The sequence below is a fragment of the Sphingomonas sp. CARO-RG-8B-R24-01 genome (genome assembly GCF_022662295.1).
GTDB lineage: Bacteria > Pseudomonadota > Alphaproteobacteria > Sphingomonadales > Sphingomonadaceae > Sphingomonas.
The window spans coordinates 57672-113148 of sequence record NZ_JAKNQI010000009.1 but is presented as its reverse complement, the minus strand read 5'-3'; the positions used below and the strand labels follow the sequence as shown (position 1 = coordinate 113148).

The 55477-nt window shown below is 66.1% G+C and carries 56 protein-coding genes, 1 tRNA gene and 1 other annotated feature (2 of these 58 only partly in view); of the genes, 27 read left to right on the top strand and 30 right to left on the bottom strand.

What is annotated here, in order from left to right; genetic code table 11:
* Window positions 1-287, bottom strand: partial view of a glycosyltransferase gene (locus tag L8G49_RS17100; protein ID WP_242186929.1) — the 5' end (the start) only. The gene continues 973 nt to the left of window position 1, outside the view; the window shows 287 of its 1260 coding nt (coding positions 1-287); it begins with the start codon at window positions 285-287; its stop codon lies beyond the left edge, outside the window.
* 276 nt (window positions 288-563) lie between these two features.
* Here L8G49_RS17100 and L8G49_RS17095 point away from each other — a divergent pair, with 276 nt between their 5' ends.
* Window positions 564-2201 (top strand): inorganic phosphate transporter, encoded by a 1638-nt coding sequence (locus L8G49_RS17095; RefSeq protein WP_242186928.1) that lies wholly within the window; start codon window positions 564-566, stop codon window positions 2199-2201.
* 277 nt (window positions 2202-2478) lie between these two features.
* Here the strand turns inward: L8G49_RS17095 and rsmD are convergent, their stop codons facing one another.
* Together rsmD and L8G49_RS17085 are read right to left on the bottom strand one after the other, a co-directional pair.
* Complete coding sequence (rsmD, locus tag L8G49_RS17090) at window positions 2479-3015, bottom strand: 16S rRNA (guanine(966)-N(2))-methyltransferase RsmD (protein WP_242140076.1); 537 nt, start codon at window positions 3013-3015, stop codon at window positions 2479-2481.
* Window positions 3015-4289 carry a pseudouridine synthase gene (locus tag L8G49_RS17085; protein ID WP_242186927.1) on the bottom strand — a complete coding sequence of 425 codons (1275 nt, stop codon included), beginning with the start codon at window positions 4287-4289 and terminating at the stop codon, window positions 3015-3017. Before L8G49_RS17085 ends, rsmD begins: the two co-directional genes overlap by 1 nt.
* A gap of 146 nt (window positions 4290-4435) precedes the next feature.
* On the opposite strand from L8G49_RS17085, the gene L8G49_RS17080 reads away from it, so the two are divergent.
* Both L8G49_RS17080 and L8G49_RS17075 read left to right on the top strand, forming a co-directional pair.
* Window positions 4436-4867 carry a response regulator gene (locus L8G49_RS17080; RefSeq protein WP_242140078.1) on the top strand — a complete coding sequence of 144 codons (432 nt, stop codon included), beginning with the start codon at window positions 4436-4438 and terminating at the stop codon, window positions 4865-4867.
* 83 nt (window positions 4868-4950) lie between these two features.
* The gene (locus L8G49_RS17075; RefSeq protein ID WP_242186926.1) at window positions 4951-6654 is read left to right on the top strand and encodes an MFS transporter; all 1704 of its coding nucleotides are present in this window, start codon (window positions 4951-4953) and stop codon (window positions 6652-6654) included.
* Here the strand turns inward: L8G49_RS17075 and L8G49_RS17070 are convergent.
* The 7 genes from L8G49_RS17070 to L8G49_RS17040 form a co-directional block, all read right to left on the bottom strand.
* The gene (locus L8G49_RS17070) at window positions 6647-7090 is read right to left on the bottom strand and encodes a DUF6628 family protein (RefSeq protein ID WP_242140080.1); all 444 of its coding nucleotides are present in this window, start codon (window positions 7088-7090) and stop codon (window positions 6647-6649) included. The two genes, L8G49_RS17075 and L8G49_RS17070, sit on opposite strands and share 8 nt — an antisense overlap.
* A gap of 70 nt (window positions 7091-7160) precedes the next feature.
* Complete coding sequence (locus L8G49_RS17065; RefSeq protein WP_242186925.1) at window positions 7161-8495, bottom strand: folylpolyglutamate synthase/dihydrofolate synthase family protein; 1335 nt, start codon at window positions 8493-8495, stop codon at window positions 7161-7163.
* 139 nt (window positions 8496-8634) lie between these two features.
* Window positions 8635-9495 carry an acetyl-CoA carboxylase, carboxyltransferase subunit beta gene (gene accD / locus L8G49_RS17060; protein ID WP_242140082.1) on the bottom strand — a complete coding sequence of 287 codons (861 nt, stop codon included), beginning with the start codon at window positions 9493-9495 and terminating at the stop codon, window positions 8635-8637.
* The gene (gene trpA / locus L8G49_RS17055; RefSeq protein WP_242140083.1) at window positions 9492-10295 is read right to left on the bottom strand and encodes a tryptophan synthase subunit alpha; all 804 of its coding nucleotides are present in this window, start codon (window positions 10293-10295) and stop codon (window positions 9492-9494) included. The genes accD and trpA overlap by 4 nt, the downstream gene beginning before the upstream one ends.
* Window positions 10292-10501, bottom strand: coding sequence for a hypothetical protein (locus L8G49_RS17050; protein WP_242140084.1), 210 nt, complete (start codon window positions 10499-10501; stop codon window positions 10292-10294). Before L8G49_RS17050 ends, trpA begins: the two co-directional genes overlap by 4 nt.
* Window positions 10498-11754, bottom strand: a complete 1257-nt coding sequence (gene trpB, locus L8G49_RS17045) for a tryptophan synthase subunit beta (protein ID WP_242140085.1) — start codon at window positions 11752-11754, stop codon at window positions 10498-10500. The genes L8G49_RS17050 and trpB overlap by 4 nt, the downstream gene beginning before the upstream one ends.
* A 276-nt stretch (window positions 11755-12030) precedes the next feature.
* The gene (locus L8G49_RS17040; RefSeq protein WP_242140086.1) at window positions 12031-12543 is read right to left on the bottom strand and encodes a hypothetical protein; all 513 of its coding nucleotides are present in this window, start codon (window positions 12541-12543) and stop codon (window positions 12031-12033) included.
* 121 nt (window positions 12544-12664) lie between these two features.
* On the opposite strand from L8G49_RS17040, the gene L8G49_RS17035 reads away from it, so the two are divergent.
* Window positions 12665-12741 (top strand) — tRNA-Arg (locus L8G49_RS17035).
* Between the two features lie 120 nt (window positions 12742-12861).
* Here the strand turns inward: L8G49_RS17035 and L8G49_RS17030 are convergent.
* From L8G49_RS17030 to cysD, 3 genes are read right to left on the bottom strand one after another with little or no spacing between them, the layout of a single operon-like run.
* Entirely contained in the window at window positions 12862-13623 is a 762-nt protein-coding gene (locus L8G49_RS17030; protein ID WP_242140087.1) for a 3'(2'),5'-bisphosphate nucleotidase CysQ, read from the bottom strand.
* Window positions 13620-15572, bottom strand: coding sequence for a sulfate adenylyltransferase subunit CysN (cysN, locus tag L8G49_RS17025; RefSeq protein WP_242186924.1), 1953 nt, complete (start codon window positions 15570-15572; stop codon window positions 13620-13622). Before cysN ends, L8G49_RS17030 begins: the two co-directional genes overlap by 4 nt.
* Entirely contained in the window at window positions 15572-16474 is a 903-nt protein-coding gene (gene cysD, locus L8G49_RS17020) for a sulfate adenylyltransferase subunit CysD (protein ID WP_242186923.1), read from the bottom strand. Before cysD ends, cysN begins: the two co-directional genes overlap by 1 nt.
* A 180-nt stretch (window positions 16475-16654) precedes the next feature.
* Here cysD and L8G49_RS17015 point away from each other — a divergent pair, with 180 nt between their 5' ends.
* Window positions 16655-17635, top strand: a complete 981-nt coding sequence (locus L8G49_RS17015) for a beta-1,6-N-acetylglucosaminyltransferase (RefSeq protein ID WP_242186922.1) — start codon at window positions 16655-16657, stop codon at window positions 17633-17635.
* On the opposite strand, the gene L8G49_RS17010 is transcribed toward L8G49_RS17015, so the two are convergent.
* The 6 genes from L8G49_RS17010 to L8G49_RS16985 all read right to left on the bottom strand — a co-directional run bounded on the left by L8G49_RS17010 (window position 17632) and on the right by L8G49_RS16985 (window position 22988).
* The gene (locus L8G49_RS17010) at window positions 17632-17847 is read right to left on the bottom strand and encodes a hypothetical protein (protein ID WP_242140192.1); all 216 of its coding nucleotides are present in this window, start codon (window positions 17845-17847) and stop codon (window positions 17632-17634) included. The genes L8G49_RS17015 and L8G49_RS17010 overlap by 4 nt on opposite strands.
* Window positions 17848-17956: 109 nt before the next feature.
* A complete protein-coding gene (locus L8G49_RS17005; protein ID WP_242186921.1) occupies window positions 17957-19225 on the bottom strand; it encodes an N-succinylarginine dihydrolase in 1269 nt (422 codons plus the stop codon).
* Complete coding sequence (locus L8G49_RS17000) at window positions 19225-20241, bottom strand: arginine N-succinyltransferase (RefSeq protein ID WP_242140092.1); 1017 nt, start codon at window positions 20239-20241, stop codon at window positions 19225-19227. Before L8G49_RS17000 ends, L8G49_RS17005 begins: the two co-directional genes overlap by 1 nt.
* A complete protein-coding gene (locus L8G49_RS16995; protein WP_242186920.1) occupies window positions 20238-21446 on the bottom strand; it encodes a hydrolase in 1209 nt (402 codons plus the stop codon). The genes L8G49_RS17000 and L8G49_RS16995 overlap by 4 nt, the downstream gene beginning before the upstream one ends.
* Before the next feature lie 64 nt (window positions 21447-21510).
* Entirely contained in the window at window positions 21511-21990 is a 480-nt protein-coding gene (locus L8G49_RS16990; RefSeq protein ID WP_242186919.1) for an RNA pyrophosphohydrolase, read from the bottom strand.
* Window positions 21987-22988, bottom strand: a complete 1002-nt coding sequence (locus L8G49_RS16985) for an alpha/beta hydrolase (RefSeq protein WP_242186918.1) — start codon at window positions 22986-22988, stop codon at window positions 21987-21989. Before L8G49_RS16985 ends, L8G49_RS16990 begins: the two co-directional genes overlap by 4 nt.
* Window positions 22989-23036: 48 nt before the next feature.
* Here L8G49_RS16985 and L8G49_RS16980 point away from each other — a divergent pair, with 48 nt between their 5' ends.
* The 6 genes from L8G49_RS16980 (at window position 23037) to L8G49_RS16955 (ending at window position 30122) form a co-directional block, all read left to right on the top strand.
* Complete coding sequence (locus tag L8G49_RS16980; RefSeq protein ID WP_242186917.1) at window positions 23037-23939, top strand: histone deacetylase; 903 nt, start codon at window positions 23037-23039, stop codon at window positions 23937-23939.
* 102 nt (window positions 23940-24041) lie between these two features.
* Window positions 24042-25973, top strand: coding sequence for a 2-oxoacid:acceptor oxidoreductase subunit alpha (locus L8G49_RS16975; RefSeq protein ID WP_242186916.1), 1932 nt, complete (start codon window positions 24042-24044; stop codon window positions 25971-25973).
* Entirely contained in the window at window positions 25970-27004 is a 1035-nt protein-coding gene (locus tag L8G49_RS16970; protein WP_242186915.1) for a 2-oxoacid:ferredoxin oxidoreductase subunit beta, read from the top strand. The genes L8G49_RS16975 and L8G49_RS16970 overlap by 4 nt, the downstream gene beginning before the upstream one ends.
* A gap of 44 nt (window positions 27005-27048) precedes the next feature.
* Window positions 27049-27447: a GxxExxY protein gene (locus tag L8G49_RS16965; RefSeq protein WP_242186914.1), complete on the top strand. Its 399-nt coding sequence runs from the start codon at window positions 27049-27051 to the stop codon at window positions 27445-27447.
* A gap of 64 nt (window positions 27448-27511) precedes the next feature.
* Entirely contained in the window at window positions 27512-28888 is a 1377-nt protein-coding gene (locus tag L8G49_RS16960; protein ID WP_242186913.1) for a deoxyribodipyrimidine photo-lyase, read from the top strand.
* Between the two features lie 40 nt (window positions 28889-28928).
* Window positions 28929-30122, top strand: coding sequence for a cyclopropane-fatty-acyl-phospholipid synthase family protein (locus L8G49_RS16955; RefSeq protein WP_242186912.1), 1194 nt, complete (start codon window positions 28929-28931; stop codon window positions 30120-30122).
* 104 nt (window positions 30123-30226) lie between these two features.
* Here the strand turns inward: L8G49_RS16955 and L8G49_RS16950 are convergent, their stop codons facing one another.
* The 3 genes from L8G49_RS16950 to purF all read right to left on the bottom strand — a co-directional run bounded on the left by L8G49_RS16950 (window position 30227) and on the right by purF (window position 34173).
* Entirely contained in the window at window positions 30227-31708 is a 1482-nt protein-coding gene (locus L8G49_RS16950; RefSeq protein WP_242186911.1) for a SulP family inorganic anion transporter, read from the bottom strand.
* A 69-nt stretch (window positions 31709-31777) separates the two neighbouring features.
* Window positions 31778-31833: a sequence feature (sul1 is cis-regulatory element that is thought to sense ions involved in sulfur or methionine metabolism; They are found in Alphaproteobacteria), on the bottom strand.
* 105 nt (window positions 31834-31938) lie between these two features.
* Entirely contained in the window at window positions 31939-32676 is a 738-nt protein-coding gene (locus L8G49_RS16945) for an SDR family NAD(P)-dependent oxidoreductase (protein ID WP_242186910.1), read from the bottom strand.
* A gap of 12 nt (window positions 32677-32688) precedes the next feature.
* Window positions 32689-34173 carry an amidophosphoribosyltransferase gene (purF, locus tag L8G49_RS16940; RefSeq protein ID WP_242186909.1) on the bottom strand — a complete coding sequence of 495 codons (1485 nt, stop codon included), beginning with the start codon at window positions 34171-34173 and terminating at the stop codon, window positions 32689-32691.
* Window positions 34174-34328: 155 nt separating this feature from the next.
* Between purF and L8G49_RS16935 the strand changes: the two genes are divergently transcribed.
* The 5 genes from L8G49_RS16935 to L8G49_RS16915 all read left to right on the top strand — a co-directional run bounded on the left by L8G49_RS16935 (window position 34329) and on the right by L8G49_RS16915 (window position 37853).
* On the top strand, window positions 34329-34580 hold the full coding sequence (locus tag L8G49_RS16935) for a Rho termination factor N-terminal domain-containing protein (RefSeq protein ID WP_242186908.1): 252 nt from the start codon (window positions 34329-34331) through the stop codon (window positions 34578-34580).
* A gap of 124 nt (window positions 34581-34704) precedes the next feature.
* Window positions 34705-35067 carry a phosphoribosyl-AMP cyclohydrolase gene (gene hisI, locus L8G49_RS16930; protein WP_242186907.1) on the top strand — a complete coding sequence of 121 codons (363 nt, stop codon included), beginning with the start codon at window positions 34705-34707 and terminating at the stop codon, window positions 35065-35067.
* Window positions 35064-35588 carry a hypothetical protein gene (locus L8G49_RS16925; RefSeq protein WP_242186906.1) on the top strand — a complete coding sequence of 175 codons (525 nt, stop codon included), beginning with the start codon at window positions 35064-35066 and terminating at the stop codon, window positions 35586-35588. Before hisI ends, L8G49_RS16925 begins: the two co-directional genes overlap by 4 nt.
* A 32-nt stretch (window positions 35589-35620) precedes the next feature.
* Complete coding sequence (locus tag L8G49_RS16920; RefSeq protein ID WP_242140108.1) at window positions 35621-36040, top strand: MerR family DNA-binding transcriptional regulator; 420 nt, start codon at window positions 35621-35623, stop codon at window positions 36038-36040.
* Window positions 36041-36050: 10 nt separating this feature from the next.
* A complete protein-coding gene (locus L8G49_RS16915) occupies window positions 36051-37853 on the top strand; it encodes an acyl-CoA dehydrogenase C-terminal domain-containing protein (protein ID WP_242140109.1) in 1803 nt (600 codons plus the stop codon).
* 307 nt (window positions 37854-38160) lie between these two features.
* On the opposite strand, the gene L8G49_RS16910 is transcribed toward L8G49_RS16915, so the two are convergent.
* Window positions 38161-38652: a hypothetical protein gene (locus L8G49_RS16910; RefSeq protein WP_242186905.1), complete on the bottom strand. Its 492-nt coding sequence runs from the start codon at window positions 38650-38652 to the stop codon at window positions 38161-38163.
* Window positions 38653-38761: 109 nt separating this feature from the next.
* Between L8G49_RS16910 and L8G49_RS16905 the strand changes: the two genes are divergently transcribed.
* The 6 genes from L8G49_RS16905 (at window position 38762) to der (ending at window position 43925) form a co-directional block, all read left to right on the top strand.
* Window positions 38762-39112, top strand: coding sequence for an ArsC family reductase (locus L8G49_RS16905; RefSeq protein ID WP_242140111.1), 351 nt, complete (start codon window positions 38762-38764; stop codon window positions 39110-39112).
* A 17-nt stretch (window positions 39113-39129) separates the two neighbouring features.
* Window positions 39130-39411 carry a DUF427 domain-containing protein gene (locus L8G49_RS16900; RefSeq protein ID WP_010163901.1) on the top strand — a complete coding sequence of 94 codons (282 nt, stop codon included), beginning with the start codon at window positions 39130-39132 and terminating at the stop codon, window positions 39409-39411.
* A 45-nt stretch (window positions 39412-39456) separates the two neighbouring features.
* Entirely contained in the window at window positions 39457-40320 is an 864-nt protein-coding gene (panB, locus tag L8G49_RS16895) for a 3-methyl-2-oxobutanoate hydroxymethyltransferase (RefSeq protein WP_242140112.1), read from the top strand.
* 109 nt (window positions 40321-40429) lie between these two features.
* The gene (locus L8G49_RS16890; protein WP_242140113.1) at window positions 40430-41128 is read left to right on the top strand and encodes a tetratricopeptide repeat protein; all 699 of its coding nucleotides are present in this window, start codon (window positions 40430-40432) and stop codon (window positions 41126-41128) included.
* Entirely contained in the window at window positions 41125-42477 is a 1353-nt protein-coding gene (locus tag L8G49_RS16885) for a PQQ-binding-like beta-propeller repeat protein (protein ID WP_242140114.1), read from the top strand. Before L8G49_RS16890 ends, L8G49_RS16885 begins: the two co-directional genes overlap by 4 nt.
* A gap of 50 nt (window positions 42478-42527) precedes the next feature.
* Window positions 42528-43925, top strand: coding sequence for a ribosome biogenesis GTPase Der (gene der / locus L8G49_RS16880; RefSeq protein ID WP_242186904.1), 1398 nt, complete (start codon window positions 42528-42530; stop codon window positions 43923-43925).
* Window positions 43926-44084: 159 nt separating this feature from the next.
* Here der and L8G49_RS16875 read toward each other — a convergent pair whose 3' ends face one another.
* From L8G49_RS16875 to paoA, 4 genes are read right to left on the bottom strand one after another with little or no spacing between them, the layout of a single operon-like run.
* The gene (locus tag L8G49_RS16875; RefSeq protein ID WP_242186903.1) at window positions 44085-45320 is read right to left on the bottom strand and encodes an FAD-dependent oxidoreductase; all 1236 of its coding nucleotides are present in this window, start codon (window positions 45318-45320) and stop codon (window positions 44085-44087) included.
* 24 nt (window positions 45321-45344) lie between these two features.
* Window positions 45345-47570, bottom strand: a complete 2226-nt coding sequence (paoC, locus tag L8G49_RS16870) for an aldehyde oxidoreductase molybdenum-binding subunit PaoC (RefSeq protein WP_242186902.1) — start codon at window positions 47568-47570, stop codon at window positions 45345-45347.
* On the bottom strand, window positions 47567-48517 hold the full coding sequence (locus L8G49_RS16865) for a xanthine dehydrogenase family protein subunit M (protein ID WP_242186899.1): 951 nt from the start codon (window positions 48515-48517) through the stop codon (window positions 47567-47569). The genes paoC and L8G49_RS16865 overlap by 4 nt, the downstream gene beginning before the upstream one ends.
* Window positions 48514-49155 carry an aldehyde dehydrogenase iron-sulfur subunit PaoA gene (paoA, locus tag L8G49_RS16860; RefSeq protein WP_242186897.1) on the bottom strand — a complete coding sequence of 214 codons (642 nt, stop codon included), beginning with the start codon at window positions 49153-49155 and terminating at the stop codon, window positions 48514-48516. Before paoA ends, L8G49_RS16865 begins: the two co-directional genes overlap by 4 nt.
* Before the next feature lie 302 nt (window positions 49156-49457).
* Here paoA and L8G49_RS16855 point away from each other — a divergent pair, with 302 nt between their 5' ends.
* The 5 genes from L8G49_RS16855 to L8G49_RS16835 all read left to right on the top strand — a co-directional run bounded on the left by L8G49_RS16855 (window position 49458) and on the right by L8G49_RS16835 (window position 53431).
* Complete coding sequence (locus L8G49_RS16855) at window positions 49458-50423, top strand: NADP-dependent oxidoreductase (RefSeq protein ID WP_242186896.1); 966 nt, start codon at window positions 49458-49460, stop codon at window positions 50421-50423.
* 47 nt (window positions 50424-50470) lie between these two features.
* The gene (locus L8G49_RS16850) at window positions 50471-50842 is read left to right on the top strand and encodes a DUF393 domain-containing protein (protein WP_242186895.1); all 372 of its coding nucleotides are present in this window, start codon (window positions 50471-50473) and stop codon (window positions 50840-50842) included.
* Between the two features lie 31 nt (window positions 50843-50873).
* A complete protein-coding gene (locus L8G49_RS16845) occupies window positions 50874-52196 on the top strand; it encodes an AarF/ABC1/UbiB kinase family protein (protein WP_242186894.1) in 1323 nt (440 codons plus the stop codon).
* 72 nt (window positions 52197-52268) lie between these two features.
* Window positions 52269-52760 (top strand): nucleoside deaminase, encoded by a 492-nt coding sequence (locus L8G49_RS16840; RefSeq protein ID WP_242186893.1) that lies wholly within the window; start codon window positions 52269-52271, stop codon window positions 52758-52760.
* An 80-nt stretch (window positions 52761-52840) separates the two neighbouring features.
* On the top strand, window positions 52841-53431 hold the full coding sequence (locus L8G49_RS16835) for a DUF4337 family protein (protein ID WP_242186892.1): 591 nt from the start codon (window positions 52841-52843) through the stop codon (window positions 53429-53431).
* A 16-nt stretch (window positions 53432-53447) separates the two neighbouring features.
* Here the strand turns inward: L8G49_RS16835 and L8G49_RS16830 are convergent, their stop codons facing one another.
* The 3 genes from L8G49_RS16830 to L8G49_RS16820 all read right to left on the bottom strand — a co-directional run.
* Complete coding sequence (locus tag L8G49_RS16830; protein WP_242186891.1) at window positions 53448-54290, bottom strand: type 1 glutamine amidotransferase; 843 nt, start codon at window positions 54288-54290, stop codon at window positions 53448-53450.
* Between the two features lie 2 nt (window positions 54291-54292).
* Window positions 54293-55318, bottom strand: a complete 1026-nt coding sequence (locus L8G49_RS16825) for an SDR family oxidoreductase (protein ID WP_242186890.1) — start codon at window positions 55316-55318, stop codon at window positions 54293-54295.
* A gap of 122 nt (window positions 55319-55440) precedes the next feature.
* Window positions 55441-55477: the end of an alpha/beta hydrolase gene (locus L8G49_RS16820; protein ID WP_242186889.1), read on the bottom strand. The gene runs 881 nt beyond the window's last position; the window shows 37 of its 918 coding nt (coding positions 882-918); its start codon lies beyond the right edge, outside the window; the stop codon is at window positions 55441-55443.

Genomic DNA, 55477 nt, shown 5'->3' with positions numbered 1-55477 from the left:
GCGACGAAGCTCGCGATTCCCCGGGAGCGCGACGTCGGACCGGCGCATATCACGTCCGTCAGCGGAAGCGGCGGTGCCACCCGATGGTCGGCCACGATGATTCTCGACTGCACCGAACTGCGGATCCAGGCCGCATGCAGCCGGGCTGCAATCCGCTCGACGCCGCCGGGAGCGAAACCGTACAGGACCGTCAGCACGCGCAGCGGTCTGGCATCGATGGTGTCCGCCGCGGGCGCGGATATCCAGGCCTCCGCGGTGTTGATCGCAGGATCGTTCGGCTTGAACATGGCATCCCCCGGCAACCCCATCGATCGCCGCGCGGAGCATAGGCCATGCCCAACGGCCGCGTAAATGGGAGAGCCCGTCGCGAACATTCCCGCAACAGGCCAGGCGGGCCTTGAGAAAGGAATGCAGATGCGGCACGTTCCGACCCGAAACCGGAGTAAGTCCACCGCAGCGATAGTGCTTCGGGGCTGGTCTTTATCTTGCGACACCGCTATCGGCGCGAGACACCTGTATAACTGAAGCACCCGTAACCAACCGAGTGAAGGCCTTTCCAAGCCATGGCTACTACCTTGTCGGCGTCTCTCGAATCAGAGGCAGCGAGCGGCCCCCGGTTGGATCATCCATTGCATCCGGCCGGTCGCTGGGTGTTTGTCGCGGTGATGCTGGCCGGGCTGGCGTTCGCGGGTTTCAGTATCTTTACCGACACGCGGCAGGTCGGCGAGGGCCTTGCCCTCGGGACTTTCGCGTTCCTGGCGCTCGCACTTCTGATCGCGCTGGGGTTCGAGTTCGTCAACGGTTTCCATGACACGGCCAACGCCGTCGCTACCGTAATCTACACCCATTCGATGCCGGCCCCGCTCGCGGTCGTCTGGTCCGGGTTCTTCAACTTCCTCGGCGTGATGTTCTCGACCGGCGCGGTCGCCTATTCGATCATCACGCTGTTGCCGGTCGACCTGATTCTCCACGTCGGGAGCAGTGCCGGTTTCGCGATGATCTTCGCATTGTTGCTCGCGGCCGTGCTGTGGAATCTTGCGACCTGGTTCGTCGGCCTGCCCAATTCGTCGAGCCATGCGCTGATCGGGTCGATCCTCGGCGTCGGATTTGCCAATCAGCTGATGTCGTCGGGCGTGGGTGGTACCTCGGGCGTCGACTGGAGCCAGGCGACCAAGGTGCTCACCGGGTTGTGGATGGCGCCGCTCATCGGGTTCGGCGCGGCGTTCCTGCTGCTGATCGTGATGAAGTTCGTGCTCAAGAATCCGAAGCTCTACAAGGAGCCGGAGGGCAATGCCCCGCCGCCCAAGGGCATTCGGGCGCTGCTCATCTTCACCTGCACGGCGGTCAGCTTCGCGCACGGCGGGAACGACGGGCAGAAGGGCATGGGGCTGATCATGCTGATCCTGATCGGTTGTGCACCGACCGCTTATGCGCTCAACCGCACGATGCCGGAGAGCCAGACACCGGCGTTCGTTGCGAGCGCGAACGCTGCCGCCAACGCCTTCTCGGTTCATGCCAAGGGCGCGACCGTAGCGACGATGGACGAGTCGCGCGGGGTGCTCACCAAGGCGCTGCAGACCCGCAAGGCATCCAGCCCGCAGGTCTACGCCGCCGCGTCCGCGCTGTCGCGTGACCTGGGCCAGCGGATCGGCGCATTCGGATCGCTCAACAAGGTTTCGGCGGCAGCGACCCCCAATCTGCGCAACGACATGTATCTCGTGCTCGATACCACCCGGCTTGCGACCAAGGACAAGAAGGCGGCGGCCGCGACGTTCAGCGAGCCTGAGCTGAAGGCGATCACCGGCTATCAGACCAACCTGGAAAAGGGCACGCGCTACATCCCGACCTGGGTCAAGATCACGGTCGCGCTGGCGCTGGGTCTCGGCACGATGGTCGGCTGGCGGCGGATCGTGATTACGGTCGGCGAGAAGATCGGCAAGTCGCACCTGACGTACGGCATGGGCGCATCGGCCGAGCTGGTCGCGGCGGGCACGATCATGGCGGCGGAGGTTTACGGCCTGCCGGTGTCGACCACGCATATCCTGTCGTCGGGTGTGGCGGGCGCTTCGGTCGCCAATGGCGCCGGCCTGCAATCGCGCACCGTCATCAACATGGCGTTGGCATGGGTCCTGACGCTGCCGGTCGCGATGGCGCTGTCCGGCGCGCTGTATGTGCTGTTCCTGACGATCACCAAGATGTGATCGAGCGGGGCGGGGCACTGGGCACCTGCCTCGCGCGTTCGGCGTTTTACGCGAAGTACTTCGGACGACGCGCCCCTGCGGAATGCACCGCACAACGATTATAGCCGTCACCCCGGCGCAGGCCGGGGCCGCCAGGTTAGTGGGCGCGACCCGCGATACACGCACTGCTCCGCCCATCGCGCCCGGGTACCGCACGGTCCCGGCCTCTGGGGGGTGACGGACGAGGGGTAGAGCGCGCTTCGAACACGTCCCGCTCAGCGGGCGATCTGTCCCAGCATCAGCCGCGCCGGAGCAACGTCAGCCGCGCCTTGCCGTGGATGCGGGTGACGTCCTCGACGAACCCGGCGACCTCGACCCGGTCGGGCTTGGCGGTCTCGATGCTGACCCACGTCGCCTCGCCGACCCAGCCGAGCCGGGCGAGCTTGTCGAGCGCCACGGCGCCGGCGTTGCTGTCATAGGGCGGGTCCATCAGGATCAGGTCGAGCGGTGCGACCGCATGGCCGAGCGCCATCACGGATTGCGCGCGCACGTCGGCCTTCGCCGACAGCTTCGCGATGTTCGTCCGCAACGCGTCGAGCGCGGGCTTGTCCTGTTCGACGAAGATGCACGAGGCGGCACCGCGCGACAGGGCTTCCAGCCCGAGCGCGCCCGAGCCCGCGAACAGATCGGCGACCGTGAGGTCCTCGAAACTGCCGAGGCGGCTGGCAAGCATCGAGAACAACGCCTCACGCACGCGGTCTGCGGTGGGACGCGTCGCGTCTCCCTTGGGGGCGACGAGCGGGCGGCCGCGCCATTCTCCGGCAATGATGCGCATTATTTACGGGTCCGTGGTGGGCGTGGTTTGGCAGGGCGGGGGGCGGGGCGGTCGCCGGTCGGGCGAGCCGTACCCGGACCATTTGTCGAGGTCCGCGTTGAGGTCGGGCGGGCCGACGACTCACTGGCGGGTGCGGCGGCGCGCGGCGTCTTGGCGCGGACGTTGCGTCCGAGCTCGGGGTTGAACACGCGCGCCGGGCGACCGTCAGGCGTGCGCGCCGGGGTCGCCGCGGCGGGTACGGTGGCCTTGGGCTTGGCGTCGTAGAAACGCTTCACCTTGGGCGCCTTGGCGACGACGATCCCCTGTCGGCGTGGCTCGGCAAAGGCGGCCTTGTCCGAATCGTTGGCAACGGCACGGGTGATCCGCACCGGTTGCGGTCGCGGGGCAGCGCGCGGCGTCCGTTGCGGGCGCGCAGCGGGCGGGACTGCGGGTTCCGCCACGGTCCGCGCTGCGGGACGCGCGCCCTTGATCCGTTCGGGCTGGAGGATCCGCTTGGGATCCTTGCGGAACGCGGCGACGTCATGCGCGCGGACCTCGCCGATGTCGCCCGGGGGAAGATCGTCGAGCAGGAACGGGCCGTAACGCGTGCGGATCAGGCGCGAGACCTTGAGGCCGAGGAATTCGAGCACGCGGCGGACTTCGCGGTTCTTGCCTTCGGTCAGGATCATCTCGATCCATACGTTCGCGCCGGTGCGGCGTTCGAGATTGGCGTTGATCGAGCCGTAGCGCACGCCCTCGATCTCGATCCCGTGGATCAGTTCCTCGAGCTGTTCCTGCGTGACCGGACCGTACGCCCGTGCGCGGTACGCCCGCTCCACGCCGGTCGAGGGCAGTTCGAGCTGGCGCTTGAGCTCGCCGTCGGTGGTGAGCAGCAGCAGCCCCTCGGTATTGAGATCGAGCCGTCCGACCGGAACGAGGCGGGGCAGGCCCGCGGGCAACCGGTCGTAGATCGTGGGGCGACCCGCAGGGTCGCGCTCGGTCACGAGCAGGCCGGATGGCTTGTGATAGAGAAACAGGCGCGCATCGGCGGGGGCCGCAACCGGATTGCCGTCGACCGTTACGCCGTCGAGCGACGCGAGGATCGTCGCGGGCGTATCGATCACCACGCCATGCCGCGCGACGCGGCCCTCGGCGATCATGCGTTCGACTTCGCGGCGCGAGGCGATCCCGGCACGCGCGAGCAGCTTGGCGATCCGCTGTTCGTCGTCGGCGCGCTCGCGCGGGGTTGAGGAGGCGCCGGGTACGGCAGTTTTGGGGGGACGGTATTTTGACACGTCGCACTGATAGCCAAATTCACGCGCGGGTGTTGAACAAAAAGATTTGCGTCCGATCTCGTAGCCGAGCGTTAAGCTACGGGTGCGTAACGAGGGCGGTACGCACATGCCAGTTTCGGCGCGTGACAGAAGGTGGGGCACCGAACATGCTGTTCGGACGGAAAAAGCGGCGAATTTGCAAGCTGCTGCTCGTCGAGGACGAGCCGTTGGTGGCGTTCGATACCGAACATTTTCTGCGCGACGCGGAATATGAGATCGTCGCGACGGTCGACCGGGTGGCCGACGCCATCGCGGTCATTGCGACCGGCGTTGAGATCGAACTGGTGCTGGTCGATATCAGCCTGGCCGATGGCAATGGCGTCGACGTCGCCCGCGCGGCCAAGGAAAAGGATATCGCGGTGTTGTTCGTGACTGGGCAATGTCCCGAGGGCGGGCGCGCGGTCGCCAACGGCTGTCTCGCGAAGCCCTACGCGCAGCGCGACCTGCTCGCCGCGATCGCCGCGATCGAGGCGGTGCTCGACGGCAAGACTCCGAAACGGATTCCCGGGGGATTCAGCCTGTTCGCCGCGGCGGGGTGAGCGCGCGGATCGATCTACCCGCTTCCGCTCCGCGCGTTTGGCGCTAGGGTCGGCCCCGACGCGCGATCTTGCGGGAAGGGGACATGTTGGCCGATAGCGAAGCGCAGGCGGCGGTAGCGCCGCCGATCAAGCCCAAGGGCTGGAAACTGCTCAAGGTCGCGTTGCAGACGCGCAAGTCTTCGACGATGCTCGCCTTCGGCTTCTCGTCGGGGCTGCCGTATGCACTGCTGATCGGCACGCTCAACGCGTGGCTTGGCGAGGAAAAGATCAACCTCGCGACGATCGGCGTGCTGTCATGGATCGGGCTTGCCTATTCGTTCAAATTCCTGTGGTCGCCGCTGGTCGACCGGCTACAGCTGCCGCTGCTCGACCGGCTGGGACGCCGCAAGAGCTGGATCGTGCTGTGCCAGGGGGCGATGATCGCGGCGTTCCTGGGTCTCGCCGCGACCAATCCCGTCACCAACATCGGCACGTTCGCGATCTTCGCGCTGATCGCCGCGCTCGCCTCCGCGACACAGGACGTCGCGGTCGACGCGTGGCGGATCGACGTCGCCGACGCCGAGACGCCCGTCGAATTGCTCTCGGCAATCTACCAGTTCGGCTATCGCATCGCGAGCATCGTCGGTGGTGCGCTCGCACTGGTCCTGGCCGCGCGCATGTCGTGGCCGCTGGTGTTCGTGCTGATGGCGGCGCTGATCGGGCTGATGATCTTCGCGGCGCTGCGGGCGCCCGATACGGCACGCGGCGAGCAGGGGCGCCTCTATGCCGCGCTGGCCGAGCCCGGCGCGATCTCGCCGCGCGTGCGGGGGATCGCGCTCGCGATCGTCGCGCTCAGCTGGGCGTGGGCGATCGGATCGATCGGCCGGTTCATGGTGCGGATGCTCGCGCCGCTCGCGCCCGGCGCCGTCCGGCCATCGACCGCGGACTTCACCCGCGCGACCGGGCCGTGGATCGTCGCAGCGACGGTGCTGGTGCCGCTGATCGTCTCGGCGACGATGAACTGGCTGCAGCGCAGCGACCGGCACGTCCTCCATGCGCCCGATCCGGTCCATAGCCCGCTGCGCACGGCCGCCAATCACCTGTATGTCGCGCTGGTCGCACCGCTCGCGGAATTGTGTGGCCGGTTGGGCTGGGGCGTGCTGGTCGTGATCGGGCTGATCCTCAGCTATGCGCTCTGTTACAACGTCTGGGCGTCGTTCGCCTTCCCCTTCTACCTCGACTTTCTGCATTATTCGAAGGACGAGGTGGCGTTCGCATCGAAGATCTTCGGCATCGTGATGACGATCGTCGGGATCAGTCTGGGCGGCTATCTGTTCGTGCGGATCGGCCGCATGCCGACGGTGCTGATCGGGGCGGTGCTGCCGATCTTCGGCAATTTCCTGTATGCCGATCTCGCCGAGGGTGGCGCGTCGATTGATGCCGTAGCGCACTTGCTCGCCTTCGATCGCTTCGCTGCGCTGCTCGGCTCCGACGCGCGGATGGTGCGGTTGCTGATGACGATTTCGGTCGAGAATATCTCGACCGGTATCGCCGGGGCGGCGTTCGTTGCCTATCTCTCGGGGATCGTGAGCAAGCGCTACACTGCCGTGCAATATGCGCTGCTGTCGTCGCTCACCTTTCTGATCGGCTCGCTCGGGCGCGGCATTGCGGGCGAGGCGATCGACAGGATCGGTTATGCCGCGGTGTTCCGCTACACGGCGGTCGTTGGGTTGGTCGCGGTGCTGTTCGTTGCAATCGAATGGGTCCGAACGGCGCGGATGGGGCGCGCGGAGCGGGCGCTCAACTGACGACGATCGGTCGCCCGGCGTCCGCGAACGCTTGCGCCGCAAGGGTCACGCTCGCAAGCACGCCATCCGGGTTGCGCACCCCGATCAAGTCGCCCAGCAGCAGCCGCGCGCTGCCCGGCGCGGTTTCGGCGCGCGCGACGATCGTGAGCAGAGCGTGCTCGGCATGAGTGGTGCGCCGGCAGCAGCAGGGTGCGATCGCGATCGGGCAGGTCGCCGCGCCCGCAAGATCCGCCATCATCGCGCGCAATAGCGTGAGCGGGCGACGGAACTGCGCACCGAATCCGTCCATCACTGCCTGCGCGGCGTGCGCGTCGTTCAGCCCGTGCGCGCCCATCCGCCGGAAGGCGAACAGCAGCAACCGGGCATTGGCGTCATCCGGCAACAGGTGCGGGAGCGTTGCCGCAAGGGCCGTGGCAGAAGGCTGATTCGAGGACATAAGCGGAGGCTCCGTAGGGTGCGGGCATCCTCGGTCAGTCGCTATTGCAAGTCAATCGCAATAATATCGTTCAATCTGGCAGTTCGCCGTTTGCCCGGAGCACTTCGCCCGCAAGGTAGAGCGAGCCCAGGACGAGCACGATCGGAGGCTCGGCCTGATCCGCGATTTCGGCGATGTCGCGCAGCGCACCCGCGACATCTGGCGCGGTATGGGTAGCAAGTCCAAGGGTATGCGCCGTCGCTGCGAGGGCGGCGGGGGTGTGGTGTTCGTGCGCCGCGATCGGCACCGCGTGGAGTGTCGTCGCGATCGCGGCGAACGGCGCGAGTAGTCCGGCCGGATCCTTGTTGGCGAGCATCCCGAACACGAGGTGGACCTCGCTCCGTCCGACGCCCGGGTTGGCGATGGCGCGCACCGTCGCCGCGATCGCGCCGGCGGCGGCGGGATTGTGCCCGCCGTCGAGCCACAACTGACTACCGGGCGGGAGCAGGTCGACGAGCGGCCCGGGATGCAGGCGCTGCATCCGCGCAGGCCAGCGCGTATCGCGGGCGGCGGCGGCATACGCCTCGGTCGGGATCGCCAGCGCCGTCTGGTGGCGGAGCATCGCGATGGCGAGCGCGAGATTGCCCGGCTGATGCGGGCCTGCCATTGCGGGCAGCGGGGTCTCGACCGTCCCGCCAGCGTCTTCGTACCGGAGCATCGTGGCATCGGTCTCCATGTGCCAGGCCGTGCCGAGCGGAAGGACATGCGCGCCCGCCTGCATCGCCACCGTGGCGACCCGCGCGGCGCTGTCGGGTTCATAGGCCATCGTGACGAGCGCGACGCCGGGCTTGGCGATCCCGGCCTTCTCGCCGGCGATGCCCACCGCCGTATCGCCGAGGAAGCTCTGGTGATCGATCCCGAGCTGCGCGATGCCGGTGATGAGCGGGCGCGCGATGACGTTGGTCGCATCGAGCCGTCCGCCGAGGCCGACCTCGATCACGCACGCATCCGCCGGTGTCCGCGCGAAGGCGAGGAATGCGGCGGCAGTGGTGACCTCGAAAAAGCTCGCACCGATATCGCCGCCCGCATCGAGCACTTCCTCGAGCAGCGCTGCGAGCAGGGCGTCGTCGATCAGCTGCCCGGCGATGCGGATCCGTTCGTTGAAGCGGACGAGATGCGGGCTGGTATAGGCGTGGACGGCGTATCCCGCCGCCTCGAGCGCGGTGCGCAGGAACGCGCAGGTCGATCCCTTGCCGTTGGTCCCCGCGACATGGAATACCGGGGGGAGGCGGTGCTGCGGGTTGCCCAGCCGGTCGAGCAGGAGCGTGATGCGCTCGAGGCCGAGGATGTCGGCACCGGGGGACAGCTTCCATAGCCGGTCGAGTTGCGCCTGAACGGCGGCGTCTTTAGAGACCGCATGGTCCATCTTCTTCTCCCTCTCCCCTCCGGGGAGAGGGCCGGGGAGAGGGGCAGTCCAGCTAGCCACCCCAACCGTACTGCCCCTCTCCCTCGCGTCGGCTTCGCCTCGCTTGCCCTCTCCCCGCCTGCGGGGAGAGGGAGAACAATCACGCCACCGCGCGCTTGCTGCAGAGATAATCGATCAGGCTCGCCAGCGTCGCGCGCAGGTCGCGGCGATGCTTGACCATATCGATCATCCCATGCTCGAGCAGATATTCCGCGCGCTGGAACCCGTCGGGCAGTTTCTCGCGGATCGTCTGTTCGATCACGCGCTGCCCGGCAAAGCCGATCAGCGCGCCCGGCTCGGCGATCTGCACGTCGCCGAGCATCGCATAGCTTGCGGTGACGCCGCCCGTGGTCGGATCGGTGAGCACGACGATATAGGGCAGCCCCGCATCGTGGAGCATCTGGATCGCCACCGTCGCGCGCGGCATCTGCATCAGCGAGAGAATGCCCTCCTGCATCCGCGCGCCGCCCGCTGCGGTGAAGATGATGTACGGGCAATTGTCCTCGATCGCGGTCTCGACCCCACGAACGAACGCCTCGCCCACGGCGAGACCCATCGACCCGCCCATGAACGCAAAGTCCTGCACCCCGATGACCGCGCGGCGCCCGTCGATCGTCCCGCGCGCGGTGATCAGCGCGTCGCCTTCGGAAGTCGCCGCGCGCGCCGCCTTGATCCGATCGGCATAGCGTTTGGTGTCGCGGAACTTGAGCGGATCGTCGGGGACCTTGGGCAGCGGTACGATCGTGTAAGAGCCTGCGTCGAAGACGTATTGGAAGCGCAGTAGCGGCCCGATCCGTTCATGATGATCGCAATGCGGACAGACGTAGAGATTGTCCTCGAGCTCCTTGACGAACACCATCTGCCCGCAGCCCTTGCACTTGTGCCAGAGCGTGTCGGGCGTCTCCTTCTTGATCGGGACGACGAGCGAGAGTGCGTTGCGGACGCTGGTGAGCCAGGTCATGCGGGGATTCCTTCGCGGGCGGCGTGGACGGCCGTCGACAGGGATTGGATATACGCGCGCACCGCGTCCGGCGCGGCGGCACCGTGTTGCGCGACCAACTCGACGATCGCCGAGCCGACGACGACGCCGTCCGCGACCTTGGCGATCGCTGCCGCCTGATCCGGCGTGCGGACGCCGAAACCGACCGCGATCGGCAAGTCGGTCGACGCCTTCAACCGCGCGACCGCGGATTCGATCGAGGCCTGGGCCGCCTGTTGCAGTCCGGTGATTCCGGCGACCGAAACGTAATAGACGAAGCCGCTCGCGCCATCGAGCACGGCGGGCAGGCGTGCCGCGTCGGTCGTCGGCGTGGCGAGGCGGATCGGGTCGATCCCGGCGGCGCGGAGCGCGGGGCCGAGTTCGGCATCTTCCTCGGGGGGAATGTCGACGCAGATGATGCCGTCGACGCCCGCATTCTGGGCGGCGGCGGCGAACCAGTCACCCCCGCGGATCGTCATCGGATTGGCATAGCCCATCAGCACCAGCGGCGTATCGGGATGCCGCGCACGGAATGCCTTGGCGATGCCGAGGATGTCCGCGGTACGCGTGCCCGCGAGCAAGCTGCGGATGTTCGCGGCCTGAATCGCGGGGCCATCCGCCATCGGGTCGGTGAACGGCATGCCGAGTTCGATCACGTCCGCGCCGCCTTCGACGATCGCATCGAGGATCGCGCCGGTGGCGGCGGGGGTGGGGTCGCCCGCGGTGACGAAAGCGACGAGCGCGGGGTGGCCCTTGGCGAAGGCGGCGGAAAGGCGGCTCATCTTCCCGACCTCCAGTTGCCGAAGAGGTTGCTCGCGGCACCCGCAATCGCGCCGATCTTACCAGAATCGAGCGCGCGCGGGACGTGCAGCGTCCAGCGTTGCAGATCGATCCCGAACGCGCTGACCTCGCGCACGATCAGTGCGACCACCGCGCCGACGACGGCAGCGGTGACGACATCGGAAATCCCGCCCCCGCGCGCGCTCATATCGCCACCCCGAGCGCCTCGGCGACGGTGAAGATGTCCTTGTCGCCACGCCCGCACAGATTGGCGAGGATGATCTGGTCCCGGTCCATTTCACGCGCGCGCTTGGCGACGGCGGCAATCGCATGGGATGGTTCGAGCGCGGGGATGATGCCCTCGGTCCGGCACAGCAACTGGAACGCATCGAGCGCCTCGGTATCGGTGATCGACGTATATTCGACGCGTCCGATCTCGTGGAGCCACGAATGCTCTGGCCCGATCCCCGGATAGTCGAGCCCTGCCGAGATCGAATGAGCCTCGGTGATCTGGCCGTCCTCGTCCTGCAACAGATAGGTCTTGTTGCCGTGAAGGATCCCCGGCGCACCACCCGCGAGCGACGCAGCGTGTTCCTTGTCGAGCCCACGCCCGGCCGCTTCGACGCCGAGCATCTCGACGCTGGCATCGTCGAGGAACGGATGGAACAGACCGATCGCATTCGACCCGCCACCGATCGCCGCGACCAGCAGGTCGGGGAGGCGATCGATCCGCGACAGCATCTGCGCGCGCGCCTCGGTGCCGATCACGCTCTGGAAGTCGCGGACCATCTCGGGATAGGGATGCGGGCCAGCGGCGGTGCCGATGATATAGAAGGTGTCGTGGACGTTCGCGACCCAGTCGCGCATCCCCTCGTTCATCGCATCCTTGAGCGAATGCGACCCGCTCGTCACCGGGCGCACTTCGGCGCCCAGCAGCTTCATGCGGAACACGTTGGGCGCCTGCCGCTCTATGTCCTTCGCACCCATGTAGATCACGCACGGCAGACCGAAGCGCGCGCAGACCGTCGCGGTGGCGACGCCGTGCTGGCCCGCGCCGGTCTCGGCGATGATCCGGGTCTTGCCCATCCGCATCGCGAGCAGGATCTGCCCGATGCAATTGTTGATCTTGTGCGCGCCGGTGTGATTGAGCTCGTCGCGCTTGAACCAGATCTGCGCGCCTTTCCCCTCGGGCGCGGATTCGCGGAGCGTCTCGGTCAGGCGTTCGGCGTAATAGAGCGGGCTCGGGCGGCCGACATAATGTTCGAGCAGATCGTCGAACTGCGCCTGGAACGCCGGGTCGGCCTTGGCCGCGCGATACGCCTGGTCGAGCTCGAGCACGAGCGGCATCAGCGTCTCTGCGACGTAGCGGCCGCCGAACTGGCCGAAATGCCCGTTGTCGTCGGGTTGCTGGCGCAGGCTGTTGGCCTGCCCGGCGGGCGGGGTGGTGAGGGAAACTGTCATCGGCTGTGCGTTTAGCAGGATGCGGGCGGGTTCCAAGGGGGTTTGCCATACCGGGCGTCGTCCCCGCTGATAGCACGAGTGACTCACGCGCAGCCGCGAGGCCGCCTGCGGTGATCCCGTCCCGGGTAGGTCGCTGGACCGCTGCCCTGAGGCGCCTCTTCTCTTCGTGGCTTTGCGTCTTTGGGTGATCAAGTCTTCATACGGACAGAAGATCTGGCACCAAGCCACAGAGGCACGAAGAGCGTTCGGGCCAGGAGCTACGGCGTTCAGGCCTCTTCAGGCCGGAGTCAGACGCGCCTGTATCGACTGGATCCGTGCCGCCTGCGCGTCGAGCGCAGCCTGCGCGGTCTGGCGCAGCGTGGCGATCGCCGGATATTCGGGCTTGCCACTCGCCGCGCGCGTCAGCGCGAGTTCGTCGATATCGGTGATCGTCGACGAGGTCGTTGCGCGCAAACCGTCGAGTTGCCCGAGCGCGGTCTGCGCCGCAATCCAGCGGTCGCTGCCGACCGCATCGCCATGTGCCGCCTTGGCCAGCCGATCCGCCGAGTCCGCCGCGACATCGAACGCCTTGCCAGCGGTATCGATCGCCTTCTGAAGGTCGACCAGGGTCGCATCGGTTGCCGGATCGGGTTCCACGATCGTCACCGGGGCGACGGGCTCGGCATCGCTGCGTGACTCGATCGGGCGCGGCAACAACGACGGGAAGGTGGCGGACCGGGGCGCCACGCAGCCGCCGGTCAAAAGCAGCAACACGGGGACAAGATGGCTGAGCGCTGAACGATGGGTCATTTGCGTTTGCTCTATGCCGATGGCCGGGCGGGCGCAACGTACGAAGGAAGGGACAAAGTTTGTCGAATTGCGGAAAAGCGCTTGCGCCCTCCGAAAGTGCCCGCTAACAGCGCCTCTCCACGCACCCATAGCTCAGCTGGATAGAGCATCAGACTACGAATCTGAGGGTCGGGCGTTCGAATCGCTCTGGGTGCACCATCTCTTTCCGCCGAACGGCGGGCATGGGCCGGGACAGCAATGTCCCGGCCTTTTTCGCGTCTGAGGAAGGGCGGGCAGGTCGCCAGCCGGCGTCGGGCGGCGCGCTCGATGCAGCCGCCGTCAGCTGGCCCGGGCAACTTCCGCAAGCACGCGCGCGGCATATTCCGGGCGGCAGATGAGCACGTCGGGCAGCAGCGGGTCGCGACAATTGTAGACCAATGCGCTTCCGTCGATGCGTGAGGTATGCAGGCCGGCCGCCCGGGCGACCGCTACCGGCGCGCAATTGTCCCATTCATATTGTCCGCCAGCGTGTAGGTAGATTTCGGCTCGGCCGTCGACCACCGCCATCGCCTTGGCGCCGGCGGACCCCATCGGGATCAGGTCCGCGTCCAGCGCGGCCGCAACCGCGTCGACCACCGGATGCGCGCGCGTGCGGCTGACGACCATCCTGGGGCGCGCCGGGACCGTGTCCCATCGCGGCGGCGTGTCATCGGATCCATAGATGCGCCGGGCGGCGGGGAGCGCTACGGCGCCGATCACCGGGACGCTGTCGATCGCCAGCCCGATATGGACCGCCCAGTCATCGCGGCGTTCGCGGAATTCGCGCGTTCCGTCGAGCGGATCGACGACCCACACGCGGCGTGCGGAACAGCGCAGCCCGTCGTCGGCCGATTCCTCCGACAGGACATAATCGTCCGGTCGTGCTCGCCGCAACAGATCGAGGATCAGCGCATTGGCTTCGCTGTCCCCGCGTGGGCCAAGATCTGCGTCGGCGCAAGCGCCGGCAACGCACAGATCGCGCAACAATGCCGCGGCGGCGAGCGCCACGCGACGCGCGACCTGCGCATCGGTTTGGTCGGGGTTCTGATCGGCAGGGTTCAAAGATCGGGACTCCACACGCCCATGATGTGCTGGACGATTCGCTCGGCGGCATCCTCGGGGCTCTCCCGGGTGGTGTCGATGCGAATGTCGGGGCGTTCCGGCGCTTCATACGGGCTGGAGATGCCGGTGAAATTGGCGATCGTCCCGCTGCGGGCCTTGGCGTACAGCCCCTTCACGTCGCGCGCCTCGGCCGTGGCGAGCGGCGTGTCCACGAAGATCTCGACGAATTCGGCCGGCAGCATCGCCCGCACCATCTCGCGCTCGGCCCGGAACGGCGAGATGAACGCGGTCAGGACGATCAGCCCGGCGTCGGTCATCAGCTTCGCCACCTCGCCGATCCGTCGGATATTCTCCACCCGGTCGGCGTCGGTAAAGCCGAGATCCTTGTTGAGTCCGTGCCGAACGTTGTCACCGTCGAGCAGGAAGTTGTGCCGCCCGAGCGCGAACAGCTTCTTTTCGACCAGATTGGCGATCGTCGACTTGCCCGACCCCGACAGGCCGGTGAACCACAGCAGCCGTGGCACCTGCCCCTTTTGCTGGGCATGCGCCTGTCGCGTAATGTCGATCGCCTGCCAATGGACGTTCTGCGCCCGCCGCAAGGAGAAGCTCAGCAGCCCGGCAGCGACGGTTGCGTTGGTGGCGCGGTCGATCAGGATGAAGCCGCCGAGATCCGGCCCGTCGGCAAAAGGCTCGAACACCAGCGGGCGATCGGTATAGACCTCGGCTACCCCGATGTCGTTGAGGCCGAGCGTCTTGACCGACAATTCGGCCATGGTGTTCACGTCGATCGCGTGGCGCGGTTCCTGGATCGTCGCGCCCACGGTCTGCGTCCCGAGCTTCAACCAGTAACTGCGGCCCGGCAGGAGCGGGGTCTGCTCCATCCATACGATCGTCGCCTGGAACTGATCTGCGACCTGCGGCGGCGCGTCGGCACTGGCAATGACGTCGCCGCGCGAGCAGTCGATCTCGTCTGCCAGGGTCAGCGTGACCGACTGGCCAGCGACCGCCTCCATCAGGTCGCCATGCATCGTGACGATTCGCGCGACGCTCGTCGTGCGACCCGACGGGAGGATCCGAACCGTATCGCCCGGGCGCACGCTGCCACTCGCGATCAGGCCGGAAAAGCCGCGAAAGTCGAGACTTGGACGATTGACCCACTGGACGGGCAACCGAAAGTCGCGCGCCTGCGCCGCGTCCGCCCCGAGGTCGACCGTTTCGAGATGCTCGATCAACGTGGGGCCATCATACCACGGCATGCCGTCCGACGCGGCGACGATATTGTCGCCAGCAAGCCCCGAAATGGGGATCGCCACGAAGTGCGCGATCCCGATCGAGTCGGCGAACGCGCGATACTCGGCGACGATGGTGTCGAACACGCCCCGGTCGTAGCCGACCAGGTCCATCTTGTTCACCGCGAGGACGACGTGGCGCAGCTTGAGCAGATGGACGAGGAAGCTGTGGCGGCGGGTCTGGGTCAGCACGCCCTTGCGCGCGTCGATCAGGATCACCGCCGCGTCCGCGGTCGAGGCGCCCGTCACCATGTTGCGGGTATATTGTTCGTGCCCCGGAGTGTCCGCGACGATGAACTTGCGCGAGCTGGTGGAAAAGAAGCGGTAGGCGACGTCGATCGTGATGCCCTGCTCGCGTTCCGCTGCCAGACCGTCGACCAGCAAGGCGAAATCGATGTTCTGGCCTTGCGTGCCGACACGCTTGCTGTCCGCCTCGAGTGCGGACAGCTGGTCGGCAAAGATCGCGCGCGTATCGTAAAGCAGGCGCCCGATCAGCGTGGACTTGCCATCATCGACCGAGCCGCAGGTGATGAAGCGCAGCAGGGATTTGTGCTGATGCTGGTCGAGATATGCGTCGATGTCCTCGGTGATCAAAGCGTCCGGACGATAGTCGCGGTCCGTGGCCGCGGGCGAAGAGACGGACGCGAGCGTGCTGGCCATCAGAAATATCCCTCCGCCTTCTTCTTTTCCATGCTGGCGCTCTGGTCATGGTCGATTGCGCGACCCTGGCGTTCGCTGGTGGTCGTCAGCAGCATTTCCTGAATGACTTCCGAAAGGCTGGTCGCCGTGCTCTCGACTGCGCCGGTCAGCGGATAACAGCCAAGCGTCCGGAACCGGATCGAACGCTCGACCGGAACTTCGCCGGGCGCGAGCCGAAAGCGGTCGTCGTCGACCATCAGGAGCATGCCGTCCCGCTCCACCGTCGGGCGTGGCGCCGCGAAATAGAGCGGGACGATCTCAATCTGTTCGGCAAGGATGTACTGCCAGATGTCGAGCTCGGTCCAGTTGGACAGCGGGAACACGCGCATGCTTTCCCCGCGTGCCTTGCGCGCATTGTAGAGCCGCCACACTTCGGGACGCTGCGCCTTGGGATCCCAGCGCTGATGCGCGTTGCGGAAGCTGAAGATCCGCTCCTTCGCGCGGCTCTTTTCCTCGTCGCGCCGCGCGCCCCCGAATGCGGCGTCATAGCCGCCTGCGGCGAGCGCCTGCTTCAGCCCTTCGGTCTTCCACAGGTCGGTGTGGCGGCTACCATGGTCGAACGGGTTGATCCCCTGCGCGGCTGCGTCGGGATTCTTGTGGACGATCAACTCCATCCCCGCGTCTGCTGCGGCCCGGTCGCGCAGCTCGTACATCGCGCGGAACTTCCACGTCGTGTCGACATGCAGCAGCGGGAAGGGAGGATTACCCGGGAAGAACGCCTTCCGGGCAAGATGCAGCATCACCGCCGAATCCTTGCCGACCGAATAGAGCATCACCGGCCGTTCGGCTTCGGCGACGACCTCGCGCAGGATATGGATGCTCTCGGCTTCGAGGCGCTGCAGGTGGGTGAGCGAAACGGTCATGGTTCGTTGCAGATAGTGAAGAACCGCGCCGTGGCGATCAACTTCTACTGTTGCGGACGAAAGCTGCCCGTTCGGCGAATGCTTCGTCGCACGCCACGAACGCGCGGCCGCGATCCGCTTGCCGCGTTTGAGCCGGATCTATAGCGTCCTCGCGTCGAGTAACGAGTAGTGTAGCGTAACGTGTTCATTCAAAGTTATAATTCCTCCGCGCCGCCGGTGACGCGGAACCACGCGGTCAGCATTGGCTTCGTTATCCTGTCGCATGGCGACGCGGCGCTGCTTCGCCGGCTCGTGGATCGGCTCAACATTCTGTACGAAATGCCGCCGATCGCGTGCCATCACGATTTCTCGCAGGCGCCGCTCGACACGCGGGCGATCCCGGGGAACGTCCGGTTCGTCGAACCCGCGATCGCGACCGGATGGGGGAAGCTGTCGGTCGTTACCGCGGGCCTTGCGGCGCTGCGCCTGCTCGTGGAAACGGCCGACCCCGACTGGTTTGTCCTGCTGAGCGCCACCGATTATCCGGTGCGCGCGGCCGATCTGGTGCGCGCCGAATTGGCCTCGTCACCTTATGACGCCTATATCGACGCGCAATGCGTAAGGGGCCAGCCCGGCGGTGCCGCGACCTTTGCGTGCGAGCCCAACCCGAAACTTTCGCACTTTTCGCTGCCCAGCAACGTCGCGCTCAAATGGCAGTTCTACGTCGGCGCGCAGCTGTGGGTGCCGATGCCAAAGAACCGGCCCCGCTGGCGGATCGGGCGCGTAACGCTACCGTTGCCCTTTGCCGGACCCAATCCGTTCGGGGCGGGGCTGTCGGCCTATTATGGGGATCACTGGTTCACCGCCAACAGGCGAGCGATGGCGGTATTGCTGGAGGACAGCAAACCGGCGGAGCAACTCCGCCAGCACCTGGTCCGGCGCGCCCAGGCCGACGAATGCTATTACCAGACGATCCTCGGCAATACGGCCGGTCTCAACATCTGCCGCGATAACAAACGCTATGCCGAGTGGAACGGGGGCGGTGCCCATCCGGTGGCCGTCGAGGTGGCGCACGTTCCCGCGATCCTTGCGTCCGGTGCACATTTCGCCCGCAAGTTCGCGCTCCATTCCCCCGCAATCGAACAGATCGACGCCACGATGACCGTCGGGTCCGAGACCTAGCCGGCGTCGCGCTCGACGGAGTCCAGAATGCGTGCCCCGGCCATAAAGACAGCGAGCGGACACACGGCGAACAGCAACCATCCGCCGAAGCCGGGATATTGCTGCAGATAGTGCGCGCCCCGCTCGACCGCGCCGACCGCCAGCGCGTAGATGACGCCGAACGCTTCGAACTTGTTCTTGATGACGAACAGGCTGCTGAATTTTGTCCACATGGCCGTTGCAGGAGCAAGCTCTGCGCCAATCGCGGATTTGGTGAAGCTCGCGTTACCGGACATGGTTAAACGTAAGCCGTCCTGACACCCGAGCATGCCGAAGGCCCGTTCAGGCGTCGTGCAATTCCGGTATCCCGAGCAGGTCGATCAGCGCTCGCCGTGCGGCATCGATGCTGTCGACAAGTGCCAGATCGGGTTTCGGACCGATGATCTGACCGGGATGGATCTGCTCCGGCCAGTGATCCGTGATGACCTCGGCGATGCGCTCGAGCTTGGCCGGATCGACGAGAAAGCGCGGGTCGATCGTGCGCGCATCGGCGACGACGCGGAGCCGGAGGCAGGCGGGTCCGCCGCCATTGGCCATCGACTGGCGCACGTCGACCGTTTCGATACGACGGATCGGTCCATTCCCGGCTCGCATCCGGTCGAGCCAGGCGGCGACCCGCCCGTTCTGAGCGGCTTCGACCGGGACGATCAACGTGGTGGCCCCGTCCGGCGGCGTCACCAGCTGCGCGTTGAACAGATAGGAGGCGACCGCGTCCGCCAGCGATACGGCATCGGCCGGCACCTCGACGATGTCTGCCCAGGGTGCAGCCTGTCGGATCGCCGCATGCGCGGCCTCGCGATCGGCGAACGCCTGTTCGTGGACGAAGAGTATGCGCTCGTTCGCGACCGCCACGACGTCATTGTGGAAGGCGCCGGCACCGATTGCCACGTTGGACTGTTCGATGAACAGCGTTCGCGCCGGATCGAGACCATGGGCGCGAGCGATTGCCGCGCTTGCCTCGCGCGACTGTCGCGCCGGAAATGCTCCCCCCGAACGGCCAAACACGAACAGTTCGATGCCAGCCTCGCCATGCGTGGGGGCAAGGCGCATGTGGTTCGCAGCGCCTTCGTCGCCGAACGGGGCAGGAATGGGCGCGTGATGCGCGAAATGCGCGGGATCGGCGAAAGCGATCGCCAACTGGCGTCGGGTTTCCCGGGCCTCGTGGCTGCGATGCGGCATGGTTACCAGATTGGCGGCGGTGATATGACAGCGTCCATCCGTCGTATCGCTCGCCGGAGAGACGGTCGCGGCATTCGCAGCCCACATCGCCGACGCAGACATCGCCTGCGCGCGCAGCAACGGTGGGGCATGGGCATAATCGGTCGACAATGCGGCGAGCCAGCGCCGGTTCGGGCGGTCGTGCGGCAGCAGGATCCCCTGCGTCAGGCCGAGCGCGAGGTTGGCGCGCATCTTTGCCAGGCCTTCCAGAGCGGCACGGCGAGGGTAGGAAACCGTCCCCGCATTCTGCGTCGCGGCGAGATTGCCATGGCTCAACCCGGCGAAATTATGGCTTGGACCGACGATCCCGTCAAAGTTGATTTCGGTCGTCATCACGTCCTCGCGACATGGCAAATGGTGGCGTCCTCGACGACTTCCAGCGCGCGCGCCACACGGGGAGAGATGACGACTCCGCCAGAGCAGGGCCGCACATCCCCATAGACACAGCGGAAGTCGGCCAGTCGGCCGCTCGCAATCAGCGCCGGATCGCCCCCGTCGAAATCGGTCGCGATGACTCGCGACGTCTGGACATCGCGGATCGTGCGGACCGAGTCCGTCTTCGCGATCATGGTCGGGCCGCCATCGAAGATGTCGACGTAATTCTCATACGCAAATCCTTCGTTTTCCAGCATCCTCATCGCGGCGCGTCCCGACGGGTGCGGCAAGCCGATCACCGCGCGCGCGGTTTCGGGGAGCATGGCGGTGTAGATCGGATGCTTGGGGAACAGATCGGCGATGAACTGGTGGCCCTGCACCGCATTGAACTGGTCGGCGTCCTGGAAATTCATCCCGAAGAAACGGCCCGCAAGCCCGTCCCAGAATGGCGAGCCGCCTGCCTCATCGATGATCCCGCGGAGTTCCGCCAGAACGCGGTCGGCAAAGCGCGCGCGATGCTTGGCGATGAACAGGTAGCGGCTGCGCGCGAGCAACAGCCCCAGCCCACCCGCGCGTTCGCCCGGGTGGAGGAACAGCCCGCCGACTTCGCTGCTGCCTTCGAGGTCAGTCGTCAGGCCGAGCATGTCGGCACGGAAGGTGCGCCCCAATTCCTTGGAATGCTGCGTCAGCGTGCCGAGCCGATAGCTGTAGAAGGGGTAGCTCTGCCCGACATGCGTGAAAATCTGGCACGTGCCGCGGACTTCGCCGGTCTCGGTGTTCTCCAATACCAGCACGAACAGATCGTCCGCCTTGGTGTCGTCCTCGCGCGCGAAGGCGGCGGCGCTGCGTTCGAGCTTGGCGGTGAGCGCGGTCCGGTCCGGCGGCAGGTTGGTGAAGCCGCCGCCGGTGAGCTTGGCCATTTCGTACAGCGGCTTGAGATCGGCGTCGCGCGCGGCGCGGATACGGTAGGTCACAACTGGCCCTTTTCGGCGATACGCAGGAGGGTGAGCGCGGACAAAGCCGCCCGCTCGGGGAGGGACTCGACGATGAGGAACTCGTCGGTCGAATGGATCGCGCCGCCGCGCGCGCCCATCGTGTCGACAACGGGAACGCCGCACGCCGCGATCGTATTGCCGTCGCACACCCCGCCGGTCGCGCGCCAGCCGATGTCGAGGCCAAGATCCGCGCCGCACGTCTTCACGAGCTCGAACAGCCGCGCCGCCCCCGCATCGATGGGCTTGGGCGGGCGGTTGAAGCTGCCGTGGAGCTTTATCGTGACGTCATGATGCGCCGCCACGGCAGCGATCGTCGCGTCGAGCAACGCTTGCGCGCGATCGATCGCGGCGTGATCGGCGGGGCGGAAGTTGATGCGGAGCACGGCATGGTCGGGGACGACGTTGTTCGGCCCGCCGCCTTCGATCCGCGCGGGGTTGACCGCAAGCCCATCCCCGCGCTCGGCGTGGAGGCGAACCGCGAGGTCGGCGGCAGCGACGATCGCGTTGCGCCCGTCCTCGGGGTTGCGCCCGGCATGCGCGCTGCGCCCGGTGACGACGATCGAGAAATTGCCCGTTCCTGCGCGTGCGCCCGCGAGCGTACCGTCGGGGAGTGCGGGTTCGTAGGTGAGCGCGGCGATCTTGCCCCGCGCCATCCGGCGGATCAGCGCGGAGGAGGAGAAGGAGCCGGTTTCCTCGTCAGAATTAATGACGACGTCATAACCGATCCGCGCCGCGAGCGGGCTCGTCTCGACCGCGACCAACGCGGCGAGCATCACCGCGAGCCCGCCCTTCATGTCCGCGACCCCGGGGCCGTTGAGCGTCCCGTCGTCACGCATCGTCAGCGTCTGGAATGCGTGGTCGACGGGATAGACGGTGTCCATATGCCCGGTCAGGAGCAGCTGGACGGGTGCTTCCGAGCGAACGCTCAGATGAAGGTGACGGCCGTGATCGAGGATCGCGACGCTTCCATCGGACCCTACACTCTCGGCTGTATCGCCCTCGATCAGTTCAACTTTTCCTGGAAGTGCACCGAATGCCGCAACCAGCAGATCCGCAACCTCAGCTAGTCCGCCAAGATTGCGTGTTCCCGAATTGATCGCCGACCATTGCTCGACCTGCCGCAGCATCGGCTGCGCGCGCGCGACCGCGATCGCCGCGGTTTCGTGTTCGTTCAAACCCCTCATCGAAACAGCCTAGCTTGGGTTTGCGATCGGCTCCAGTCCGTTGCGACGGAAACGATCTGTCACCTCAGCGGAGATGGTCTGCAAACACCGCCAGGACCTCGCGGTAAAGCGGTGCCTTGAACGGGACGATGATCTCGGGAAGGGTCGCAGGGTCGACCCACGCCCATTCCTTGAACTCCTCATGTTCGGTCGCAATGTCGATATCGCTGTCCAGGCCCTTGAAACGATACAGAAACCACCGCTGCCGCTGACCGCGCCACTTGCCCTTCCAGACGCGCCCGACGAGGTCTTCGGGCAGATCGTAGAACAGCTCCTGCGGAGATACGGCAATCAGATCGACCTTGTCGGGCGTGATCCCGGTCTCCTCGCGCAGCTCGCGCAAGGCGGCGGTTTCGGCGTCCTCGCCGTCGTCGATCCCGCCCTGCGGCATTTGCCATGCCTCAACCTTGGTATCGATCCGCTGACCGACGAACACCTTGCCGTCGGCGTTGAGGATCATCAGCCCGGCACAGGGACGATACGGCAGCGTCGTCGGATCGGTCATGCCGCTCCCTGCGCCATCACGCGCTGCGCTTCGGCCTCGGCGATCAGCGCCTTGGCCGCAACGAGCGCCCCGGCGACGTCGCCCGCCGACGATGGGATCGCCTTGCGCAGCGTGACGAAGCCGTGGATGTTGCCGACGGCTTCGCGGAACACGACCGCGACGCCGGCTTCGGCCAGCGCGGCGGCATAAGCGCGACCCTGGTCGCGGATCGGATCGAGGCTTGCGGTCACGACCACGGCGGGCGGCATCCCGGCGAGGTCGCCCAGCAGTGGCGAGGCGCGGACATGCTCGGCTTCGGCCTGATAGGCCACGTTGAACCAGTCCATCGTCGCGCGCGTCAGAAGATAACCCTCGGCGAACTGGTCGTAGGACGGATAGGGTTTGGACGTATCGGTCGCGGGATAGAAGGGCAGGTGCGCGATCACCGGGACCGCGGCGGGCGCATCACGCAACGCGGCGGTCACGACGATCGCGAGATTGCCCCCCGCGCTGTCGCCGCACGGCACCAGCCCGGTGACGCCGCGCCCGAGTTCGGCCGGACCGCTCGCCGCCCAGCGCGCCGCCGCCTCGCAATCATCGGGCGCGGCGGGCCAGGGGTCTTCGGGCGCGAGTCGATAATCGACCGCGAGCACGGGAAGATCGAGCGCGCGCGAAATCTCCGCACAGAAGCTCGCATGGGTTTCGAGGTTGCCGATGACGAACCCGCCACCGTGATAGAAGAGCACGATCGGCCCGGGCTGGCGATCCGCCTGCACGTCGAACAGCCGCACCGGGATCGTGCCCGCCGCGCCGGGGATCGCAATGTCCTTGACCAGCCCGAGTTCGCCAACCGGCGGATCCGCAATGTCCTTCATCGCCGCATAGGCTGCCCGCGCGGCGGGGGGCTCCATCTCGTGCGTGCGCGGGCCGGGGAGATTGTTGAGGAACGCGAGGAAACCCGCGACGTCCGCGCGAACATAGGGGGAAGGGGTCTCGGGCGGGGTGCTGCTGTCGGCCATGCGGCGCTCTCCATTGGTCTCTGCCAGTCTCGCACCTACCTAGGCAGGATGATCGCGGTCGTCCATCACCCCGCCTATGTCGCTTCGGGACAGGCGAACAATCCCAGCCAGCTCAGCAAGAACGCGGCGATCCGCAATCGCCTCGAGGCGGAAGGGGCGGGGGTCGCGTGGCATGTGCCCGACGCGATGCCGCTATATTGGCTCGAGACGGTGCATGACGCCGACTATGTCGCCGAAGTGCTCGGCGCGTGCGTGCCCCGCGAGAAGGAGCGGCGGATCGGCTTTGCGGTGACCGAATCGGTCGCTGCGCGCGCGGCGGTGGTGCCGGGCGGTACGTGGCTTGCCGGGAAGATCGCGCTGAAGACGGGCTTCGCCGCCAATACCGCGGGCGGCAGTCACCACGCTTTGGCGGCGACGGGGGCCGGCTATTGCGTCTTCAACGATCTCGCGATCGCCGCGGTCCGGCTCGCGGAGGAGGATGGGCTGCGCGTGCTGGTGGTCGATTGCGACGTCCACCAGGGCGACGGCACCGCCGCACTCACCGCAGGCTATCCCCAGATCGCGACCTATTCGATCCACGCCGAGAAGAATTTCCCGGTCCGCAAGGCGCGCTCGACGCTCGACGTCGGTCTGCCCGATGCAACCGGCGACGCGGCCTATCTCGCCACGCTCGAGTCGACGCTGGTGCCGATGCTCGACGAGGTCCGCCCGCAGATCATCCTCTATCAGGCGGGGATCGACCCCCTCGCGAACGACCGGCTCGGGCGGCTCGCACTGACGGACGAAGGACTGGTCGCGCGCGAGAATCTCGTCGCGCGGATCGCGATCGACCGGGGCATTCCACTGGCGAGTACGGTCGGTGGCGGCTATGGCGCGGACGTGGTGGCGCTGGCCGAACGGCATGTCCGCGCGATCCTCACGCTCGGCGCGGCCTTCGCCGCCGCTGGGTGACCGGAAAGCAGCGGTTGCACCGCCCCTTATTGAAACTACCTTGGCCCTGCGCCGTTCGAGGCATAAGGGCATGACAACGATTACCCGTAGGACAAGACGCTGATGGCGACCGCCGCGCACGAAGTTACCCCCCAAGAAGCCTCCGCCCACCCCACCGCAGAGTCCGTCGTCGTCCGGTTCGCCGGCGACTCGGGCGATGGTATGCAGTTGACCGGGGGGCAGTTCACGCTGTCGACCGCGCTGTCGGGCAATGATCTGGCGACCTTCCCCGATTTCCCGGCTGAGATCCGCGCGCCGCAAGGCACGTTGTTCGGTGTGTCCGCGTTCCAGATTAACTTCGGCTCGACCGCGATCGAGACTGCGGGCGACGCGCCCGACGTGCTGATCGCGATGAACCCGGCGGCTTTGAAGGTGAACGCGCCTGCGCTCAAGGCCGGTGGCCTGATCATTGCGGACGAAGGCGAGTTTGGCGAACGCAACCTCGCCAAGGCGAAATATGCGGCGAACCCGCTCACCGACGGCAGCCTTGCCAAGTGGCAGTTGCTCAGCTTCAACATCTCGCAGCTGACGCTCGATGCGGTGAAGCCGTTCGGCCTCGGCAACAAGGAAGCGCTGCGCTGCAAGAACATGTGGACGCTCGGGCTCGCGCTCTGGATGTTCGATCGGGATCGCGCGCCGATCGTCGACTGGCTCAAGACCAAGTTCGCCAAGGCCCCCGTGCTGGCCGAAGCGAACATCGCCGCCTTGAACGCTGGCCACGCTTACGGCGAGACCGCCGAGCTGGCGGGACCGATGAAGCAGCATCACATCGGCGTCGCACCGACCGCACCCGGTCTGTACCGCACCGTGACTGGCGCCGAGTCCATCTCGCTCGGGCTGGTCGCGGGCGTCCAGCTTGCGGACGTTCCGATGTTCTTCGGCGGCTATCCGATCACGCCCGCGTCGGCGATCCTGCACTTCCTGTCGCGCCTCAAGGAATATGGCGTCACTACCTTTCAGGCGGAGGACGAAATCGCCGCGATCGCTTCGGCGATTGGTGCGTCTTATGCCGGGCAGCTTGGTGTTACATCGTCGTCGGGCCCGGGCATCGCGCTCAAGGGCGAGGCGATGGGGCTTGCGATCATGACCGAGCTCCCGCTCGTCATCGTCAATTCGCAGCGCGGCGGCCCCTCGACCGGCCTGCCGACCAAGACCGAGCAGTCGGATCTGTATCAGGCGGTCTATGGCCGTAACGGCGATGCGCCGATGCCCGTCCTCGCAGCCCGCTCGCCGTCGGATTGCTTCGACGTCGCGATCGAGGCGGTACGGATCGCGGTCCAGTATATGACCCCGGTGATGCTGCTGACCGACGGCTATATCGCCAATGCCGCCGAGCCGTGGCTCGTCCCCGACATGTCGAGCTATGCGCCGTTCCCGGTCGAGTATCTCGAAGAAGTCCCCGAGGGTGGCTTCCTGCCCTATGCGCGCGACGAGAACCTCAAGCGTCCGTGGGTCAAGCCCGGCACGCCCGGCCTGCTCCACCGCATCGGCGGGATCGAGAAGGCGATCGGCACCGGTAACATCGATTACGGGGCTGAAAACCACCAGAAGATGACCGAAATCCGCCGCGACAAGGTGGCGAACATTGCGGTGCCCGACCAGACCGTCGAGCTCGGCGAGACCTCGGGCAAGCTGGCGATCGTCGGCTGGGGTTCGACCTTCGGGCCGATCCACCAGGCGGTCCGCCGTGCGCGCGCCAAGGGCCGTGACGTCGCGCACATCCACATCCGTCACATCTGGCCAATGCCGGCAAATCTTGGTGATTTGCTAAAGGGTTACGACACCATCCTCGTGCCGGAAATGAACACCGGGCAGCTCAAGACGGTGCTCCGCGACCAGTTCCTGGTCGACGCCAAGCCGCTCAACAAGGTGTCGGGCCAGCCGTTCCTCATCTCCGAGATCGAGGACGCGATCGACGGCCATCTCCCCGCCGAGGGCGACTTCGTGCCCCCCAGCGAAACCCAATTGCCCAGCCCGGAGGCTGTGAACCCATGAACGACATGACCCCCATCGCGAAGACCACGCCGAAGGACTGGGAAACCGATCAGGAAGTCCGCTGGTGCCCGGGCTGCGGCGATTATGCCGTGCTCAAGGCGGTCCAGCGCACGATGCCCGAAATCGGCGCGCGTCCGGAAAACACCGTGTTCGTCAGCGGCATCGGCTGCTCGTCGCGCTTCCCATATTATATGGAGACCTACGGCTTCCACACGATCCACGGTCGTGCACCGGCGGTGGCGACCGGCGTCAAGCTCGCCAACCCCGAACTCGACGTGTGGATCATCACCGGCGACGGCGACGCGCTGTCGATCGGCGGCAACCACACTATGCACCTCATCCGCCGCAATCTCGATTGCCAGGTTCTGCTCTTCAACAACGAGATCTACGGCCTGACCAAGGGGCAGTACTCCCCGACGTCGCGCGTCGGCACGCGCACGCCATCGACTCCGTTCGGTTCGGTCGACACCCCCGCCAACCCGTGCGCGTTTGCATTGGGCGCAGGCGGCCGCTTCATCGCGCGCGCGATCGACATCCACAAGAACCTCGTCGGCGTCCTGAAGGCGGCGCATGCGCACAAGGGCACCGGGTTCGTCGAGATCTTCCAGAACTGCATCGTCTATAACGACGACGTCTTCGCGCCCTTCACCGAGAAGAGGAACGCGGGCGCGAACCAGCTGTGGGTCGAGCATGGCAAGCCGTTGCTGTTCGAGGCTGGCACCAAGGGGCTGGCGATGGACATGGAGCGGCTGGTGCTCAAGGTCGTCGACGTGGTCGACGGCGACTGGCAGTCGGCTGGGGTGATCGTGCATGACCAGACCAACCGTGGGCTTGCGCACATGCTGGTCGAGATGCCCTTCGGGATGTTCCCGATGGCGCTCGGCGTTCTGTTCGACGATCCGCGCCCGACGTTCGAAAGCGCCGTCGTGACGCAGAATGCGGAAGCGGCGAAGGGCAAGACGCCCGACCTGCAAAAGCTGCTCTCGCAGGGGCAGACGTGGCAGGTGGAGAAAGAACCACGAGTCGAGTAAGAGGATCTCGCACGAAGCCACAAAGGCACGAAGAAGGGTGATGGATGCGCGTTGCGCTGGAAGACATTGCTCGGATCTCGGTCGATTGTGGTTTCAAGCTGCATCAAGCGCTTGGGCCGGGACTCCTTGAGTCGGTGTATGAAGTCTGTCTTGCGTCCAGCCTGACGGACCGAGGGCTGGCGGTGGAACGACAGCGGCCGATCCCCATCCGGTTCAACGGGTTGCAATTCGAAGAGGGGTTCCGGGCAGACATTCTCGTCGAGGGAATGTTGCTGATCGAACTGAAATCTACGGAACGATATGCCGCCGTCCACGCTAAGCAGGTTCTAACCTATCTCAGGTTGATGGACCTGCCACTGGGACTGCTGATGAATTTCGGAGCACCGACATTCAAGGACGGCGTGAGGCGGCTCATCAACGATTATGTAAGTCCGTATCCATGATCTCCTGCTTCGTGCCTTTGTGGCTTTGTGCGAGTCACCCTTCTGCTTCGCTGGTTGACTCGAAGTGAGCGACACCGTTTCGCTCCTCTGGCTCCGCCGGGACCTCCGCCTCGCCGATCAACCCGCGCTGATCGCCGCGATCAACGAGGGACCGGTCGTTCCCGTCTACATCCTCGACGACGACACCCCCGACAAATACGCGATGGGCGGAGCTTCAAGATGGTGGCTGCACCACAGCCTCGAGAGCCTCGACGCGGACCTGCGCGAGAAAGGCTCACGCCTGATCCTGCGCCGCGGGAAGTGCGGCGACGTGCTGGCGCAACTCGCCGAGGAAACCGGCGCGACGCAAGTCCATTGCATCCGCCACTTCGAACCGTGGTGGCGCAAGGCCGAGGAAGCCGTCGCCAAGAACCTCGATCTGGTATGCCACGACGGCAATTACCTCGCGCCGCCCGGGTCGATCACGACCGGCAGCGGCGGTCAGTACAAGATCTACACCCCGTTCTGGCGCGCACTCAAGCAGCACATGCCGCCCCCCGCGCCGATCCACAAACCCGCCAAAATCCCGTCGCCATCCAAATGGCCAAAGAGCGACAAACTCGCCGACTGGACGCTGCTGCCGACCAAGCCCGACTGGTCGACCGGTTTCTCGGACGACTGGACCCCAGGCGAGGACGCCGCGCACGATCGCCTCAACGCCTTCAAGAAGCAGGCGAAGGACTATGACGACACGCGGAACTTCCCCTCGCAGGAGGGCAGCTCGCGCCTGTCGCCGCACCTCCATTTCGGCGAGATCTCGGCGGCACAGGTGTGGCACGCGGTCGCCGATGTCGGCGGATCGGTCGATGTCTTCCTGAGCGAGATCGGCTGGCGTGACTATGCGCAGACCGTCATCCTGCAATATCCGGAATACGGCGCGAAGAACGCCCGCGAGAAATATGACGCGATGCCGTGGCGCAGCGGCAAGGAGGCCGCTGCCGACCTCAAGGCGTGGCAGCAGGGCCGCACCGGCTATCCGATCGTCGACGCCGGGATGCGGCAGCTCTGGAAGACCGGCTGGATGCACAACCGCGTCCGCATGATCACCGCGAGCTTCCTGATCAAGCACCTCCTGATCGACTGGCGCGAGGGCGAGCGGTGGTTCTGGGATTGCCTGGTCGATGGCGATTACGGTTCCAACTCAGTCAACTGGCAGTGGACCGCGGGGACGGGAATCGATTCGAACATGTTCGTCCGGATCATGGCGCCGCTCACACAGTCACCGAAGTTCGAAGCGGCGGACTATATCCGTGAGTGGGTGCCCGAGCTCGCTGACGTCAAGGGCGACGCGATCCACGACCCCGAGGAGGCCGGATGCCGCCCGAAGGACTATCCCGCCAAGATCATCGGCCACCGCGAGGCGCGCGAGCGTGCGTTGCAGGCGGTGAAACAGGTGCGCTGAGCGGCTTGGCAACCACGCCCCGGAATGCGAGGGGGGCGCGATGTTTGGGGTATTTGCAAAACCGTTCAACGCCGTGCTCGACCGGATCGATGCTGGTCTAGTCGAGGGGTCGCTGGCGGCGACCTTGCCGGGGGGACGCAATCGGCTGCTCGGCGGGCGTGCGCCCGGGCCGGCGGCGGTGGTCGATCTGGTCAGCTGGCGCGCGCTGCTGCGGCTGGTGACGGGGGGCTCGGCGGGCTGGTATGTCGCCTGGTCCAAGGGGGAGTGGACCAGCCCCGATCCGACCGTGCTGTTCGAGCTGTTCATGCGCAACCGCATCAGTCTGGGCGGGACGGCGCGTTCCGGCGGGATGATCCGCCGCGTGCGCGGATGGCGCAACGGCCTCCGACGCAATTCGCGCGCGGGGTCGCGGCGCAATATCCATTTCCATTACGATCTGGGCAACGACTTCTACAGTCTGTGGCTCGACCCGAGCATGATGTACTCGGCCGCACTGTTCGATGAAGCGGCGATGACGACCGAGAATCTGACGGCGGCACAGGCGCGAAAGAACGTTGCGATCCTCGACCGGCTGGAGCTGACGCCCGGGCAGACCGTGCTCGAGATCGGCTGCGGCTGGGGTGGCTTCGCCGAGGCGGCGGCGCGGCGCGGGGTGCGGGTCGATGCAATCACGCTGTCGAGCGAACAGGAACGCGCGGTCAATGACCGGATCGCGGATGCCGGGCTGTCGGGCGTCACCGTCTCGCGGACCGACTACCGCGATGTCACCGGTCAGTATGACGGTATCGCGAGCATCGAGATGGTCGAGGCAGTCGGGCAGGACTATTGGGGCACGTATCTCGCGGCGGTGGCGCGCGCGCTCAAACCGGGCGGACGTGCGGCGATCCAGTATATCACGATCGATGACGCGATCTTCGAGGCCTATGCCGCCAACGTCGATTTCATCCAGCGGTTCGTCTTTCCGGGCGGGATGCTGTTATCGGAAAGCCGCTTCCGCGCGCTCGCCAGGTCGCACGGACTCGCGTGGCAGGACAAGCGCAGCTTCGGCCTTCATTATGCCGAGACGCTGCGCCGCTGGCGGATCGCGTTCGATGCAGCGGTGGATGCTGGGCGTCTTCCGGCGAAGTTCGACAGCAAGTTCATAAACCTGTGGCGCTATTATCTGATGTACTGCGAGGGCGGGTTCCGCGGGCAGGGAATCGACGTCGCGCAGGTCACGCTGGTCAAGGTCTGACGCCAAACCGGAAGCTGCGCGGAAACGCGAAACCCACGCTGCGCCGGGTTTCTCGGCCACGCTCGAAACGAACGATCACGATCAACCCGGCACATCGACCGCCATCAGTGCGGCACTACCCCGAGCTCGAACCCGGTCTTGTCATGCAACGCATAGCGATCGACGAGATCCGCGCTCGCGCGATTGTAGCCGATGACCTCGACCACCGACCCGTCCCGGCGCAGGCGGGCGACGATCTTGTCGAGCGCGCCGACCCCCGAAATGTCCCAGAAATGCGCTGACGTCATATCGATCGTCACCGGCGCGCCGTGCTCCGGCAGGAACGCGCTTGAGAAGCGGTCGACCGAGGCAAAGAAGATCTGCCCGCTGACCTGATAGACCACACCATTCGCGCCCGTCGTGCGCGCGACGGAAACCATCCGCCGGACCTTGCCCGCGAAGAAGATCCCCGACAGCAGCACCCCTGCGAGCACGCCCTGCGCCAGATCATGCGTCGCGACGACGACCGCGACCGTCACCAGCATCACCGCCGAGGACGTCGGCGGGTGCCGGCGGAGGTTGAGAATCGAATTCCAGCTGAAGGTCCCGATCGAGACCATGATCATCACCGCGACCAGCGCGGGCATCGGGATTCGCCCGACCACCGGCCCCAGCACCGCGAGCAGGAACAGCAGGAACGCCCCCGCGACGAAGGTCGACAGCCGCTTGCGCCCGCCCGAGGTCACGTTGATCACCGATTGGCCGATCATCGCGCACCCGCCCATCCCGCCGACCAATGCGGCGACGATGTTAGCCCCGCCTTGGCCCGCGCATTCACGGCGCTTGTTGCTATCCGTGTCGGTCATGTCGTCGACGATCTGCGCGGTGAGCAGCGATTCGAGCAGCCCGACCGCCGCCATCGTCAACGAATAGGGCAGGATGATCCGCAGCGTCTCCCACGTCAGCGGAACCTGCGGCAGCGCGAACGACGGCAGCCCCGAGGGCAAGCGTCCCATGTCGCCGACGGTGCGCACCGGCAGGGCGAGCGCGATGCTGATCACCGCGAGCACGACGATCGCGACCAGCGGGGAGGGCACCGCCTTGGTCAGGCGCGGCAGGAGATAGATGATCGCCAGACCGCCAGCGACCAGCGCGAAGCTATGCCAGGTCACGCCCGTCAGCTGCGGCAACTGCGCCATGAAAATGAGGATCGCCAAGGCGTTGACGAAACCAGTGATCACCGAGCGGGAAACGAACTGCATCACCAGGTCGAGCCGGAGCACCGCCGCGAGGATTTGGAACACCCCCATCAGGATGGTCGCGGCGAAAAGATAGGGGACGCCGTGATCACGCACCAGCGGCGTCACCACCACCGCGACCGCCGCGGTCGCTGCCGAGATCATCGCGGAACGGCCGCCGATGAAGGAAATGACGATCGCGATCGCGACCGAGGCGTACAGCCCGACCTGCGGATCGACGCCCGAGATGATCGAGAAGCCGATCGCTTCGGGAATGAGCGCCAGCGCGACGACGATGCCGGCCAGCGTCTCGCGCCGCACGTCGGCGAACGAGGAGAACCATTGGGTTCTGAAAGATGAAAATGTCATGAGATACCAAACGCAGGCACATGGCACCGGACCGCTTGCAGGGTCGGTGACTTCGCTATCCATGTGTTCTGTTATCCAGCGGATCGGCGGCTGGAAGAGCCACCCGGATTTGCACCGGGTCCAGGCGAGTGTGGGTGCTCTAGCGCTGGGGTGGGGGAATGATCAAGTCCCGATCTTGTCCCGCCATGACGGCAAGGCCTGTGCAAACGTCGCTCGGCCCCCACCTCCCGTCACCCGACCCGTTCGAAATGCCCCGTCGCGAAATCCTCGGCCAGGAGCGCGACGATCCGGTCCGCGACGACGCGCGGTTCCTTCACCGACTTGGGGTCCTCGCCCGGATAGGCGCGGCGACGCATGTCGGTGCGGGTCGCGCCTGGGTCGAGGATCGCGGTGCGGATGTTGCTGATTCGCTCCATTTCGTCACCGTACGCCGAAACGATCGTCTCGAACGCCGCCTTGGACGCGCCGTACAGTCCCCAATAGGCGCGCGGCTTGCGCCCGACGCTCGAGCTAACGCCGATCACGCGCGCGCGGTCGGACTTGCGCAGCATCGGGTCGAACGCCGCAATCAACGCGGCCTGTGCACTGACGTTCAGCGTCAGCACCGCCGCCATTTCTTTGGGATCGATCGCGGGCACGGGTGCGAGCGTGCCGAGCATCGCCGCGTTGAGGACGAGAATGTCCAGCGTCAGCCAACGTTCTCCGATCGCCTGGCCGAGCCGCGCAATCGCATCGGCCTGGGTCAGATCGAGCGGCGCGATCGTCGCCGATCCCCCCGCATCGAAGATGGCGTTCTCGACCGCTTCCAGCGACGCCGCGGTGCGCGCGGTGAGGACGACATGCGCCCCGGCTGCGGCGAGCGCGATCGCCGTCGCGGCACCGATCCCCTTGCTCGCGCCAGTAACGAGCGTGATCCGCCCGGCAAACGGACGGTCGGCAGCGGGCTGTTCGACAGCGGTATCGGTCATCGTCGGCAGTCCTTAGCTGACGCGTTCGGCCAGCAGCGCGAACTGGTCGACCGACGAGACATCGTCCTGGTCGGTCAGCGTCGTCGGATAGTCGCCGGTGAAGCAGGCATCGCAATGGCTTGGCCGGATCGCGTTGCGCTGCGGCTCGCCGAGCGCCTTGTACAGGCCGTCGATCGAGACGAATGCAAGGCTGTCGGCCTTGATATACGCCGCCATCTCCTCGAGATTCTTCGTCGCGGCGAGCAGCTTGGCGCGCTCGGGCGTGTCCACGCCGTAGAAGCACGAATGCCGCGTCGGCGGGCTCGCGATCCGCATGTGGACCTCGGCCGCGCCTGCTTCGCGCATCATCTCGACGATCTTGAGGCTGGTCGTCCCGCGCACGATCGAATCATCGATCAGCACGATCTTCTTGCCCGCGATCAGCGCGCGATTGGCGTTGTGCTTCAACTTCACACCAAGGTGACGAACCTTGTCGCCCGGCTGGATGAAGGTGCGCCCGACATAATGCGAGCGGATGATCCCGAGTTCGAACGGGATGCCCGATTCCTGCGCATAGCCGAGCGCCGCCGGGGTGCCCGAATCGGGGACCGGGATGACGAGGTCCGCATCGACCGGGCTTTCGATCGCGAGCTGCGCGCCGATCGCCTTGCGGACGGTGTAGACGCTGCGGTCTTCCGAGATCGAATCGGGCCGCGAGAAATAGACGAATTCAAAGATGCACGGACGCGCCGAGACGGGCGCGAACGGGCGATGCGAGGTAATTTCGCTCCCCTTGACCATCACCAGCTCGCCCGGCTCGATCGAGCGGACGAAGGTCGCACCGACGACGTCGAGCGCGACCGTCTCGGACGCGAAGATCACCGCGTCGCTGCCGTCCGACTGTTCGATCCGGCCCATCACCAGCGGACGGATGCCGAGTGGATCGCGACACGCGATCATGCCCTCAGGCGTCATCACGATCAGCGAATAGGCGCCTTCGACGCGCTTCAGCGCATCGATGAACTTGTCGACGACGGTGCGATAGTTGGACGTCGCGACGAGATGGATGATCGTCTCGGTATCGCTGGTCGACTGGAAGATCGACCCGCGCCGGACGAGATCGCGGCGCAACCGCATCGCGTTCGAGATATTGCCGTTGTGCGCGATCGCGAACCCGCCCGAGGCCAGGTCGGCGTAGAGCGGCTGGACGTTGCGCAAAGCGGTCTCGCCGGTGGTGGAGTAGCGCACATGGCCGCAGGCGACGGTGCCGCGCAGCGGGACCATGATCTCCTCGCGGTCGAAATTGCCAGCAACGTGGCCCATCGCACGGTGCGTGTGGAATTCGGCACCATCGAAGCTGGTGATGCCAGCTGCTTCCTGCCCGCGATGCTGGAGCGCGTGGAGCCCCAGCGCGACCAGCCGGGCGGCGTCGGCCGCGCCGGAGATACCAAAGACACCGCATTCCTCATGCAGTTTGTCCCCGTTTTCGGGGGCTTCGAACGGATTGGTTGTGAGCATTGGCGCCCTTCGGGGGAGGGTAGAGCTTCGAGGCCGCATATAGGGACGGTGATCGGCTTTGTCGCGCTTTTGTAACATCCCCCGGAGCGATTGGTCGCATTGTTCGTTCCGGCGGCTTTCGGGGATCGAAAATTGTCGCGCGCGGGGAGTTGAGCATGGCGAAGGATCACGGGCCGAGCATCAAGGACGACAAACTGTATGAAGATTTGCGGCGCGATGGGGCGTCGCCGGAGAAGGCGGCGCGAATCGCCAACGCCAAGGCGGCGGGGACGATCGATCATCGCGTCGGGGGCAAGCTCGAGGATCGCACGAAGGACGATCTGATGGACGAAGCGCGAAGGATCGGGATCGCGGGACGGTCGACGATGACCAAGGACGAACTGGTCGAGGCGATCCGCAAGGGGTGACCAAATGCCGTCACCCCGGCGGAGGCCGGCGCCGCCACGTAACAGGCACCCGTCTGCCCCGAACGTGGCGGCCCCGGCCTGCGCCGGGGTGACGGGGCGCATCTCTCCCGCTACACCGCGCGCCATGGAAGACCCTCGCGAAACCGGCCTCGTGCTCGACCCGAAATATGATGCCGCCGGCCTCATCACCGCGGTGGCGACCGACCGCGCTACCGGCGAAGTCCTGATGCTCGCGCATATGAATGCCGCTGCGCTCAAGCTGACGGTGGAAACCGGCGATGCGCATTTCTGGTCGCGCAGCCGCGGCGCGCTGTGGCGCAAGGGGGAGACGTCGGGGCATGTCCTGCGCGTCCACGATATCCGGATCGACTGCGACCAGGACGCCGTCTGGCTGATCGTCGATCCCGCCGGACCGGCGTGCCATACCGGCGCGCGCAGTTGCTTCTATCGGCGCGTCGACCTCGATCGGCTGGTCCCGGTCGCATGAACCGCACGCCGCTGGCGGTGCTTCTGCTGCTGGCAGCATGCCAGCAAGGCGCGCCGCCGCCGACCCGGACGACCGCGACGCCGATCGGTCTGGAAGCCGCCGCAATCCAGGCAGGGATCATCCCCGATCCAGCCAGCACCGACATTACTGGCCTGTACGCGCGCGAAGGCGACCGGGTCTGCATCGTCCCCAGCGCGACTGCGTATCGGATCGGGGTGGCGGCCGATTATGACGACCGCGAACATTGCAGTGGCACCGGCACGGTCACGCGCGCTGGCGAGATCCTGCACGTCACGTTCGAGGGTGAGGGCGGCGGCCAAGCATGTGCGTTCGACGCGCGGTTCGAAGGCGATCGCCTCGTTTTCCCCGGGCGCCTGCCATCCGCCTGCCAGCGGATCTGCACCGATCACGCGTCCGTCAGCGGTCTTATGCTCGACCGGTTGAGCGAATCGCTGTCCGAAGCATCCACGCTGCGCGACCTTCGCGGCAAACTGCTATGCCCGAGCGACGGACGGTCTTGACGTTCACGTAAAGGGCAACTATTTTGGCGGGCATGAGCACCGGTGCCGCCTATGCCGTGATCGATCGCCACCCGACGCGCGATCACTTTTCCATTTCCGACCTGTCGGCGGAATTCGACGTCACAGCGCGGGCGTTGCGCTTCTACGAGGATGAGGGCCTGATTGCGCCAGAGCGGCGTGGAACGACCCGCATCTATTCGCAGCGTGACCGTGCGCGGCTCGCGTGGATCTTGCGCGGCAAGCGCGTCGGCTTCTCGCTCGGCGAAATCCGCGAGATGATCGACCTGTACGACATTGGCGACGGCCGGAAGATCCAGCGCCAGACGACGATCGAGCGCTGCCGCGACCGGATCGCGCTGCTCACCGCGCAGAAACGCGACATCGATGCGGCGATCCACGAACTCGACGATTTTGTCACCCTGCTCGAAACCCACGACGGCCAGACCGCCTGAAGGACTCCCCATGCCCCAGTACACGCCCCCCGTCCGCGACACCCGCTTCATCCTCGATCACGTGATCGGCATGCAGAGCTACGCCAATCTCCCCGGCTTCCAGAACGCGACCCCAGACGTGGTCGATGCTGTGCTCGACGAGGGCGGCAAGTTCGTCGCCGAAGTGCTGTTCCCGCTCAACTATTCGGGCGATCAGGAAGGCTGCGTGCGGCATGACGACGGTTCGGTCACCACGCCCAAGGGCTTCAAGGAGGCCTATCAGGCGTTTGTCGAATCGGGCTGGGGAACGCTCAGCGCGCCCGAGGAATTCGGCGGGCAGGGGATGCCGCACGTCGTCTCGACCGCGTTTCAGGAATATATGATCTCCGCCAACATGGCGTTCGCCATGTACCCCGGCCTGTCGCACGGCGCGATCGCCGCGTTGCTGGTCAAGGGCTCGGACGAGCAGAAGGCCAAGTACGTCCCCAAGATGGTCAGCGGCGAATGGGGCGGGACGATGAACCTGACCGAGCCGCAGTGCGGCACCGACCTCGGCCTGATCCGCACCCGCGCTGAGCCGCAGGCCGACGGATCGTACAAGATCACCGGTACCAAGATCTTCATCTCGTCGGGCGAGCATGACCTGACCAGCAACATCATCCACCTCGTGCTGGCAAAGACGCCGGGCGCGCCGGAAAGCTCGAAGGGCATTTCGCTGTTCGTGGTGCCCAAGTTCATGGTCGGCGACGACGGGTCGATCGGCGAACGCAACGCGGTCACCTGCGGCTCGATCGAGCACAAGATGGGGATCCACGCCAATTCGACCTGCGTGATGAACTATGACGGCGCGACCGGCTGGCTCGTCGGCGAGGAAATGAAGGGCCTCGCGGCGATGTTCATCATGATGAACGCCGCGCGCCTCGGCGTCGGGTTGCAGGGCCTTGGCGTCGCCGAAGTCGCCTATCAGAATGCGGTGCAATATGCGCAGGACCGCCGCCAGGGCCGCTCGCTCACTGGCGCCAAGGAGCCGGGCGAGAAGGCGGACACGCTGTTCGTCCACCCCGACGTCCGCCGCATGCTGATGGAGTCGAAGGCGCTGACCGAAGGCCTTCGCGCCCTCTGCCTGTGGGGCGCGCTCCAGGCCGATCTCGAACATGCCGCGGTCAGCGACGAAGAGAAGCAGCTCGCGGGCGATCTGCTCGGGCTGCTGACGCCGGTGATCAAGGGCTATGGCACCGACAAGGGCTATGACATCGCGACCAACGCGCAGCAGGTGTACGGCGGCCACGGCTACATCGCCGAATGGGGCATGGAGCAATATGTCCGGGATGCGCGGATCGCGATGATCTACGAAGGCACCAACGGCGTGCAGGCGATGGATCTGGTCGGCCGCAAGCTCGCGCAGAACGGCGGACGTGCGGTGCAGGCGCTGTTCAAGGTGGTGGCCGAGGAAGTCGCCGCCGCCAAGGCCGATCCCGCGACCGCCGTGTTCGCGGGCGCGCTGGAAAAGGCGAATGGCGAGCTCCAGCAGGCGACTTTGTGGTTCATGCAGAACGGCATGCAGAACCCCGACAACGTCGGCGCGGGCGCGCACAGCTACATGCACCTGATGGGGATCGTCGCGGTCGGGCTGATGTGGCTGCGGATGGCGGTCGCCGCGACCAGGCTGAAGGCAGCGGGCGAGGGGGACGTGAAGTTCCTCGACGCCAAGTTGATGACGGCACGCTACTTCGCCGAGCGCGTGATGCCCGAGGCTGGCGCACTGCGCCGCAAGATTGAGGGCGGGTCCGAGGCGCTGATGGCGCTGTCGCCGGAGATGTTCGAGGCGGCTTGAGGGGTCGCGCTGACCTTAATCCTGCGTCACCCCGGGCTTGGCCCGGGGTCCACCGGGGTCCTGTCCGATCATGTGCGGAGTCACATCGCGATGGATCGCGGCCGTCACGGGTAGGACGGTGGGGGGGCGGAATTACTTGCAACCCGTCCGTCATTCCCGCGCAGGCGGGAATCCATTAGCACCGTCCGTCCTGTACTGCGCTGTCAGCCAGTATGGATCCCCGCCTCCGCGGGGATGACGGAAGTGGAAGCGTGACCCCTCAAATGTCCGCTGCCGACGCCTCAGGCTGAACGGCGAAAATTGGTGGTTAGCTGCCATTTCGAGCAGGTGCCGGGCGGGGCAGTGTTCCAGTCTCGAACGACCGCTCCCAACCTTCCGCAGCGATCAGCCGCGCTTTTAGGAACGTGAACTCGACCTGTGAGATACGCTGGTCAGTGCTGCTGATGAAGTCCACCTTGACCGATTGCTTGCCGCAAGCATCGGCGGGCCCGTCAATGTAATCCCAACCAAGAAAACGGAACTGGTCAGCGTTCATGGTTTCGGCCATCGACCGAGCACCCGCCACGCCCGTTCCGAGCGGTCGTCCCACATCCCCAGCGCCGAGGGCGAAGCTGGCGGATTGATCGATCAATCCGTCTAGCAAGGCGTCTGCATTCGGGCCTCCTGCCGATGCCGCCGCTATAATCTTTGCAGCTCGACGGCCAAGTGCTTCATGCAAAGAACGGGCGGTGTTAATGTCGGCCAGATCGCAACCCAAAATGGGCGCGTTGATAGCGAGGAGCAGGATGGCAGCGATCATGGTTGAACGCTGCCCGACATTTCGAATGTCCGCTAGTGGGCGGAACCGGAACTGCTGCAATTTCGGGGGCGACCCGCTATCGAACGATCGCTCCAAAGAAAGGCCCCCAATGCCCGCAACCCTCTACGGCATCCCAGCCTGCGACACCGTAAAAAAAGCCCGCACCTGGCTAGACACCAACGGCATCGCCTACACCTTCCACAACTACAAGACCGCAGGCGTAGACCCCGCGCTCCTGCGCCAATGGATCGATCAGCTCGGCTGGGAAAGCGTCCTCAACCGCGCCGGCACGACCTTCCGTAAGCTCCCCGACGCCGACAAGACCGACCTCGACGCCGACAAGGCGCTCGCGATTATGCTCAGCAACCCCTCCGCCATCAAACGCCCGATCCTCGTCAAGGACGACGTGCTGCTGGCAGGCTTCAAGCCCGATACCTATGTTGAGGCCCTCAAGCCCTGACCCGAAGGACCAAGCCCATGCCGACCGCACGCTGGAACGGAACCGTGATCGCCCAGTCGGACGATACCGTGATCGTCGAGGGCAACCATTATTTCCCCGCCGACAGCATCGTCGCCGACCTGTTCGAACCGAGCGCGACGCACTCGCATTGCCCGTGGAAGGGCGACGCGAGCTACAAGACGCTCGTTGTCGACGGCAAGCGCAACGTCGACGCGGCCTGGTATTACCCCGACCCCAAGCCCAAGGCCGCCGAGATCAAGGATCGCTTCGCCTTCTGGAAGGGCGTGACGGTCGACTGACGCGCCCGACTGGCGCGGGGCCGCGCAAGCCGCTATTCCCGCGCCATGTCCACGACCTTCACGATCGACACCGCGACCAGCCGCGCCAATCCGACGCCCGCGCCGATGAAGCGCCTCACCGTCCCCGCGATCCGCGCGCGCAAGGGGAAGGGCGACCCGCTGGTGATGCTCACCGCTTATACCGTGCGCAATGCGCAATTGCTCGACCCGCATTGCGACATGCTGCTGGTCGGCGACAGCCTCGGGCAGGTGATCTACGGCCTTCCCTCGACCGTGCCGGTCACGCTCGAGATGATGGCGGCGCATGGCGCTGCGGTGGTGCGCGGCAGCTATCATGCGGTCGTGGTGATCGACATGCCGTTCGGCAGCTATGAGGCATCGCCCGAAAAGGCGTTCGAAAGCGCGGCATATCTGCTCAAGCAGACCGGCGCGGCGGCGGTGAAGCTGGAGGGCGGCACCGCGATGGCGCCGACCGTCCGTTTCCTCAGCGAACGCGGAATTCCAGTGATGGGACATGTCGGGCTCACCCCGCAGGCGGTCAACACGCTCGGCGGTTATGGCGCGCGCGGCCGGACCGCGGCCGAGGCCGAGAAGATCGTCGCGGATGGCTGCGCGATCGCCAAGGCGGGGGCGTTCGCGCTGGTGATCGAAGGCGTGGTCGAACCGATTGCGATCGAGCTGACCCGGATGGTCGATTGCCCGACGATCGGGATCGGCGCGTCGGCGCAGTGCGACGGTCAGGTACTGGTCGCCGAGGACATGCTTGGCCTGTTCGAGCGCACCGCGCGCTTCGTCAAGAAATACGATGATCTGGGTGGCCGCATTTCCGCCGCAGCCGCAACCTATGCGGCGGAGGTCCGTGCGCGCACCTTTCCGGGTGCCGAGCAGATTTACGCCCCCAAGGATTGAGTCCGCTCCGTTTCCCTATCGTACCATAGCGTAACGATTGCCCGCTTTTGTTTAGGCGGTCGCACGGCTAAGGTCCGCTCCTTCCCGCCCCATCCGATGGAGTTTCCCAGTGGCCGTGCCACCCAACACCGATGCTGCATTCCTCCGGGAAGTCGACGAGGAACTCCGCCGCGACCAGATGGCGACCGCCTGGCGCCGTTACGGCATTGCCGCGATCGTTGTCGTCGTGCTGATCGTGCTCGGCTTCGGTGGGTGGCAGATCTATCGCGCGCACCAGCAATCGGTCGCGGGCGACGAGGGCGAGGCGCTGAGCAAGGCTTATGAGGATATGGGCGCACGCCGGTCGGGCACGGACGCCGAACTGGCGACGCTCGCTGATTCCGGGGTAAAGGGCTATCGCGCGCTGGCGCTGATGAGCCAGGCCGATCTGCTGCTCCAGAAGAACGATCTGCGCGGCGCCGCTGCGAAATTTGCGGCGATCGCGAACGATGCATCGATCGGTCAGCCGTTCCGCGATCTCGCACTGGTCCGGCAGACCAGCGCCGAGTTCGACACGATCAAGCCCGACGTGGTTGTTTCCCGGCTGCGCGGATTGGCCGTGAAGGGCAACCCATGGTTCGGCAGCGCCGGCGAGATGGTTGCCGTTTCGTATTTGAAGATGGGGCGCCGCGATCTCGCGGGGACGTTGTACGGCCAGATCGCACGTGAACCCGACGTCGCAGAGACCGTCCGGCAACGCGCGGTTCAGATGGCCGGCGTATTGGGGGTTGATGCCGTGAACGAGCCGAAGGAACAGAAGTCGCAATGAAGATGACCAATCGAGTCTTGCTGGTTGCGGTCTCCGCCATCGCCTTGAGCAGCTGCGCGACGTTCAAGGGTAAGAAGAAGACCCCGGTGCTCGGCAATCGCATTGCGATCTTGCAGGGCGAGAATGACGTGATCGCCGACAAGACGATCGCCGAGGTCCAGGTCCTCGTGCCGCCGGCCGCGACCAACGACAGTTGGGCGCAGCCAGGTGGCTCCGCCTCCAAGTCGCTCGGCCAGTTGACGCTAGGCACGTCGCTCAATCGCGCCTGGAGCGTGACGATCGACGGCGGCACCAATCGCCAGCGGCTCGGTGCAGCACCGGTCATCGGCGGCGGTCGACTGTATGCGATCGACGTCAACGCGATGGTCCATGCCTATTCGGCCAGCACCGGCGCGCGCGCCTGGGACGCCAGCATCGCGACGACCGACAAGAAGGCTCGTAGCGCGCGCTTCGGCGGCGGCGTCAGTTTCGACGACGGCAAGGTGTTCGCGACCGACGGCCTCGGCGATGTGGTCGCGCTCGATGCGGCAAGCGGCAAGGAATTGTGGCGGGCCAAGCCAGGCGCACCGCTGCGTGGCGCGCCGTCGGTTGCCAATGGCCAGATCTACGTCCTGAGCCAGGATAACCAGCTGTACGTGTTGTCACAGGCCGATGGCACGGTCGTCTGGACCGCCTCGGGCTCGATCGAGACGCAGGGCGTGTTCGGCGTCGCGGCACCAGCGGTCAGCCAGGGCACGGTCGTCGCAGGCTTCTCCTCGGGCGAGCTCAACGCCTATCGCTACGAGAACGGTCGCACCTTGTGGCAGGACGCGCTGTCGCGCTCGTCGATCTCGACCTCGGTGTCGTCGCTCGCCGATATCGACGCGGACCCGGTCATTGACCGCGGGATCGTCTTCGCGGTCGGGCAGGGCGGCCGCATGGTCGCGCTCGAGATCGTCTCGGGCCAGCGCCTGTGGGAGCAGAACTTCGCCGGCATCTCGACCCCTTGGGTTGCCGGCGAATGGGTCTTCATCGTGACCGACGATGCGCGACTGGTCTGTCTTGCGCGGGCGACGGGCAAGGTCCGGTGGATCAGCCAGCTGCGCCATTTCGAGAGCGAGAAGGTCCAGAAGGACGGCACGATCAAGGACAAGAAGAAGGCCAACCCGATCACCTGGTACGGCCCGGTGCTCGCTGGCGGTCGTCTCGTGCTGACCAACTCGCTCGGGCAGATCGTTTCGGCCTCGGTCGAGAACGGCAAACTGGGCACGGTGATCGAATCGAAGGCACCATTCACGCTGCCGCCGGTCGTCGCCAATTCGACGCTGTATGTGCTTGACCAGAAGGGTCGTCTCGCGGCCTATAAGTAACCGCGACACGGCGGGGTGACGAAGACGTGCGCTTGCCCTAAGGGAGGCGCATGTCCAGTCTCCCTGTGGTCGCGATTATCGGCCGGCCGAACGTCGGCAAGTCGACGCTCTTCAATCGTCTCGTCGGAAAGAAACTCGCGCTCGTCGACGATCGCCCCGGCGTGACCCGCGATCGGCGCGAGGGGGCGGCGACGCTCGTCGGGCTCGATTTCCGCGTCATCGACACCGCCGGTTACGAGGACAAGGACGCCGCGTCCTTGCCCGGCCGGATGCGCGCGCAGACCGAGGCCGCGGTCGCACAGGCCGACGTCGCGCTGTTCCTGTTCGATTCGCGCGCGGGCATCGTGCCCCTCGACGAGGAGATCGCGCGCTGGCTGCGCGGATCGACCACCCCGGTCATCCTCGTCGCCAACAAGGCCGAGGGCAAGGCCGGGGCAGACGGCATTCTCGAGTCGCTCTCGCTCGGTTTCGGCGATCCGGTCGAACTGTCGGCGGAGCATGGCGAAGGGCTGGTCGAATTGTTCGACGCGCTGCTCCCCTTCATCGAACCCGAGAAGGACGCGGCTGGCGACGACATTCCCAACGCCGACGTCGACGAGGAATATGCCCCCGACGCGCCGCTCAAGCTGGCGATCATCGGGCGTCCGAACGCGGGCAAATCCACGCTGATCAACCGCATCCTTGGCGAAGACCGCCTGATTACCGGCCCCGAAGCCGGCATCACCCGCGATTCGATCGCGGTCGACTGGATCTGGCATGATCCAGAACGCGAGCCAGGCGAGGATGCGCGGAAAGTCCGGCTGATCGACACCGCAGGGATGCGCAAGCGCGCCAATGTGCAGGACAAGCTCGAGAAGCTGTCGGTCGCCGATGCGCTCCACGCGATCGATTTCGCCGAAGTCGTCGTGCTGTTGCTCGATGCGACGCGCGGGCTCGAATCGCAGGATCTGCGCATCGCCGATGCCGCGCTTCAAGAAGGCCGCGCGCTGATCGTCGCAATCAACAAGTGGGACGTCGCTGAGAATGCCTCGAGCCTATTCAACGGCATCCGCACCGCGCTCGAGGACGGCCTCAGCCAGATCAAGGGCATGCCGGTGCTGACCGTCTCCGCGGCGACCGGCAAGGGGCTCGATACTTTGCTCAAGGTCGCATTCGACACGCGCGATGCCTGGTCGCGCCGCGTCGGCACGGGCGAGCTCAACCGCTGGTTCGAACGCGCGGTCGAGGCCAACCCGCCACCCGCGCCAGGGGGCAAGCGGATCAAGCTGCGTTATCTGACGCAGGCGAAGACTCGTCCGCCGGGCTTCGTCCTGTTCGGCACGCGGGTCGACCAGTTGCCGACGAGCTATCAGCGCTATCTGATCAACGGGATCCGGCGGGATCTCGGGTTCGGCGCGGTGCCGGTCCGGCTCACGCTCCGCGCGCCGAAGAACCCGTTCGATCGGTAGGGCACGCCCAACGGTCTAAAAAAAGGAGCGCTTCCCCGGTGAAGGCCGGGGCCGAGTAGAGGTGGCCGAGAGCATTGGGCGCGATGCTCTCCACCCTACGGCCCGCAACTGGGCCCCGGCCTTCGCCGGGGAAGGGCTTAGATCGTTCAAGTAAATACGCTATGCGCGCAATGCAGCTGCCGCCTCCCGCGCGGCGCGCACGCCACTGTCGTGCGCCCCATGCGCGGTACTGAAGTCGATCGGATTGGTGGCTTCGCCGGCAAAGAAAATCCGGTCATTAAACGGCAGTGCCAACGTCTCCCGTGCAGGGGCGTGACCCGGCAGCGCGCAGCTATAGGCGCCTCCGATCCGCGGGTTGGCGCTCCACGCCGAGGCGATGATCGGCCGGAGCGACCGGCGCACGTCGGTTCCGAACAGCGCGACGAGATCGTCGATCGCATCCGCAAACGCCGCATCTTCGCCCTCGGCTTCGGCCCGGCGCGCGCCTTCACCACCGAGAAAGCACTCGATGACCGGCCATCCGAGCGGCCGGATATAGCAAGACGCGCTTGATGCCTCGCCCGGCTTGCCGAGGACCTGTGTCTCCGCTTCGAAAGGCGCGGGACCATCGATCGCGAGGAACAGCTTCTCGTTGCGGCCGAGCGGCAATTGCGCTGCCGCAGCGCGCCATGGCTCCAGTGCGTCGGGGAGGGTGATCGTGTTTCCGGCGAGGACCGCGGTCGATACGGTGAGGATGACGGCGCGGGCGGTAATGTCCCCCGCCGACGTCGTCAGACGAACCCCGTTCGCCTCGAGCAGTACGCTTTCTACCGGGGTCGATACATGGTGAGCGACGTCCGCGGGCATGCTCATGACGATGAGCGTCCCATAGCCACCGGGCAGGCGCCAGTTGCAGTCGGTCGCGGCATTCTCATACGCCAGGTAATCGGCGACCGAGATTCGATCGGGTGTCACGCCGCTGATGAAGCCGGTCATCGCCGCGATATGCCCGTTCCAGGCGCAGTCGGGCAGCAACGAATCGGACGCTCGGTCACTCGACGGCGGCGCGTGTTCCATCCGTTTCAGCCAATGCTCGAACGCCGTCCTCGCGGCACGCTGGTCATGCGGCGAAAAGCCGAGGTTGCGAAATTGCTGGCCCCAGGCTGGCATCCCGCGATCGATCGCCACGCCTGACGCTTCCGCGACCGTTGTCCAGGCGTTGCGCTCGGCAGAATGCAGCCAGCCACATCCGAGATCGAGCGCGACCCCCTGATGCGGCACGCTCTGCGCCCGGCCGCCGAGGCGCGGCCCCGCTTCGAGCAGGATCGCGCTTCGACTGGATCCCGCCAGCGTGCGGGCGGCGGCGATGCCCGCCGCACCGCCGCCGACGATCGCCACGTCATATCGGCTGTCCAAGACCTGCGATCCTCGGGCGCGCGCTCAGGCGACCGGGGGCAGGCGGTCGAGCATCTTGTCGAGCGTCACCGGGTAATCGCGGATGCGGATTCCCGTCGCATTGTAGGCGGCATTGGCGATTGCCGCGCCGACGCCGCAGAGGCCGAGTTCGCCGACGCCCTTGGCTTTCATCGGCGAAGATGTCGGATCGACCTCGTCGAGGAAGATGACGTCCTGATGCGGAATGTCGGCATGAACCGGCACCTCGTAATTCGCCAGATCATGGTTGACGAAGAAGCCGAAGCGCTTGTCGACGACGAGCTCTTCCATCAACGCGGCGCCAGCGCCCATCGTCATCGCGCCGATCACCTGACTACGCGCCGACTTCGGGTTGAGAATTCGTCCGGCTGCGCAGACCGCCAGCATCCGCCGGATGCGGACCTCACCGGTATAGGCATGGACGCCGACCTCCACGAAATGCCCGGCAAAGGTCGACTGCTGATATTGCTTGCCCAAGTCGCCATATTCGATGGCATCTTCCGCCGACAGACCTGCATCGCCGACAGCTTCGCTCAGCGAGATGCTGCGATTGCCCGAGCGTACCTTACCGTCTGCAAATTCCACGTCCGCCGAATTGAAGCCGAGCTTCTGCGCGATCTGCTCGCGCAGCTTGACGCAAGCCGCGTACACACCCGCCGTGGAGTTGTTCGCACCCCACTGACCGCCCGATCCCGCCGAAACCGGCGAGTCCGAATCGCCCAGATCGACGCGCACGCGGTCCAGATCGACACCCATCATCTCCGCCGCAGTCTGGGCGAGGATGGTGTAGGTGCCGGTGCCGATGTCGGTCATGTCGGTGGTGACGGTAATCATCCCCTTGCGATCGATCCCGACCCGCGCCGCCGACTTCATCGTCATGTTGTTGCGGAAGCCCGCTGCCATGCCCATGCCGACCAACCAATGCCCATCCCGCACCTGCGCGGGCTTGGCGGTGCGCTTGCTCCATCCGAATTGCTCCGCGCCGACCTGCATGCACTTGATCAACTGGCGCTGCGAGAAGCGGCGCTCGGGCTTTTCGGGATCGACCTGCGTGTCGTTGAGCGCACGAAACGCGATCGGATCCATGCCGAGCTTCTCGGCCATCTCGTCCATCGCGATCTCGAGCGCCATCAAGCCCGGTGCCTCGCCCGGCGCGCGCATCGCATTGCCCTCCGGCAAATCGAGCACTGCCAGACGCATCGACGTCAACCGGTTGGCGCCCGCATAGAGCAACTTGGTCTGCGACACCGCCGTCTCAGGGCCGCCGCCGGGCAGATCGCCCGAACCGCTCTCGTGCGCGATCGCGGTGATCTTGCCGCTGCGGTCGGTGCCGATGCGGATCCGTTGCGTCGTCGCCGGACGGTGAGTCGTGTTGTTGAACATCATCGGCCGCGCCAGCGCGACCTTGACCGGACGTCCCGCCGCGCGTGCACCGAGCGCGGCCATGATCGCGTCGGTCCGCACGAACAGCTTGCCGCCGAACCCGCCGCCGACATAAGGCGAAATCAGGCGGACATTGTCCTTGGGGATGCCAAGCGTCTTGGCGACATCGCCCTTGCCCCAGTTGATCATCTGGTTCGAGGTCCACACCGTCAGCTTGTCGCCGTCCCAGCGTGCAAGCGAAGCGTGCGGCTCCATCATCGCATGGCTGTGGTCGGGCGTGGTGTAATGCGCGTCGAGCTTGACGCTGGCGCCGGCGAACGCGCTTTCGAACGTGCCGACGCGGTCTTCGCCCGAGCCCTTTTCCTGACCCTTCTCGCCCTTGCCCTTGCCGTGCAGGGGAGCGGTCTTGAGCGCGTCCGTGAGGTCGAACCGACCCTTGTCGCGCGTGTAATCGACGCGGACCAGCCCCGCCGCGGCGCGCGCCTGTTCGAACGTTTCGGCGACGACGATCGCGATCGCCTGGTGGTAGTGCTGGATCTCGGGCCCGCCCAGCAGCATCGCCGTGTTGAAGTCGCCCTTTGTCAGCTTGCCCGCCTCGGCGGCCGTGACGATCGTGAGGACCCCAGGCGCTGCCTTGGCTTCGGCAAGATGCATCCCGCTGATCCGCCCTTTGGCGATCGCTGCGTGGACGATGTAGCCATACGCCGGGTTGGCGACGACATCATGCCGTTCATAGGCATAAGGCGCGGTTCCGGTCGTCTTGAACTTGCCGTCGATGCGGTCGTGCGGCTTGCCGACGACTTTCATCTGGTCGATCGGGTTCTGGCCCGCAGGCGTGGTGAACTTCATGCGCGTGTCTCCGCGATCACCGCCGCGAGCGTACGCTCGACCAGCGGAACCTTGAATGCGTTGTCCTTGGTGGGGCGAGCGCCGGCCAGCAGCGGTGTGGCGACGGCCTTGGCCCCGTTCGGCAGCTGGGCGTCCGCCGCTTCGATCCGCCAGGGACGGGGTGCGATGCCGCCGATCGCGACGCGACCGCTGCCGTCCTTCTGGACGACCGCCGCGACCGACACGAGCGCGAACGCATAGGACGCGCGGTCGCGCACCTTCTGGTAGACGTGCGTGCCGCCGAGCGGCTTGGGTAGCGTGACCGCGGTGATCAGCTCGCCCCGCTCGAGCGTCGTCTCGATGTGCGGCGTGGTGCCCGGGAGCGCGTAGAAGTCGGCAATCGGAATCGTGCGGGCCTGGCCGGTCGGGTTGATCGTCTCGACCCTGGCATCGAGCAGCCGCATCGCGACCGCCATGTCGCCGGGATAGGTCGCGATGCAGGCATCGCTCGTCCCGATAACGCCCAGCTGGCGGCTGTACCCGCCGAGCGCCGCGCAACCCGAACCGGGCTTGCGCTTGTTGCAGGCCTGATTGGTGTCGTAGAAATACGGGCAACGCGTCCGTTGCAGCAAATTGCCCGCCGTCGTCGCCTTGTTCCGCAACTGGCCCGACGCGCCCGCGACGATCGCCCGGCTGAGCACGCCATAGTCGCGGCGCACGCGTGCATCCGCGGCGAGCGTCGTGTTCGACACGAACGCCCCAACCCGCAAGCCGCCGTCCTGGGTCGGCTCGATGCGGTCGAGCTTCAGGTCCTGAATGTCGATCAGATGCGATGGTGCCTCGATCTCGAGCTTCATTAGGTCGAGCAGGTTGGTACCGCCGGCAATGAACTTGGCGCCCGGCGTCCGCGCAACCGCAGCCGCCGCCGCAGCAGGGGAGGCGGCGCGTTCATAGGTAAAGGGCTTCATGCGCGCGTCTCCGCAACATCGGTCATGGCTTCGAGAATGTTCGAATAAGCACCGCAACGGCAGATGTTGCCGCTCATGCGTTCGCGCATTTCCGCGTTCGATATCGGTGCCTTGGTGGTGAGGTCGCCGGTCACGTGGCTGGGGACGCCCGCGCGAATTTCCTCCAGCACCGCTACTGCCGAACAGATCTGGCCAGGCGTGCAGTAGCCGCACTGATAGCCGTCATGCTTGATGAAGGCGGCCTGCATCGGATGCAGCTTTTCCGGGGTACCGAGACCCTCGATCGTGGTGACCTTGTCGCCCTGGTGCATGACCGCCAGGCTGAGGCAGGAATTGATGCGCTTGCCGTCGACCATGACCGTGCAGGCTCCGCACTGGCCGTGGTCGCAGCCCTTCTTGGTGCCGGTAAGGTGCAGATGCTCCCGCAGCGCGTCGAGCAGGGTCGTGCGCGTGTCGACATTCAGGTCACGGCGCTTGCCGTTCACCGTCATGGTGATCTTGGCCATCGCGGGGGCCTTGTCGCCGGGACGCAGCGAGGTCTGGGCCTCGACCGCCGGAACCCGGGTAACTGCCACGGCTGCCGCGCCGCCGGCAAGAATGCCCCGGCGCGAGATCTCTGGGGATCCGCTGTCCTTCATTGCTACGCTCCGTATGTGTGTCGGGGCATGAGGCCGACGTTGTTCTGGTAAACCGATTACCACCCGCATCGGGCAGTGTGACGAACTGAAAATGTAGGTAGATTTGCTTAGACGCAGAGATACGCGCTTCAGAACGACGCAGGGCCGATCCGTGTTCCGACAACCATGACAAATACGCAATATCCGGGCAATCCGCCTTCTGGCCGACGGCAGGCGGACGTGCGCGCGGCCGGCGGGGCCTTCGGGAGAACCATTGGCCGGGTGGCTCGTTGACGCGCGGTAACCCCGCCAGGAGGCCCGCCATGTCCGAAACCGACCAGACCGATCTCACCACCGCCCGTGCCGTCCGGATCGAGCGCTTCGGCGGACCCGACGTCATTGCAGTGGCGAACATCGCCGTTCCCGAGCTTGCGCCGGGCGAAATACTCGTGCGCATGGCGGTGGCAAGCATCAATCCGGTCGACTGGAAGATTGCCGAGGGAAAATATCCGCCGCTCGGTGAAGACAAGTTGCCGATCGTGCTGGGCCGCGACCTGTCGGGGACGGTGGTGGCCGTCGGCGCGAGCGGGGGAGATGCCGCAATCGGGGATCGTGTCTGCGCGTTCATCGATACCGATCGGGGCGCGCAGAGCACGCTGGCGGTGCTCAAGCCGGGGGAAGCGGTCGCGGTGCCGCAAGCGGTCGGGCTGGACGTGGCCGGGGCAGTGCCGCTCGCGGCGATGACGGCATGGCAGGGCGTGTTCGATCATGGCGGCCTGGACGCAGGTCAGTCGATCCTGATCCACGGTGCGGCCGGCGGAGTCGGCCATATCGCGGTGCAGCTCGCCAAGTGGAAGGGCGCACGCGTGGTCGCGACCGCCTCGGAAAAGGACCTCGATTTCGTCCGGAGCCTCGGGGCGGATGTCGTCGTCGATTACAAGAACGAGCGGTTCGAGGATGTGGCCAGCGGCCTGGACATGGTGTTCGACACGCAAGGGGGCGAGACGCAGGATCGCTCCTTCGCGGTGCTGCGCAAAGGTGGAATTCTCGTCTCGACGCTCGATCCCAATGAACAGAAGGCCGCCGAGCACGACGTGCGAACGGTGCCGCGCTGGCATGCGCAGCCGGATGCAACGGCATTGGCGCAGGTCATCGCGCTGATCGCCGCGGGTTCGATCGTCGTGACGATCGCCAAGCGATTTCCCCTCGAAGCGGTCCGCGATGCACAAGCCTATGCGCAGAACGAGCATCCGCGCGGCAAAGTAATCCTGACCAATGGGCAGGCCTGATCGACCGCTCCCCTCGAACGGCATCCAACGATCCCCATATAGGGCGAATGGCGATGCTCACGGTCTGGTACGATGGAGGATGTCCGCTGTGTCGGCGCGAGATCGCGCTGATGCAGCGGCTGGACCGCGATCGTGCGATCCTCTTCGTCGACGTCGCGGATCCTGCCGGCGCCAGTTGCCCGATCGACCGGGCAGACCTGCTCGCGCGGTTCCATGCGCGCGAGAACGGGGTAATGGTGTCGGGGGCGGCGGCTTTCGCTGCGATGTGGCGCGTTATTCCACGGTTACGTCTGCTCGGGCTCGCGGCGCGCGTGCCCTGGGTCCTGGCGATGATGGAAGGCGCTTATGTGACCTTCCTGAAGATACGACCCCATCTGCAACGTGTCGCGCGGAGGCTCGACCGCGAGCGGGTCGGGTGATGCCGCGAACCACGACAGCCAAGGAAACCCCGTGACCGACAATCGCAGCAAGGGCCGGTCCGTGCCGAGCGGACGACTGGCGAGACTTGGCGTCTTCGGCCGGCTCGCCGGTGGCGTCGCCGGCGGTGTCGTGGCGGAGGGGGCGCGGCGGCTGGCAAGCGGAGAGGTTCCCCGCATGGGCGACCTGTTGCTGACCCCGGGCAACGCCGTTCGCGTGGCCGACCAGCTGTCGCACCTGCGTGGAGCGGCGATGAAGCTCGGGCAGATGATCTCGATGGATGCGGGCGACATGCTGCCCCCCGAACTCGCGACGATCCTGGGCCGTCTGCGCGACAGCGCGCACCACATGCCGCCGCAGCAGCTCGACATGGTGCTGACCCGGGAATGGGGAAAGGACTGGCGGCGGCGGTTCGCCCATTTCCAGGCGCATCCCATCGCTGCCGCGTCGATCGGCCAAGTCCACCGCGCGCGCCTGCCCGATGGCCGGGAGCTTGCGATCAAGGTGCAATATCCCGGCGTCAAGAGCAGCATCGATTCGGACGTGGACAACGTTGCGACGCTGCTGCGGGTGTCGGGGGTCCTGCCCAAGACCCTCGATGTTGCGCCGTTGCTGGGCGAGGCGAAACGGCAGTTGCACGAGGAAGCCGACTATCTGCGCGAGGGGGAGATGCTCGCGCGCTACGGCGCGCTGCTTGCCGATGCGCCACAGTTTGTGGTGCCCGAATTGTTTCCCGAACTGACCACGCCGCACGTGCTGGCGATGGATTTCGTCGGGGGCGTGCCGATCGAATCGCTCGACACGTCGCCACAGCCGGTTCGCGACCGGGTGACGGGACATCTCATCGATCTGGTACTGCGGGAACTGCTGGATTGGGGGCTGATGCAGACCGATCCCAATTTCGGCAATTACCGCTGGCAGCCGGAAACCGAGCGACTGATCCTGCTCGACTTCGGCGCGACGCGGGTGGTGCCCGCGGCGACCGCGCAGGGCTACCGCGCATTGTTGGTAGCGGGACTGGCGGGGGAGCGCGATGCGGTGCGCGAGGCGGCGGTTGCGGCAGGGTTCCTCGGCGCCGCCGCGGTGACGGCGCATCGCGCGCTGGTCGACCGGATGATCGATGTGATTCTGGGCGAACTCAACAAGCCGGGCGTGTTCGATTTCGGCGATCGCGCGTTTGTCGGCGTGCTGCGGGACCAGGGCATCGATATGGCACGGGATCGTGACACCTGGCACATTCCGCCGGTCGACACGCTGTTCGTCCAGCGCAAGATCAGCGGAACCGCATTGCTGGCGGCGCGGCTTAAGGCGCAGGTCGACGTGCGGCGTTTGGCCGGTGCGTACCTCACCGCGTGATGGGCGGGCGGCGGGAACGGATGGCGTCCTGATCCGCTTCAGCTGCATCCCCCGAAGCGGAAGAGGCATGTGATGACGCAGGATGACGAAAAGTGGATGCGCCGCGCAATCGAGATCGCGCGGTCGAAGGGTTCCGACCCGTCGACGTCTCCATTGGGATCGGTGATCGTGCTGGACGGCAAGATGATCGCCGGGGAACGTAACCAGACGCATGAACTGCCCGATGCCACCGCACACGCCGAGATGATGGCGATCCGGCGTGCCTGCGAGTCGACCGGGGAACTGGAGCTGCGGAACGCGACACTCTACTCGACGCTGCAGCCGTGCGGCATGTGCACCATGGCGTCGATCTGGTCGAAGGTCGGGCGCGTCGTCTACGGTGCCGAAGCGGCCGATGTGCATCCGATGTATTTCGAGGCCCGGCATACCGATACGCTGGATTTCGTCCGCAACGCCTATCGGGACGACATCGTGTTCGAGGGCGGATGCCTGCGGGCGGAATGTGCCGAATTATACTATGGCCCCGACGACGAGCTCCCCAAGGAGGAACAGGCCAACCTGTGACCGGATCGGTGGTTGGTGATCGGCCGGCAAAGCGGTAGTACCGCGCCTGTTCGCGGCACTGTGCCGCCCGGTCTGGAGTGATGATGGAACCCGCCGACGCCAAGGATCTGATCGACGAAGCGATCGAACGCGCCGAGGAAAGCTCGAACGCGGCCGAGCGTGCGGAGCGCGAGCGGGAGCGGCGGTTTCGCGATCGTGTATCGCTGATGGTCGGCGGGTTCGCCGTCGCCCTTGCGATCGTCCATATGGGCGCGGCGGGCGCGCAGCGCGAAAGCCTGCTGCAGGGCATCGCTGCGTCCGACAGCTTTGCGTACATGCAGGCCAAGATCGTCCGGGAAACGGTGCTCAAGACCGCAGCCGCGCAGCCAGGCGCGATGCCGGCCGATCGTGCCAAGTGGCATCAGGAAGCGCTTCGGCTGCGCGCGCCCGATGCCGCCGGGCACGGGATCGGCCAGCTTCAAGACGCGGGAGCCCGCCAGCGCGAAGCCGGCGAGACCGCCGCACGGCGCGGCGAAGGGTTCGAACTTGGCGAGACCGCGCTTCAGCTTGCCATCGTGCTGCTGTCGATCGCGATGGTGGCGCGGTCCAAATGGATCGCGGGCGGGGCAAGCGTGGTCGCGGCGATCGGCATCGTTCTGGCGGCGGCTGCCAGCTTCGGCGTCTTGCTCTGAGCAATGCCGCTGACCGCTACGGTCGCCGCTGGTCTACCTGCGCGATGAAGTTGGAGAGTTCGGTTCGGCGGCGTGCCTCGGCGGCGAATTCGCGGTCGATGCCGAGCGCCCAGTGTAGTGAGCGTCGGTCGGGGTCGTGCTGGAGCGCGTCGAGCAGATCGGCTCTGGTCGCGACGGCGGCTTCGTCCGCCGCCAGGCCGGCTTCGATCAACGCCTCAGCCTGACGCCGCAAGGCCGCTGCGATCTCCCCCGGCGCGAGTTCCGGGTGATATTGCACGCCCCAGAACACACCACCGTCGTGGCGGATTTCGGCCGCCTGCACGGCCGTAACCGCGTTGCTCGCCAGCAGCGTGGAGTCCGCTGGGAGCCGTTCGACTTCATCGCCATGAATGGCCGGAGCATCCCAACTGGCCGCCCGGTCGGCGAGCAGCGGATGGGCGCGTCCGGCGTCCGTCGCGGTGATGCGGCGCGCAATTCCCGCTTCCATCCGCTCGGGCATCTTGCGCACCGTGCCGCCCGCTGCGGCGACCGCCAGCTGCAGTCCCGCGCACGATCCAAAAGCGCGCGTCGTCGATGCAAAGACGTTGCGCATGAATGCGATCTGGCGAGCAACCTCCGGGCTGTCCTCATAGACGTGCAACGGCGACCCGGTGATGAAGACCGCGTCGAACCGGCGGATCGCGTCCGGCGAGTAGACCACCGCATCCGCATCCGCAGGCGCGGCGATCGTGATCGACGCATCCGGCCGAAGCTGCTGCAGCGTCGCGGCATAGCTTTCGCCAGCGCTCTTGCCGACATGTGCGCGACGTTCGGCGCGATCTTCTGCCGTTTCGCTTTCGGCGACGAGGAATTTGAGCAAGATCAGTCCTTGTCTAGTGCGGTGACCGATGCGCGGCGCCGTACCAGCAGAATGGCGGCCAACCCCGCGACGCCGGCAAGGGTCACCGCTCTGACCGTGCCGGGGTGGCGTCCGGCCGTGGTGTACAGGCTCGTCTGGCGACCCGCCTGGACCCCCGACCGTTCCTGTCCCCGCTGGGTCGGCTCGAAGAGCGTGGTCGATGCCGTCTTCGGACGCGTCGTGTCCGACAGCGCCGGCATCAGGAAACCCGACAGTCGATCGAGCGCCGCAGGAAAGTGCGTGCCGATCAACACCTGCAATCGTCCGGCCCCGCCAACGGTAATGTCCCGGCGGACGTGTTGCGCGGCGTCCAGAATGGCGTCGGCGACCAGGGCTGGATCATAGACGGGGGGCGGGATCAGCGCCTCGCCTTCGACGTGGTTGGCGGCATGTTGCGCGATCGGCGTATCGATTCCCGATGGCTTGATCAGCGTGACCGCGATCGGCAGACCGTCGGCGATCAGCTCCATGCGAAGCGCATCGACAAACCCCTTCACCGCATGTTTCGACGCCGCATAGGCGCTCAGGATCGGGGAGGGGAGGTCCGAAGCGATCGATCCCACCGTGATGATTGCCCCTCCTCGATCGCGCAGGTGCGAGACAGCCGTGAGCGCGCCATGCACCGCGCCGAAATAGTTTGTCCGAAACAGCCGTTCGTGTTCGTCCAGCGGCGTGTCGATCAGTTTGCCGTAAATGGCGGTACCGGCATTGTTGACCCAGGTGTCGATCCGTCCGTAGCGCGTCCGGGCTGCCGCAGCCGCCGCGCGAACGGCCTTGATGTCGCCCACGTCGGCAACCGCGAAGATGGCATCGCCGCCCGCGGCCGTGATACCCTCGACCGCTTCGCGTAGCGATTCCGCGTTGCGTGCGACCAGCACCACTTTGGCGCCCTGCGCGGCGGCGCGTTTGGCCGTGACAAGCCCGATCCCGGAACTGGCTCCGGTAATGACGATGACTTGCTCGGCGATGGGCTTGAGCGCGATCTTCATGGCGAACGAATTGCTCCGGAAAGGCGACGATGCTGCCCAAACGGGCGACGTGTTCGTTCGCTCCCCCTTGCCGCAGAAACTTCGCCCCCTGGTCAGATACGGGACGGTCGTATCTCCTGTCGCTAGCGGTCGGTCCCTGGCACCGGGGCGGTGGACTTG

What these genes read in the sequence shown, in the direction of transcription:
- L8G49_RS17095 (WP_242186928.1), top strand. Translation starts at nt 564, where the DNA reads ATGGCTACTACCTTGTCGGCGTCTCTCGAATCAGAGGCAGCGAGCGGC.
- rsmD (WP_242140076.1), bottom strand. Translation starts at nt 3,015, where the DNA reads ATGCGCATCATTGCCGGAGAATGGCGCGGCCGCCCGCTCGTCGCCCCC.
- L8G49_RS17080 (WP_242140078.1), top strand. Translation starts at nt 4,436, where the DNA reads ATGCTGTTCGGACGGAAAAAGCGGCGAATTTGCAAGCTGCTGCTCGTC.
- L8G49_RS17075 (WP_242186926.1), top strand. Translation starts at nt 4,951, where the DNA reads ATGTTGGCCGATAGCGAAGCGCAGGCGGCGGTAGCGCCGCCGATCAAG.
- L8G49_RS17070 (WP_242140080.1), bottom strand. Translation starts at nt 7,090, where the DNA reads ATGTCCTCGAATCAGCCTTCTGCCACGGCCCTTGCGGCAACGCTCCCG.
- L8G49_RS17065 (WP_242186925.1), bottom strand. Translation starts at nt 8,495, where the DNA reads ATGGACCATGCGGTCTCTAAAGACGCCGCCGTTCAGGCGCAACTCGAC.
- accD (WP_242140082.1), bottom strand. Translation starts at nt 9,495, where the DNA reads ATGACCTGGCTCACCAGCGTCCGCAACGCACTCTCGCTCGTCGTCCCG.
- trpA (WP_242140083.1), bottom strand. Translation starts at nt 10,295, where the DNA reads ATGAGCCGCCTTTCCGCCGCCTTCGCCAAGGGCCACCCCGCGCTCGTC.
- L8G49_RS17050 (WP_242140084.1), bottom strand. Translation starts at nt 10,501, where the DNA reads ATGAGCGCGCGCGGGGGCGGGATTTCCGATGTCGTCACCGCTGCCGTC.
- trpB (WP_242140085.1), bottom strand. Translation starts at nt 11,754, where the DNA reads ATGACAGTTTCCCTCACCACCCCGCCCGCCGGGCAGGCCAACAGCCTG.
- L8G49_RS17040 (WP_242140086.1), bottom strand. Translation starts at nt 12,543, where the DNA reads ATGACCCATCGTTCAGCGCTCAGCCATCTTGTCCCCGTGTTGCTGCTT.
- cysN (WP_242186924.1), bottom strand. Translation starts at nt 15,572, where the DNA reads ATGGCCAGCACGCTCGCGTCCGTCTCTTCGCCCGCGGCCACGGACCGC.
- cysD (WP_242186923.1), bottom strand. Translation starts at nt 16,474, where the DNA reads ATGACCGTTTCGCTCACCCACCTGCAGCGCCTCGAAGCCGAGAGCATC.
- L8G49_RS17010 (WP_242140192.1), bottom strand. Translation starts at nt 17,847, where the DNA reads ATGTGGACAAAATTCAGCAGCCTGTTCGTCATCAAGAACAAGTTCGAA.
- L8G49_RS17005 (WP_242186921.1), bottom strand. Translation starts at nt 19,225, where the DNA reads ATGACGACCGAAATCAACTTTGACGGGATCGTCGGTCCAAGCCATAAT.
- L8G49_RS16995 (WP_242186920.1), bottom strand. Translation starts at nt 21,446, where the DNA reads ATGAGGGGTTTGAACGAACACGAAACCGCGGCGATCGCGGTCGCGCGC.
- L8G49_RS16990 (WP_242186919.1), bottom strand. Translation starts at nt 21,990, where the DNA reads ATGACCGATCCGACGACGCTGCCGTATCGTCCCTGTGCCGGGCTGATG.
- L8G49_RS16985 (WP_242186918.1), bottom strand. Translation starts at nt 22,988, where the DNA reads ATGGCCGACAGCAGCACCCCGCCCGAGACCCCTTCCCCCTATGTTCGC.
- L8G49_RS16980 (WP_242186917.1), top strand. Translation starts at nt 23,037, where the DNA reads ATGATCGCGGTCGTCCATCACCCCGCCTATGTCGCTTCGGGACAGGCG.
- L8G49_RS16975 (WP_242186916.1), top strand. Translation starts at nt 24,042, where the DNA reads ATGGCGACCGCCGCGCACGAAGTTACCCCCCAAGAAGCCTCCGCCCAC.
- L8G49_RS16970 (WP_242186915.1), top strand. Translation starts at nt 25,970, where the DNA reads ATGAACGACATGACCCCCATCGCGAAGACCACGCCGAAGGACTGGGAA.
- L8G49_RS16965 (WP_242186914.1), top strand. Translation starts at nt 27,049, where the DNA reads ATGCGCGTTGCGCTGGAAGACATTGCTCGGATCTCGGTCGATTGTGGT.
- L8G49_RS16955 (WP_242186912.1), top strand. Translation starts at nt 28,929, where the DNA reads ATGTTTGGGGTATTTGCAAAACCGTTCAACGCCGTGCTCGACCGGATC.
- L8G49_RS16950 (WP_242186911.1), bottom strand. Translation starts at nt 31,708, where the DNA reads ATGACATTTTCATCTTTCAGAACCCAATGGTTCTCCTCGTTCGCCGAC.
- L8G49_RS16945 (WP_242186910.1), bottom strand. Translation starts at nt 32,676, where the DNA reads ATGACCGATACCGCTGTCGAACAGCCCGCTGCCGACCGTCCGTTTGCC.
- purF (WP_242186909.1), bottom strand. Translation starts at nt 34,173, where the DNA reads ATGCTCACAACCAATCCGTTCGAAGCCCCCGAAAACGGGGACAAACTG.
- L8G49_RS16935 (WP_242186908.1), top strand. Translation starts at nt 34,329, where the DNA reads ATGGCGAAGGATCACGGGCCGAGCATCAAGGACGACAAACTGTATGAA.
- hisI (WP_242186907.1), top strand. Translation starts at nt 34,705, where the DNA reads ATGGAAGACCCTCGCGAAACCGGCCTCGTGCTCGACCCGAAATATGAT.
- L8G49_RS16925 (WP_242186906.1), top strand. Translation starts at nt 35,064, where the DNA reads ATGAACCGCACGCCGCTGGCGGTGCTTCTGCTGCTGGCAGCATGCCAG.
- L8G49_RS16920 (WP_242140108.1), top strand. Translation starts at nt 35,621, where the DNA reads ATGAGCACCGGTGCCGCCTATGCCGTGATCGATCGCCACCCGACGCGC.
- L8G49_RS16915 (WP_242140109.1), top strand. Translation starts at nt 36,051, where the DNA reads ATGCCCCAGTACACGCCCCCCGTCCGCGACACCCGCTTCATCCTCGAT.
- L8G49_RS16910 (WP_242186905.1), bottom strand. Translation starts at nt 38,652, where the DNA reads ATGATCGCTGCCATCCTGCTCCTCGCTATCAACGCGCCCATTTTGGGT.
- L8G49_RS16905 (WP_242140111.1), top strand. Translation starts at nt 38,762, where the DNA reads ATGCCCGCAACCCTCTACGGCATCCCAGCCTGCGACACCGTAAAAAAA.
- L8G49_RS16900 (WP_010163901.1), top strand. Translation starts at nt 39,130, where the DNA reads ATGCCGACCGCACGCTGGAACGGAACCGTGATCGCCCAGTCGGACGAT.
- panB (WP_242140112.1), top strand. Translation starts at nt 39,457, where the DNA reads ATGTCCACGACCTTCACGATCGACACCGCGACCAGCCGCGCCAATCCG.
- L8G49_RS16885 (WP_242140114.1), top strand. Translation starts at nt 41,125, where the DNA reads ATGAAGATGACCAATCGAGTCTTGCTGGTTGCGGTCTCCGCCATCGCC.
- der (WP_242186904.1), top strand. Translation starts at nt 42,528, where the DNA reads ATGTCCAGTCTCCCTGTGGTCGCGATTATCGGCCGGCCGAACGTCGGC.
- paoC (WP_242186902.1), bottom strand. Translation starts at nt 47,570, where the DNA reads ATGAAGTTCACCACGCCTGCGGGCCAGAACCCGATCGACCAGATGAAA.
- L8G49_RS16865 (WP_242186899.1), bottom strand. Translation starts at nt 48,517, where the DNA reads ATGAAGCCCTTTACCTATGAACGCGCCGCCTCCCCTGCTGCGGCGGCG.
- paoA (WP_242186897.1), bottom strand. Translation starts at nt 49,155, where the DNA reads ATGAAGGACAGCGGATCCCCAGAGATCTCGCGCCGGGGCATTCTTGCC.
- L8G49_RS16855 (WP_242186896.1), top strand. Translation starts at nt 49,458, where the DNA reads ATGTCCGAAACCGACCAGACCGATCTCACCACCGCCCGTGCCGTCCGG.
- L8G49_RS16850 (WP_242186895.1), top strand. Translation starts at nt 50,471, where the DNA reads ATGGCGATGCTCACGGTCTGGTACGATGGAGGATGTCCGCTGTGTCGG.
- L8G49_RS16840 (WP_242186893.1), top strand. Translation starts at nt 52,269, where the DNA reads ATGACGCAGGATGACGAAAAGTGGATGCGCCGCGCAATCGAGATCGCG.
- L8G49_RS16835 (WP_242186892.1), top strand. Translation starts at nt 52,841, where the DNA reads ATGATGGAACCCGCCGACGCCAAGGATCTGATCGACGAAGCGATCGAA.
- L8G49_RS16825 (WP_242186890.1), bottom strand. Translation starts at nt 55,318, where the DNA reads ATGAAGATCGCGCTCAAGCCCATCGCCGAGCAAGTCATCGTCATTACC.